The following is a 55,838-nucleotide window of genomic DNA, read 5'->3' as shown; positions in this document are numbered from 1 at the left end:
CGGCATCGTCCCAGAGCAGACGATGGAAGGAGGACTCACCGGCAAGTTCGGCAAGGCTCGAAACTGCCCGCTTGTGGCGCAGCAAGGACTTCGGCGTCATCAGGATCAGCGGCTTGCGGAAGTCACGCTTCAGCTGGCGGCGCAGGATGTGGAAGTAGTTCGCCGGCGTCGTGACGTTGGCGACCTGCATGTTGTCTTCGGCGCAAAGCTGCAGGTAACGCTCGAGGCGAGCCGAGGAGTGCTCCGGACCCTGACCTTCGTAGCCATGCGGCAGCAGGCAGACGAGACCCGACATGCGCAGCCACTTGCGTTCGCCCGACGAAATGAACTGGTCGAAGACGACCTGCGCACCGTTGGCGAAGTCGCCGAACTGGGCTTCCCAGAGGGTCAGCGCATTCGGGCGAGCCAGCGAATAGCCGTATTCGAAGCCGAGTACCGCTTCTTCCGAAAGCATCGAGTTGATGACTTCGTAACGGGCCTGGTTGGGCGACAGGTTCGCAAGCGGGATATAGCGTTCTTCCGTCTCCTGATCGTAGAGAACCGAATGACGCTGCGAGAAGGTGCCGCGTTCGCAATCCTGACCGGAGAGGCGGATCTTGTGGCCTTCGACCACCAGCGAACCGAAGGCGAGCGCTTCGGCCATCGCCCAGTCGAGATTCTCGCCCGTCTGGACCATGTTGGCGCGGTTTTCCATGAAGCGCTGGATGGTGCGGTGCGCATGGAAACCTTCCGGAATTTCCGAAAGCTTGCGGCCGATATCCTTCAACGTCTTCATCGGAACCGCCGTCTTGCCACGACGCTGTTCGTCGGCATTGTCGGCCGTGCGCAGGCCCGACCACTCACCGTCCAGCCAGTCGGCCTTGTTCGGCTTGTAGCTCTGGCCGGCGTCGAATTCCTGCTCGAGATGCGCGCGCCAGTCGGCCTTCATCTTCTCGACTTCGCCTTCGCTGACGAGGCCTTCGGCCACGAGACGATCGGCGTAGATCTGCAGAACCGTCTTGTGGCCGCGGATGACCTTGTACATCTTCGGCTGCGTGAAGGACGGCTCGTCGCCTTCGTTGTGGCCGTAGCGGCGGTAGCAGAACATGTCGACCACGACCGGCTTGTGGAACTTCATCCGGAATTCGGTTGCGATTTTCGCGGCATAGACGACAGCTTCCGGATCGTCGCCGTTGACGTGGAAGATCGGCGCTTCGATCATCTTCGCAACGTCGGACGGATAAGGCGACGAACGGGAGAAGGCCGGGTTCGTCGTGAAGCCGATCTGGTTGTTGATGATGACATGCATCGTGCCGGCAACGCGGTGACCGCGAAGACCGGACAGACCGAGAATTTCGGCGATGACGCCCTGGCCGGCGAAGGCCGCGTCGCCGTGGATCAGCAACGGCAGAACCTTGGCACGCTCGGTCAGTGGAATGACGTCGCCGTCCCAGACGGTCGCGCTCATGTCCTGCTTGGCACGGACCTTGCCCATGACGACCGGGTCGACGATCTCAAGGTGTGACGGGTTTGCCGTCAGCGAAACGTGCACCCTGTTGCCGTCGAATTCGCGGTCGGACGATGCACCGAGATGGTACTTGACGTCACCCGAACCTTCGACCTCGTCAGGCGCGTAGGAACCACCCTTGAATTCGTGGAAGATGGCGCGGTGCGGCTTGCCCATGACCTGCGAAAGCACATTGAGACGCCCGCGGTGAGCCATGCCGAAGACGGCCTCCTTGAGGCCGAGGCTGCCACCGCGCTTGAGGATCTGCTCAAGCGCCGGGATCAGCGATTCACCGCCATCGAGGCCGAAACGCTTGGTGCCCTTGAACTTGACGTCGAGGAACTGCTCGTAGCCTTCGGCTTCGACGAGCTTGGCAAGGATCGCCTTCTTGCCTTCCGCGGTGAAGGCAACACCCTTGTCCGGCCCTTCGATGCGCTCCTGAACCCAGCCCTTTTCTTCCGGGTTGGACATGTGCATGAACTCGACGCCGAGCGTCGAGCAATAGGTCCGCTCGAGGATCTCGATCATCTGCGGAATAGTCGCGAATTCGAGACCGAGTACGTTGTCGATAAAGATCTTGCGATCGTAGTCGGCGGGCGTGAAGCCGTAGGCCTCCGGTGAAAGCTCCTTGTAGTCTTCGACCGGTGCCGCGATGCCGAGCGGGTCGAGCTTGGCATGAAGATGGCCGCGCATGCGATAGGCACGGATCATCATGATGGCGCGTACGGAATCGCGCGTCGCCTGGAGAACATCGGCGCCGTCGGTCGGCTGGCCCGCGGCTTCGGCCTTCGCCTTGACCTTGGTTTCGATGATCTTCTCGACCGTGCCCCAGTCACCGTCGAGTGCCGACACCAGATCGCCGCGGGGCTGGACAGGCCAGTTCTTCTTACGCCAGGAAGCGCCCTTGGCCGCCTTCTTCACATCATTCGGGTTGTCATCCAGCGCCTTGAAGAAGGCTTGCCATTGATCGTCTACGGACGTCGGGTCCTCTTCGTAGCGTGCGTAGAGCTGCTCGATATAGGCAGCATTGGCGCCATCCAGAAACGAGGTGATCTGAAACTGCTCGTTGGCTTCTTGCCGTGCCATGGTCTTACGCGGACGCTCTTCGTCCGCCTCCTGACTTTGATGAATTTGCCGGCCGATACCGGCTGCCGCATTCCAATTTGCCGCCTGTCCGCGGCACATCTGCGTAAACGTTCTTGAACCGGGCGACGGATGCAGATGCCATCCACCGCCCGGGTCTATATGTCGGCTTAGCCCTTCAGGACTTCAACCAGCGTCTTGCCGAGGCGGGCCGGCGACGGCGAGACGCGGATGCCGGCCGATTCCATGGCCGCGATCTTCGATTCTGCGTCACCCTTGCCACCGGAAACCACGGCCCCGGCATGGCCCATCGTGCGGCCCTTCGGAGCCGTACGACCTGCGATGAAGCCGGCCATCGGCTTCTTGCGGCCCTTCTTGGCTTCGTCCTTGAGGAACTGCGCCGCATCTTCTTCTGCCGAGCCGCCGATTTCGCCGATCATGATAATCGACTGCGTGGCTTCGTCAGCGAGGAACATTTCGAGCACGTCGATGAACTCGGTGCCCTTGACCGGATCGCCGCCGATACCGACCGCCGTCGTCTGGCCGAGACCTTCATTGGAGGTCTGGAACACGGCTTCGTAGGTCAGCGTGCCGGAGCGCGAAACGATGCCGACCGAACCCTTGCGGAAGATCGAGCCCGGCATGATGCCGATCTTGCATTCTTCCGGCGTCAGGACGCCCGGGCAGTTCGGGCCGAGCAGGCGCGACTTGGACTTGTCGAGCTTTGCCTTCACCCGCACCATGTCCATGACCGGGATGCCCTCGGTGATGCAGGTGATGAACGGGATCTCGGCTTCGATCGCCTCGATGATCGCATCGGCTGCGCCTGCCGGCGGAACGTAGATCACGGTCGCTTCGGCGCCGGTCTTTTCCTTGGCTTCGGCAACGGTCGCGAAGATCGGCAGCGCCGTGCCGTCGACGCCCGACGACCACGATTCGCCACCCTTCTTCGGGTGAATACCGCCGACCATCTTGGTGCCGTAATAGGCGAGCGCCTGTTCGGTGTGGAAGGTGCCGGTCTTGCCGGTCAGGCCCTGTACGAGGACCTTCGTGTCTTTGTTGACGAGGATAGACATTCTTTCCGGTCCTTCCAGATTAAGCTTTGATCGCCGCGACGATCTTCTTCGCCGCATCGTCAAGATCGTCAGCCGCGGTAATCGCCAGACCAGACTCGTTGAGGATCTTCTTGCCGAGCTCGACATTGGTGCCTTCGAGGCGAACGACGAGCGGAACCTTCAGACCGACTTCCTGCACGGCCCCGACAACGCCCTCAGCAATGACATCACAACGCATGATGCCGCCGAAGATGTTGACGAGAATGCCTTCGACCTTGGGGTCGGCGGTGATGATCTTGAAGGCTGCGGCAACCTTCTCCTTGCCGGCGCCGCCGCCGACGTCACAGAAGTTCGCCGGCTCCTTGCCGTAGAGCTTGATGATGTCCATCGTCGCCATGGCGAGACCGGCACCGTTGACCATGCAGCCGATGTTGCCATCGAGAGCAACGTAGGCGAGGTCCCATTTGGACGCTTCGATTTCCTTGGAGTCTTCTTCGCTCTCGTCGCGCAGCGCCTTGACATCGTCGTGGCGGAAGAGCGCATTGCCGTCGAAGGACATCTTCGCGTCGAGAACGCGCAGGTGACCGTCCTTCATGACGATCAGCGGATTGACCTCGAGGAGAGCCATGTCCTTTTCGTTGAAGGCTTTGTAAAGCGCCGGGAACAGCGCCTTGGCATCTTCAGCGGCAGCGCCAGTCAGTTCGAGAGCCTTGGAGATCGCGGCAACGTCCGCAGCCGTTACGCCGGCTTCCGGATCGATGGCGATCGTATGGATCTTCTCAGGCGTATCGTGAGCGACAGCCTCGATGTCCATGCCGCCTTCGGTCGATACGACGAAGGCAACGCGGCCGACGGAGCGATCGACCAGCAGCGAGCAATAGAGTTCGCGGGCAATGTCGGCACCGTCTTCGATGTAGAGGCGGTTGACCTGCTTGCCGGCTTCGCCCGTCTGCGCGGTAACCAGCGTGTTGCCGAGCATTTCCTTGGCATGAGCGACGACTTCGTCGATCGACTTGGCGAGACGCACGCCGCCCTTGGCATCGGGGCCGAGTTCCTTGAACTTGCCCTTGCCGCGGCCGCCTGCATGGATCTGGCTCTTGACCACGTAAAGCGGGCCTGGGAGCGACTTGGCGGCAGCTTCGGCTTCCTCGACCTTGAGGATCGGTACGCCCTTCGCGACCGGCGCGCCATAGCCCTTCAAGAGAGCCTTGGCCTGATATTCATGAATGTTCATGGGGTCTTTCCCTGTTTCGATTACTTCAGCGCAGGTGCAATGTTGCTGCAGGCCTCGCAGAGACCGGCGACCGCGCCGACAGACTTGTCAAATGCTTCCTTCTCGGCCTTGTTGAGGTCGATCTCGATGACACGCTCGACGCCGCCGGCACCGATGACGGTCGGAACGCCGACATACATGTCCTTCACGCCATACTGACCGGTGAGCTGCGCAGCGCAGGGCAGCACGCGCTTCTTGTCCTTGAGGTAGGATTCGGCCATCTCGATCGCCGAAGCGGCGGGCGCGTAGTAGGCCGAGCCGGTCTTCAGCAGGCCAACGATTTCGGCACCGCCGTCACGGGTGCGCTGGATGATTTCCTCGAGGCGCTCCTTGGTGACCCAGCCCATCGTAACGAGATCGGTCAGCGGGATACCGCCAACGGTGGAGTAGCGTGCCAGCGGCACCATCGTGTCGCCGTGACCGCCGAGAACGAAGGCGGTGACGTCCTGAACGGAAACGTTGAATTCCTTGGCAAGGAAGAGACGGAAGCGCGACGAGTCGAGAACGCCGGCCATGCCGACGACCTTGTTTGCCGGAAGGCCGGAAAACTTCTGCAGCGCCCAGACCATGGCGTCGAGCGGGTTGGTGATGCAGATGACGAATGCATTCGGGGCATACTTCTTGATGCCGGCGCCGACCTGCTCCATGACCTTGAGGTTGATGCCGAGAAGGTCGTCGCGGCTCATGCCCGGCTTGCGCGGCACGCCTGCAGTCACGATGCAGACATCTGCACCCTCGATCGCGGAATAGTCGCTGGCACCCGTGAGATTGGCGTCGAAACCTTCGACCGGCGACGATTGGGCAATGTCGAGACCCTTACCCTGAGGAATGCCGTCGGCGATATCGAAGAGAACGATGTCGCCGAGCTCTTTCAGGCCGGCGAGATGCGCCAGCGTGCCACCAATCATGCCAGAACCGATGAGTGCGATTTTGTTACGCGCCATTTCGCTGTTTCCTTTGCGATCAAAATCAGGCGGGCGGCGCGTCCAAGCGTCGTCCAATGCCGCAATCGCATAGACCCAAAGCGAAAAAATGGCAACGTGTTATTTTGTACACAGCAATTTCAAACGTTTAGATCAAAAATATCTTACGTAAACGTAAGATATTTTGTCACCAAAATGTTACTCGGCGGCTCGTCTTTCACGATGCAGTGCGAGATATTCCGAGCTCCGCATCTCGAAAAGACGCGAGACGGTGCGGTCGAATTCGAAGCCTTCCGTCCCCCGCCGCTCGACGAGCAAATCTTCCGGCATGGCGGCGGCGGTTGCATGAAGCCGAACTCCATGGTCGTAGAGCGTATCGACAAGAATGATGAAACGCTTGGCCTGGTTCCGCTTGTCCGCACTCAGCAACGGGATGCGATCAATAAAAATTGTATCGAACCGTTTGGCGATGGCGAGGAAATCCGCGGCACCCATCGCCTTGTCACAAAGATCGGCGAAGGAAAAACGCGCCATGCGATCGACGGCGAGCGGCACGTGGATCGACCTGCCCTTCATCGGTATATCGAGCGGCTGGGCCTTGCGCCCGTGCAGCGCCTGTGTCCACGAGGCATCCATGGCCATATCCGTCCGCTTGTCTATCGGCGTCAGGTAAACTGGCTGGCTGTTCAGCTTCTCCATGCGGTAGTCAGTCGGCGAGTCGAGCGTCACGACCTCGACGTTCTTTTTCAGGAGCCCGATGAACGGCAGGAAGAGGCCGCGATTGAGGCCGTCCCTGTAAAGGTTGTCGGGCTCGACATTCGATGTCGCGATGAGCACGCAGCCGCGCGCGAAAAGCTCCGAGAAGAGCCGAGAGAGGATCATCGCGTCGGCGATGTCCGTCACCGTAAACTCATCGAAGCAAAGAAGTTCGGCTTCCGCGTACAACGCCGCCGCAACAGGCGGAACCGGATCGGCCTGTTTGGTTTCGCCATTTTTCAGCTTGTGGCGATGTGCGGCGATGCGATTATGGACATCGGCCATGAATTCATGGAAATGCGCGCGGCGCTTCTTCGAACAAGGCGCCATGCCATAAAAGAGATCCATCAGCATCGTCTTGCCGCGGCCGACGCTGCCGTGAATGTAGAGCCCTTTGATGTGATCTGCGGCTTTCTTCTTTGGAGCAAAGAGCCAGCCGAGCGAGCTCGACTTCGCGGCCGGGCGGCGGCGCTTCAATTCAAAAAGCACCCGGTCAAGGCATTTCGCCACGTCCATCTGAGCGGCATCGATCTGAAGCGAACCGGAAGCCGTCAGCGATTTCAGGTGCTCGCTGACACTCGAAGTGTACTCGGGGATGGGTTGCATGAGGATCAGTCGCCTATGCGTCGTTGGCGGCGCGACCGCCGGTTGCCTTACCGGCTGAGAGTGATCGGCTGTCCGCTGTTGGTCTGGCCGGAGAAGCTGTTGTCGGCCGTCTTATAAACGCTGCCGATCTGGTTGCCGCCGCGATCCTTCAGCAGGACCTGCTTGCCGGAGACTTCCCAGGATCCCATCGTCGTCAGTTCGCCGACACAGCCGCGTGTGCCACCGCGCGAGCCGCTGCCGAGATTGGTCAGGGTCAGGAACATGTCGCAGCTGCCGTTGACCCGCCAGCTGCCGACCATCGATTCCTTTGTCACGTCGAGCGCGTTTGCCGCCATCGCGCCCGTCTGGCCCGGAGTGGTCGGCGCTGCCGTGGGAGCAGCCGGAAACTGGGAAGCACCCCCCGGCGGTGGAAGTTGGCCGCCCTGGACGGAAGGAACAGGCTGCGCTGCGAGAGGAGCCGGCGAGTAACTCGCACTGTCATATGCCGTCCGCTGGCAGCCAGCCAACGACAGAACAACCGTTACACCTGTCAACACATATCGCAACTGCATCATAATGCTCCTGATTGTCCGCTCTTGCAGGGCAGTATTAGCCATCAGACCGATTTTCGAATTACCGTATTTCACTTTGGTTAATCAAGTCGGCACAGCCATAAATTGCCCGTGATGATTTCTGTACCCGAACCGGGACAACTCAGCTGAAGCCTTTCGGACTTCCTGCAGGCAGAATTTGTCAGCGAGGTGATGGAGTGTGCGATCTTTATGCGTATTCCCGCCGGTGGGTAAGCGGTGAAGTACCAGGCGCCGCGATTGGCCGGCGCCGGGTACCTGGCAAACATTCGGGAATCAGACCCGGCGTTCGACCATCATCTTCTTGATTTCGGCGATCGCCTTGGCAGGGTTGAGACCCTTCGGGCAGGTCTGCGCGCAGTTCATGATCGTATGGCAGCGATAGAGGCGGAACGGGTCCTCGAGATTGTCGAGACGTTCGCCGGTCGCTTCATCTCTTGAATCGATGAGCCAGCGATAGGCCTGCAGCAGGACGGCCGGGCCGAGATAGCGGTCGCCGTTCCACCAGTAGCTCGGACAGGAGGTCGAGCAGCAGGCGCAGAGAATGCACTCGTAGAGGCCATCGAGCTTCTGGCGATCCTCGTGGCTCTGCTTCCATTCCTTGGCAGGCGTCGGCGAAACCGTCTTCAGCCACGGCTCGATCGAGCGGTGCTGCGCGTAGAAATTCGTCAGGTCCGGAACGAGATCCTTCACCACCGGCATGTGCGGCAGCGGATAGATCTTCACCGTGCCTTTGATGTCATCCAGACCCTTGGTGCAGGCAAGCGTATTGGTGCCATCGATATTCATCGCGCACGAACCGCAAATGCCTTCGCGACAGGAACGGCGCAGCGTCAGCGTCGGATCGATGTTGTTCTTGATGTAGAGCAAGCCGTCGAGAACCATCGGACCGCAATCGTCGACATCGATATAGAAGGTGTCGATCGACGGGTTCTGGCCGTCATCCGGGTTCCAGCGGTAGACACGGAACTCACGGGTGTTCTTGGCACCCGCGGGCTTCGGCCATACCTTGCCTTCGCGCATCTGGGAGTTCTTAGGGAGAGCGAGTTCAACCATGTCCAGTTCCTCTTAATACACGCGAGCCTTCGGCGCGATCTTCTTGGGATCGATGCCTTCTGCGATGAGCTCGGTGTGAACCGGGCGGTAGTCGAGCTTGACGTCGCCGGTCTCGTTGACCCAGGCAAGCGTGTGCTTGCGCCAGTTCTCGTCGTCGCGGCCGCCGAACGGACCGCTGGTATAGTCCTCGCGCGCGTGAGAGCCGCGGCTCTCCTTGCGGGCCTCGGCGCTGTAGATCGTCGTGATCGCGTTGGCCATCAGGTTCTGCAGTTCCAGCGTTTCGACGAGGTCGGAATTCCAGATCATCGAGTGGTCGCTGACCTTGATGTCCTTCATCTCGCCCCAGATCTCCGAAAGGCGGCGGCAGCCGGATTCCAGCGATTCCTGTGTGCGGAAGACAGCCGCGTCTTCCTGCATGGCGCGCTGCATCTTTTCACGCAGATGCGCCGTCGGCGTGCTGCCGCTGGCGTGGCGCAGACCGTCGAAGCGGTCCATGATCTTGTCGCAGGCAGCGACATTCAGATGCGGCACCGGTGATGCACGATCGATGACCTCGGCGGCGCGGATCGCCGCGGCACGGCCGAAGACGACCAGGTCGATCAGCGAGTTGGAGCCGAGGCGGTTGGCACCATGCACCGAGGCACAGCCCGCTTCGCCGACGGCCATCAGACCGGGGATGACACGGTCCGGATTGGCGCTGTCGGCGTTAAGCACTTCGCCCCAGAAATTCGTCGGAATGCCACCCATGTTGTAGTGGACGGTCGGCAGGACCGGGATTGGCTCGCGGGTCACGTCGACGCCGGCAAAGATCTTGGCGCTCTCGGAGATGCCCGGCAGCCGCTCGTGCAGAACGGCCGGGTCAAGATGGTCGAGATGCAGGAAGATGTGGTCCTTGCCCTTACCGACGCCGCGGCCTTCGCGGATTTCCAGCGTCATGCAGCGGGAAACCACGTCGCGCGAGGCGAGATCCTTGGCGGACGGCGCATAGCGCTCCATGAAGCGCTCGCCTTCGGCATTGACGAGATAGCCGCCTTCGCCGCGCGCGCCTTCGGTGATCAGACAGCCCGAGCCGTAGATCCCGGTCGGATGGAACTGCACAAATTCCATATCCTCCAGCGGCAGCCCTGCGCGGGCAACCATGCCGCCGCCGTCGCCGGTGCAGGTGTGGGCCGATGTCGCAGAGAAATAGGCGCGGCCATAACCGCCGGTCGCCAGTACGACCATCTTGGCCGCGAAGCGATGGATCGTACCGTCGTCTAGATTCCAGGCGACGACGCCGGTGCAACGGCTGCCGTCTTCCGATATGATGAGGTCGAGGGCGAAATACTCGATGAAGAATTCGGCGTTGTTGCGCAGCGACTGGCCGTAAAGCGTGTGCAGGATGGCGTGGCCGGTACGGTCGGCAACGGCGCAAGTGCGCTGCACCGGCGGGCCGTCGCCGAAATTCTGCATGTGGCCGCCAAACGGACGCTGGTAGATCTTGCCTTCCTCATTGCGCGAGAAGGGCACGCCGTAATGTTCGAGCTCGTAGACAGCCTTCGGCGCTTCCATGACCATGTACTGCATGGCGTCGACGTCGCCGAGCCAATCGGAGCCCTTGACGGTGTCGTAGAGGTGCCACTGCCAGCTGTCCGGCGTCATGTTCTGCAGCGATGCGGCAATGCCGCCCTGCGCCGCAACCGTGTGCGAACGGGTGGGGAATACCTTGGTGATGCAGGCGGTGCGGAAGCCCTGCTCGGCCATGCCGAGCGTGGCGCGAAGACCGGCGCCGCCGGCGCCAACGACGATCACGTCGTAGGAGTGATCGACATACTTGTAGGCCTTCCCATTCTGCGCGGGTGAAGTCGGTGCCATGATACGGTTATCCTACAAATGCAATTTTCAGAATGGCGAAGAGACAGAACCCTGCGACCAGGAGCGCGAAAAACGTGTTCAGCATCAGCAGGACAAGCTTGCAGATCTCACCATGCACGTAGTCCTCGATGATCACCTGCATGCCGAGGCGCATGTGGATGATGCCCGAGATCACCATCAGGCCCATGATGACGGCCACGAAGGGGTTCGACAGCGCATGCACGACATCCGCGTATGGAGCGCCGGCATAGACGATCATGAAGATGACGAAGAAGACGATGAGCGGGATGTTGGCGACGGCCGTCAGCCGCTGGCGCCAGAAGTGGTCGGTGCCTTCCTTGGCGGAGCCAAGGCCGCGAACCTTACCCAGAGGGGTGCGCATATCCATGAGAGCGACCTTCAGAAGCGAATGAGGAAGCCGATCACCCAGACCAGGACGGTCAGACAGAGCGATCCGATGATGTTGGCGATGGCGAGCTTGGTGGAGAGCTCTTTTTCGAAGCCATGGCCGAGATCCCACATCAGGTGGCGGAGGCCGCCGAGCATGTGGTGCAGCAACGCCCAGGTATAGCCGAGCAGGACGATCTTGCCGATGATGCTGCCGAATATCCAATTGACCAGGTCGAAAGAGGCCTGGCCGGTCGCCGCGGCGATCAGCCACCAGGCAACCAGGATCGTGCCGAAATAGAGCGCCGCACCGGTAATTCGGTGGACGATCGACATAACCATTGTGGGAATAGGCTTATAAATTTGCAAATGCGGCGACAGGGGCCGGTTACTTGTTACATTCGCCATCAGAACCTCGCGGCGTCTTCTCTGCGCTCCTGTATGTTCGGAGCATCCAAGGCAACCACAGGAATGACAAATTTGTCTGTGTGCGTTGCATCATGGCGACGTTTAATCTTCGAAACCCCTGAGGACAAGTGCAATTCTTGTCGCGCCTTATTTTAATCGATTCGCGCCGCCGCAAGGTGGTCTGAAACAAAAACTCGCGCGCTGCCGCTTACATTTTATCCTGATTTTTCATCGCTCAAGTGGACTTAAGGACGCTTTTGACGCAAGCTGGCGTTAACGATTTGTTAATGTCGGATTTCCGGAGGCCAGCGTCCATGTTGCAGCGTATGTCGAAAGTCGTTCCGCTGGTGCTATGCGCGTTGATTGCGCTTCCTGCCAGCGCAGGCGAGCGCCACTCGCATCATCCCGGCATGTTTCACCGGGTAAACAGCGCCAAGCCCTTGTTCGGCAAGCCCTTGTTCGGCAATCAAAGGTTCTTCAATCACGAGTTCGGCGATCGCCGGCACTTCCACAAGCGCTTTGTTCGCCTCAGGCATTTCTCACCGTCATGGAATGGCTATCGCGTCCGCAGTGTCATTGCGGTAGCGCCGCAACTAGCACCGAACTTCTACAATGGCGCTTACGACGGTAACAATGGCGTGTACGGCGGCTCCTACGCGTATGAGACGGAAGGCAACACCTATTTCGGCGCCGAGGGTTATGCGCCCTACGGCGCACCGCAGGCCGCACCCCTCGCGCCTATAGCCAAGGTGATTGATGTCGCCCAGCAAGGTGATCCTTGCAGCTATGAGGCCAACGTCTGCGTGATCAGGCCCTGAATCGCCAGACAGTCGTTTTCTTGATCTCGCTATCCTCGAGCGCCCGCGTCACGGGGACTTCGTAGATCGCGCAAAGCTCCAGCCGTTCTTTCGGCAGATAGGCGCGTCCCGGATCGCCGACGAGAACCTCCTTGCCTTCACCGGAGAGCCGCTCGAACCACGGAACGAGCGCCTCTGCGAAAGCGCGGTCATAGAAAACGTCGCCCGCCAGCACAACATCGGCATCAACGTCCTGACCGATGAGATCGGCGCCATCGAAATCAACCGAGACACCGTTTGCAGCTGCATTGAGCCGCACGGCAGTTTCGGCCCAGGGATCGATGTCCGCAGCCCTCACCGCCGCCGCACCTGCCAGTTTCGCCGCGATCGCGACGAGGCCCGAGCCCGTTGCAAAGTCGAAAACGCGCTTGCCCCGCACCGTCTGCGGATGATCGAGGATATAGCGTGCAAGTCCCTGCCCGCCTGCCCAGGCGAAGGCCCAGAACGGCGGCGGCAGACCGATCTCCGCCAGTTCTTCCTCCGTCTTGAGCCAGAGTTGGTGCGCTTCGCTCGCGAGGTGCAGCCTGATCTCCGGCACATGCGGTGGCGTGATCAGGCTCGTGTTTGCGTGGATGAAGAGTTCCGGATCGGTCTTCAAGGGGCGGTCAGCGCGGCGGATTGTCGAGGCCGCCCATGCGGCAGACTTCGAGCCACTCATCATCGGTCACCGGCTGGACCGAAAGCCGCATCGAGGTCACCAGAGACATCTTCGAAAGCTTCTCGTTCGCCTTGATGTCCTTCAGCGTCACCGGATTCGGCACATCACGCACGGCGCGGATATCGACGCAATCCCATTTCGGATCGCCCTTTGCCGTGGAATCCGAATGCGACAGCGCGCAGACCTCGACAATGCCGACGATCTCCAGACCGTCGTTGGAATGGTAGAAGAAGCCTTTGTCGCCGATCTGCATGGCGCGCATGTTATTGCGGGCAAGGTAGTTGCGAACGCCCGTCCATTCGGTGCCTTTCTCGCCCGCGGCCTTCTGCTGCTCCCATGACCAGGAAGACGGTTCGGATTTATAGAGCCAATGCGCCATTTCACGCCTCCGGTTTGTTGAAGACCCAATTGAACGGCTTAATCTCGACGCTCTCGAACAGGCCGGCTTTCGCATAGGGGTCGGCATCGGCAAGCGCCTTGGCTGCTTCCGCCGTCTCGGCCTTCACGATCACCATGCTGCCGCAAGGCTTGCCGTCACCATCGAGGAACGGTCCGGCCATGCCGAGCGTGCCTTCGGCATTCAGCTTGTTCAAGTATTCCACATGCACGGGGCGCACTTCCATACGCAGATTGAGATGCTCCGGCTTATCCTTGCAAAGAAGGGCGAAAAACATGTCTGTCTCCTATTCGGTCGTAATCGGACGTGTCATCAATTGTTCGATGGCCTCTGCAATCCCAAGCTTGCCGTCGATAATGGCCGAGACGGCGTCGGTGATCGGCATTTCGACACCAACTTCACGCGCCAACCGCGAGGCGACGGCCGCGGCAAATGCGCCTTCCACCAGATCGCCATGCGAGGGGTCGGCCTTTTCGCCGTGTCCGAGCGCAATACCGAAGCGCAGGTTGCGCGACTGATGGCTCGTTGCCGTCAACACCAGGTCGCCCAGCCCGGAAAGCCCGCGCACCGTATCCGCCTGCCCGCCCTTGGCGACCACGAGGCGCGACATCTCCGCCAGTCCGCGCGCAATCAGGGCCGCACGCGCTGAATCGCCGATGCCGCAGCCTTCAACAATGCCGCAGGCAATCGCCAGAACGTTTTTCAGGGCGCCGCCGAGCTGCACTCCGATGCGGTCGACCGATGCGTAAAGCCGGAAAGTCCGGCCTGAAATCGCTTGCGCCAGCCGGTCGGCGACAACCATATCCGACGCCGCAATTGCCATCGCGGTCGGCAGCCCCTTCGCAATATCGGCCGCAAAGCCCGGCCCGGACAACACCGCAATGTGATGCTGCGGCAACTCGCGTTCGAGCATATCGGTCAGCAAGTTGCCGGTCGCCCGCTCGATGCCCTTGGCGCAGGTAACGACGATCGCATCCTTGGCAAGATAGGGGCCATATTGCCGGGCCGCATCCGCCTGCGCCTGCGACGGCATGGCGAATAGCACGATATCTGCGCCACCGATCGCGTCAGGCTCTGCCGAAAACGCAAGCGCTTCCGGCAGCACAATCCCGGGGAGAACGGCATCATGGATGCGTTCCTCCTTCAGGTCGGCGATCAGCGAAGGATCGCGGCCGACGAGCGTGACCTGACTGCGGCCGGTGAGGGTAATAACGGCTGCAAGCGCCGTTCCGAACGCACCGGCGCCAACGACAGCAATTCGCTCGCTCATGCCTTTGCTCCTCGCTTACCGTAGTTGATCAGCGCTTCCGCATTCGAATCCAGCGGCCAGCGCGAGCGTGGCTGCACATCGAGGTCATCCGGCGCAACGCCCGTGGCCATGCGCTCCAGCCCTGCCCAGGCGATCATGACAGCATTGTCGGTGCACAATCTCAGCGGCGGCGCGACGAAGCGAAAGCCGTGTTTGTCGCAAAGCGCCTGCAGCGTACCACGCACTTCCAGATTGGCCGCAACGCCTCCCGCGACGACCAAAGCCGGCTTCTCGTTCAGATGCGGGAACTCCGCTTTGAACCGCTGCAATCCACGGCTGATGCGATCTTTCAATGTCCGCGAAATCGCCTTCTGGAACGAGGCGCAGATATCGGCGACATCCTTGTCGGTTAGCGGCGCGATATCCGTCGCTGCCTGCCTTACCGCCGTCTTCAACCCCGAAAAGGAGAAATCGAGGCGTGCTTCTCCGACCAGCGGCCGCGGGAAGTCGAAGCGGTCCGGATCACCGTCCTTTGCCGCCTCTTCCACCTGCGGCCCGCCTGGATAGGGCAGCCCCAGCAGCTTCGCGGTCTTGTCGAAGGCCTCGCCAAGCGCATCGTCGATCGTCGTTCCCCAGCGCTCATATTGACCGATGCCGCGAACGAGGATGAGCTGCGTATGCCCGCCGGACACGAGCAGCATCAGATAGGGAAAGGCGAGCCCGTCCGTCAGCCGCGCCGTTAGCGCATGGCCTTCGAGATGGTTCACGGCATAGAGTGGCTTGCCGGCGGCCTTGGCGATCGCCTTGCCGGTCATCAGCCCCACCAGCAGCCCGCCGATCAGCCCCGGCCCGGAGGTTGCGGCGATCGCATCGACGTCGGAGAGCGACAGATTGGCTCGCTGCAAAGCTTCGTCGATCAGTGTGTCGAGCGCCTCGACATGGGCGCGTGCGGCGATCTCTGGTACGACGCCGCCATAGGCGCTATGCTCGTCGAGCTGGCTCAGAACGACGTCGGAGAGCACGTTCGAGCGCCCGTCGGCATCGCGCTCGACAACAGCCGCGGCGGTCTCGTCGCAGCTTGTTTCGATGCCGAGGATGCGGAGAAAGGGAGCCATGAAGCCTATCGTTGATTGCGATGGTTGATAAACCCGGTTACGAGACCTTCCGGTAACAACGGATCAAAGCGGATGCAAACAAAACCTTTCCGGATCGGCACGCGAGGCAGCCCGCTGGCGCTAGCCCAGGCCCACGAAGCGCGCGACCGGCTGATGGCAGCGCACGGCCTGCCGGAGGAAATGTTCGAAATCGTCGTGCTAACGACGACAGGCGATCGCATCACCGACCGCTCGCTCGCCGCAATCGGCGGTAAGGGTCTCTTTACGCAGGAACTGGAAGAAAAGCTCGCCAGCGGCGACCTCGACCTCGCCGTCCACTCCGCCAAGGACATGCCGACAGTGCTACCGGAAGGACTCTATCTTTCCGCGTTTCTGCCGCGCGAAGACATTCGCGATGCAGTGATCGGCCGCACGGCGCCGAAACTGATAGAGCTGCCGCATGGCGCAACCGTCGGATCGGCCTCGCTCCGCCGGCAGGCCTTGATCCGCCGCATCCGCCCGGATATCAAGGTCGTGGTCTTCCGGGGCGCCGTCGAAACCCGCCTGCGCAAGCTGGATGAAGGCCAGGTCGATGCAACGCTGCTGGCGCTCGCGGGGCTGAAGCGTCTCGGCAAGGTCAGCGTGATCACCGACATCCTCGACCCCGACACTTTCCCGCCCGCGCCCGCGCAGGGCGCAATCTGCATCGAAAGCCGCATCGGCGACCAAAGAACCGACGATCTGATTGTCCCGATCAACGACCCGACAACCTTCGATGCCGTATCCTGCGAGCGCGCTTTCCTTGCCGCACTCGATGGCTCCTGCCGCACGCCAATCGGCGGCTACGCGATCTGCGAAGGCGATCTGATCAAATTCTCCGGCCTGATCATCACGCCGGACGGCCGCAACCAGCATTCGGTTACCATCGACGGACACCGGCGCGATGCCGCAGCGCTTGGAACGCGCGCCGGTCAGGACATCCGGGCGCGCGCCGGTAGCAGCTTCTTCGACGACTGGAGCTGATGCACGATGCGCGTGCTCGTCACCCGTCCACTGCCTTCGGGGGAACGAACCGCCAACAGCTTGCGCGACATGGGGCACGAGCCGGTGCTGTTGCCGCTCTCGCGGCCGGTGCATGATAGCAGGGCCGCAATAGACGGGCTGGCGAGGAGTAACGGCCCGATTGCGATCACGAGCGCCGAGGCTGTTCGCGTGCTCTCTTTGTCGGGTGAAGATATCAAACCCCATCTCCTGCGGCCTCTGTTTGCGGTCGGGGGCGCCAGTGCGAAGGAAGCTGAAGCCATCGGCTTCAATTCGGTCGCCGCTTCATCCGGTGACGGGGCGCAACTGGCCGAACTGATCGCACGTCAAACGCAGGAGACAGTCACCTATCTTGCCGGGTGGCCGCGCGCGGAGACATTTGAACTCAGGTCACGCGCACTTGATCTGAAGCTCGACGTCATCGAATGCTATCGAATGCAGCCCGCAGCACCCGATCCGGACACTCTGCGAACGGCACTGACGCCGCCTCCGCAGGCTATACTTCTCTATTCTCGTCAGACCGCGGAGAGCTTTTTCCATCTCGCTGAAATCCAATCGGAATCTGCCTGGATTGACGATGCCCTCATCTTATGTCTCAGCAAATCAGTTGCGACGGCCATTCCGGCTGCGCTCGGTAAGAAACTTCGCATTGCAGCATCGCCTGACGAAACCAGCCTTCTCTCGCTTCTTTGAAGGGTTAGCCCACCAAATTTGAGGTGGCCTCTTTTCTTCACTGGCATCACTGACTAGTTTCGTTGCAATGCAGGAAAATGAGGATCCTCATGGTATCGGGAAAGCCGCCACGCCATTCGAAGAATACCGACGAGCCGGTGACGATCGATTTGGAGGCGCAGAAAATTGCCAAAGCACCTGATACCGAGAAGCTCGAAGAGCCCGCAACTGAGGCGGAAGCTGCTGGTCCCGGGGACATAGCAGCCAATCAGGCCGAACCTGTTGTCACGAACGAAGAGCAGCAGTTAAGGGACGCCGACGAGTCTCTCTCGACTTCCGAAGAGCCCGCACAGCCCGAGACCCGAGCTGAGTCCGAACCGGTCCCGCAGCCACAGCGTGGCGGAACGACCTCGGGCTTGATCGCCGCCGGCATATTCGGTGGCCTTGTTGCCTTGCTCGGCGCTGGCGTGATCCAATATGCAGGCTACCTCCCCTCGGCGCCGCCGCAGGAGACATCGGCGGAAACAGCCGACCTTGCTGCTGAGATCGACGGCCTGAAGCAGTCCGTCGCCAGTCTCGCTGCAGCCCCTGATACGGCTAATGCCGCGCTTGAGGATCGCATCTCTACCCTCGAAACGGCGGCGAAGACGCCCGCTACGGCCGCGCCGGCGGATACCGCAGCGGTGGACGCACTGAACCAGAAGGTCGCGGATTTGACCTCTCAGATGGAGCAGTTGCAAGCTTCGCTGTCGCAATCCTCCCAACAAGAGGCGTCGAGCGACGCCGATATCGCCAAGCGCCTGGAGGAAGCCGAGAAGAAGCTGAACGAGCCGCGTCAGGATGTCGCCGTCGCCAAGGCCATTGCGGCAGCTGCGCTCAAGGCGGCAATCGACCGCGGCGGTCCGTTCATGGCCGAGCTCGACACTTTCGCCGGCGTTTCTCCAGACGATCCTGCCGTCGCCGATCTCCGCAACTTTGCCGAAACCGGCGTACCCTCCCGCGCCGAGCTGATCCGCCAAATTCCCGATGTTGCGACCGCCATCGTCCATTCCGTCGACCAGCAGGATCCGAACCAGAGCTGGTCCGACCGGCTGATGGCGAGCGCCAAGTCGCTGGTCACGGTGCGCCCTGTCGGAAACATCGAAGGCGACAGCGTTGAGGCAGTCGCCGCCCGCATGGAAGATAAGGTGAAGAATGGCGACCTCCCGGGTGCCTCCAACGAGTGGAACAATTTGCCCGCGAACGCAAAGCAGGCTTCTGCCGCCTTCAAGCAGTCGCTGGAGGCTCGCATCCGCGTCGAGGAACTTGTCGCGGGCACGCTCTCCAATGCCATCTCCGGCACTGGCAAGGAGGGCTGACCGATGATCCGTCTCGTCGTCTTCGCCGTCCTCGTTCTCGTTCTCGGCTATGGCTTCTCCTGGCTTGCAGACCGCCCCGGCGATCTGTCGCTGGTGTGGGAAGGTCAGCTCTATCAAACAAAGCTGATCGTCGCGGCAAGCGGCCTCATAGCGCTGCTTGCGGTCGTCATGGTCGCTTGGTGGCTGATCCGCACGATTTGGACCTCGCCCCATTCCGTCACCCGCTATTTTCGCGCCCGCAAGCGGGACCGCGGCTATCAGGCGCTGTCGACTGGTCTTATTGCTGCCGGCGCCGGCAACGCCCTGCTGGCGCGCAAGATGGCAGCCAGATCCCGAGGGCTCATCCGGGCCGATCAGGAACCGCTGATCAACCTCCTCGAAGCACAGGCCGCCTTGATCGAGGGACGGCATGACGAGGCGCGCGCCAAATTCGAGGCCATGGCCAACGATCCGGAAACGCGTGAACTCGGCCTTCGCGGGCTTTATCTCGAAGCTAAACGCCTCGGCGCCAACGAGGCCGCGCGCCAATATGCCGAAAAGGCGGCCGACACCGCGCCCTATCTGCCCTGGGCAGCTCAGGCGACGCTGGAGTATCGCAGCCAGGCCGGCCACTGGGACGATGCCATTCGCCTTCTCGACCGTCAGAAAGCCGCCCGTGTCATCGAAAAGCAGGAGGCGGACCGCCTGCGAGGGGTCCTGCTCACGGCTCGCGCCGACGACAAGCTGGAAAGCGACCCTGCCGGCGCACGCGACGACGCGACATACGCACTGAAACTCGTCCCGGATTTCCGGCCGGCGGCCATTATTGCCGCCAAGGCGCTTTTTCGCGAAGACAAAGTGCGCAAGGCTGCCACGGTCCTCGAGCAGGCATGGAGGGCAGAACCGCATCCCGAGGTCGGCCAGGCCTATGTTCTCGCCCGAAGCGGCGATTCCACGGTTGATCGCCTGAAACGCGCTGAGCGGCTGGAGGCCTTGCGCCCAAACAACGTCGAATCGCTCCTCGTCGTGGCGCAGGCGGCGCTCGATGCGAGGGACTTCACCAAGGCGCGGGCCAAGGCCGAAGCCGCTGCCCGCATGCAGCCGCGGGAAGCAGCCTTCCTGCTGCTTGCCGATATCGAAGAAGCCGACACCGGCGACCAGGGTCGCGTCCGCCATTGGCTGGCCCAAGCGCTGAAGGCTCCTCGCGATCCGGCTTGGGTCGCCGACGGTTTCGTTTCGGATAAATGGCTTCCTGTCTCACCCGTCACCGGCCGTCTCGACGCCTTCGAGTGGAAGGCGCCCTTTGGCCAACTCGAAGGACCGGTCGAGGAAGGCTCCACCGTCTCCATCGATACCGCGCTGAAAACCCTGCCGCCCGTGCGCGGGACACGGTCGGAAAGCGCGGCTAACGACCATCGAATCATCGAGCTGGAGCGCGCCGCAACGATTGCCGAGGCAGCGCGCCCGGCACCGGCTTCCGCGCCGAAGCCGGCCAACGCGGCTGTGGTTCATGAGCAGCCAGAACCACAACCCTATTATGGAATGCCGGATGATCCTGGCGTTCACAATACAAGCGCGGAACCCAAGACACGGCTTCGCCTTTTCTGAATGGAACGAAAATCCGCATGTTCGAACGTTTTCAGGCATTCCTCCACAACATCACTGCCGACAATCCCAAGAAGGGTTTCGATCCTGACGATCCGCGCATCGCCGTTGCCGCTCTCTGCATGCAGGTGATGGAAGCTGACGGCAAAATCAAAGACAGCGAAAAGAAGCGGCTGCGCAAACTGCTGAAGGAGCAATATCGTCTCGACGGAAAGCAGCTGGACGGGGTGATCGCAGCCGCGCAGGAAGCGGAAAGCACCGCTGTTGACTACTATCACTTCACATCGGATCTAAAGCGCCATCTCAACACCGAGCAGCGGCTGGAACTCATCGGCATCCTTTGGGATATCGTCTATGCCGATGGCGAGCGCAGCGAGATGGAGGACCACGTCATCTGGCGGATCGCCGACCTGCTCGGCGTCTCCTCCCGCGAGCGCATCCAGAAGCGTCAGGAGGCCGCCGCCCGCGTGACCCATGCGGTGGTACAGCAAGATGACGCCGATTGACCGCCCGCTCAGCCGCGACAAACGCCCGGTCCTGATCGTTCTGCACCAGGAGCACTCCAGCCCCGGTCGCGTCGGTCAGCTCCTAGTCGAGAAGGGTTATCGCCTTGACATGCGCCGCCCTGCTCTGGGCGACAAGCTGCCGACCACGCTCGAAGGCCATGCCGGAGCGGTGGTGTTCGGCGGACCAATGAGCGCAAACGATCCGGACGATTTCGTCAAGACAGAGATCAACTGGATGGACATTCCGCTCAAAGAGAACCGGCCGCTGCTCGGTATCTGCCTTGGAGCACAGATGCTCGTACGCCATCTCGGCGGCAAGGTTCAGCCAAATACCGACGGCTCGACCGAGATCGGCTGGTATCCGCTGCGACCGACCGAAAAGGGCCGGCTGCTGATGCACTGGCCGAAGATGGTCTATCACTTCCATCGTGAAGGCTTCGATCTGCCGCACGGCGCTGACCTGCTCGCGGAAGGTGATACCTATCCCAACCAGGCCTTTCGCTACAACCGCAATGCCTGGGCGCTGCAGTTCCATGCGGAGCTCACTCGCGTAATGATGCATCGCTGGGTCGTCCATGGCGCCCATCGCTTCATCCTGCCCAATGCGCAGCAGGGGCGTGAGCATCTCGAAGGGCGCATGCTTTTCGACGCGCCACTCAAGGCATGGCTCAACGAATTTCTCGATATCGTCTTCGAAGGCAAGACGGCAAAGACCGCACCGAGCTCAATGGCTGCGCTCCCCGCTTAAGCGCACCCCCGCTCGCTCCCCTTTTGATCCCCAACGAACAAGATCCTGCCGTCACCCTTCTCTGCTGCTGAACGATGCGTTCGACGAGCCTCTGGCACGCGTAAAAACGCGATTCACCACCCGTTTTTACGCGGCACTTGCCCGTTTAGCCGCCAATGGCTACATGTCTGTCAGCAACGAACTGGAGACGACGATGATTGCCCTCTTTCAAACCATTGATTTGGCTTTGAATCTTTACACTTGGGTGCTGATTGCTAGCGCCATTTTCTCGTGGCTTTACGCCTTCAACGTCATCAACTCCAGCAATCAGTTCGTCAATTCGGTCGGCATGTTCCTCTACAATGTCACCGAACCGCTGCTCCGGCCGATCCGCCGTTTGCTGCCCAATCTGGGCGGCATAGACATCTCGCCAATCATCCTGCTGCTGATCATCTTCTTCCTGCGCTCCTTCATGTGGAACACGATTTTCCCGCTGGTGGCGTGACCTCCGCCTGGAAGATTTTCGATGACCACGTCCGCCTCACCATACGGCTCACGCCGAACGGCGGGCGCGATGCGATCGATGGTATCGAGACCGAGGGAGACGGCGCGAGTCATCTGAAGGCCCGCGTCACGGCAGTCCCCGAAAAGGGAAAAGCCAACAAGGCGCTGATCGCGCTTCTCTCCAAAGCGCTCGGCATTCCGAAATCCTCGATCGAACTGATATCAGGCGATACAGCGCGCAAAAAAATCCTCCGGATCGAAGGTGACCCGGAGGATTTGGTCGAAAGGCTCGAAATTCTTCTCAAGCCGTAATCGGCTTAATTCGCCTTCTTGGCGCGCTCGACGGCCTCGAGGATCAGCTGGCCTGCTTCCTTCGAATCGCCCCAGCCGAAGATCTTCACCCATTTGCCGGGTTCCAGGTCCTTGTAGTGCGCGAAGAAGTGCTCGATCTGCTTCAGCGTGATTTCCGGAAGGTCGGTATAGTCCTTCACCTTCTCGTAGCGCAGCGTCAGCTTCGGCGAAGGGACAGCGATGATCTTCTCGTCCTTGCCGGAATTGTCTTCCATCTTCAGAACGCCGATCGGGCGGACATTGATGACGCAGCCCGGGACCAGCGGGCGCGTGCTGGCGATCAGCACGTCGATCGGATCGCCGTCTTCCGAGAGCGTGTGCGGCACGAAGCCGTAATTGCCGGGATAGGTCATCGGCGTATAGAGGAAGCGGTCAACAACCAGCGTGCCGGCTTCCTTGTCCATCTCGTACTTGATGGGGTGACCGCCGACCGGGACCTCAACGATGACGTTAACGTCCTCAGGTGGATTCTTGCCGATTGAAACAGCGTCTATGCGCATTCGAAACTCCAACAAAGTGAACGGTTCGCAGCCAAATAGTCTGTTTCATTCCGCAGCGCAACACGAGGCGTCCGTCTTCTGTAGGATGCATTCTGCAACGTTGAGAAACGGGCAAGGCGTTTGCCCAACCACTTCAAGGCGTTACGTTGTTTTTGAATGGCGTTTTTAAAAGGCCGGCGCCTGCGCTTCTCAGTTCCAGATGAAGCCGATTTTCTTCAGCTGCCTGTGATCGAAGTTTTCGATGCCTTCACAGAAGTCGATACCGCCATGGCCGCGATAGAACTGGCTGGCATTCTCGTTTTCCTCCAGGCACCAGACGACGAGACCTTTGCAGCCGAGCGATTTCAGAAGCCGCCGTGCCTCGCCGAACAACATTCGGCCAAGACCAATCCCCTGATACTCCGGACGAAGATAGAGTTCGTAGATCTCGCCTTCCTGCGGCAATGCGCGCGCCCGGTTAAGGCCGAGCGTGGCATAGCCGGCGACCGTGCCAGCAACGTCGAGAACAAGCAGTGTTGCCGGTCCACGCGTCGCCTTGCGCCACCAGTTCTCGCCGCGGCGTTCGATCATCTGTGTCAACGCGCGATGCGGAATGATCCCGGCATAGGTATGCTGCCAGGCGAGGCGATGCACCTCTGATATGGCGCGCGCATCGTGCGGTTCTGCCCGCCGGACATCGATCGACAACGTCTTCATAACGCTTACTCTGGTCTTCCAGCGGGCAATTAACCATACGCGATCATGCGTTTCGGCCGGTTGCCCACAGACTTAACATGTGGACGATGGAGCAAAATTTAACGCTTTTTTAACTATTGCGACAAGCAAGATTCGGTGAAGCGCACAAATAAAAAACCCCGGCGCGATGGCCGGGGTCATTAAAGGCTGAAAGACTTCAGTTGCTTAAGCGTACTTGGCCTTTTCGAAACGCTTGCGCTCGTTCGGGTCCAGGTACATCTTGCGCAGACGGATCGATTTCGGCGTCACTTCGACCAATTCGTCGTCCTGTATCCAGGAGAGCGCGCGGTCGAGCGTCATGCGGATCGGCGGCGTCAGCTTGACGGCTTCGTCCTTGCCGGCGGCGCGGATGTTCGTCAGCTTCTTGCCCTTCAGCACGTTGACCTCGAGGTCGTTGTCGCGGCTATGGATGCCGATGATCATGCCCGCATAGACCTTCTCGCCGGCGTCGATGATCATCGGGCCGCGGTCTTCCAGGTTGAACAGGGCGTAGGCAACGGCTTCGCCATTGTCGTTGGACAGCAGCACGCCGTTGACGCGGCCGCCGATTTCACCCTTGTACGGCTGGTAGTCATGGAAAAGGCGGTTCATCACGGCGGTGCCGCGCGTGTCCGTCAGCAGTTCCGACTGGTAACCGATCAGGCCGCGTGTCGGCGCGAAGAACTTCAGACGGATGCGGTTGCCGCCGGACGGACGCAGCTCGACCATTTCGGCCTTACGCTCCGACATCTTCTGGACGACGATGCCGGAATGCTCTTCATCGACGTCGATGACGACTTCCTCGATCGGCTCCATCATGTCGCCGGTCGCTTCATCCTTGTGCATGACGACGCGCGGACGCGACACGGCCAGTTCGAAGCCCTCACGGCGCATCGTTTCGATCAGAACGGCAAGCTGCAATTCGCCGCGGCCGGAGACGAAGAACGAATCCTTCTCGGAGGATTCTTCGATCTTCAGCGCGACGTTGCCTTCCGCTTCCTTGAACAGGCGGTCGCGAATGACGCGTGACGTGACCTTGTCGCCTTCGGTGCCTGCATAGGGGCTGTCGTTGACGATGAAGGACATGGTGACGGTCGGCGGATCGATTGGCTGCGCCTGCAGCGGCTGAGTCACGGCGGGGTCGCAGAAGGTATCGGCGACCGTGCCTTTGGAGAGGCCGGCAATCGCGACGATGTCGCCCTGATGCGCTTCTTCGATCGGCTGACGCTCGATGCCGCGGAAGGCGAGGATCTTGGAGATACGGCCGGTTTCGATGGTCTTGCCGTCGGCATGCAGAACCTTGACGGCCTGGTTCGGCTTGATCGAGCCGGAATTGATGCGGCCGGTGATGATGCGGCCGAGGAAGGGGTTGGCTTCGAGGATCGTGCCGATCATCGTGAACGGGCCCTCGTGGACCGTCGGCTCCGGAACATGCTCGAGCACGAGGTCGAGAAGTGGTGCGAGACCCTGGTCCTTCGGGCCTTCCGGGTTGACGTTCATCCAGCCATCGCGGCCCGAACCGTAGAGGATCGGGAAGTCAAGCTGCTCGTCGGTCGCATCGAGGTTTGCGAAGAGGTCGAAGACTTCGTTGATGACTTCCTCGTGGCGGCCGTCCGGACGGTCGATCTTGTTGATCGCGACAATCGGGCGAAGACCGACCTTCAGCGCCTTGCCGACGACGAACTTCGTCTGCGGCATCGGGCCTTCGGAAGCATCGACGAGAACGATCGCGCCGTCCACCATCGAGAGGATACGCTCAACTTCGCCACCGAAATCGGCGTGGCCGGGGGTGTCGACGATGTTGATGCGGACACCCTTCCACTCGACCGAGGTCGCCTTGGCGAGAATGGTGATGCCGCGTTCCTTTTCCAGGTCATTGGAGTCCATGACGCGTTCTGCAACGCGCTGGTTCTCGCGGAACGAACCGGATTGTTTCAGAAGCTCATCCACCAGGGTGGTCTTGCCATGGTCAACGTGCGCGATGATCGCGATGTTGCGAAGTGCCATATGTTTAGATCTCTGAGGCTAAGGCGCTACGTTGGGAGAATGCGCCAATTACGTTTGGCGCGCTCATACAGGGTTTTTCGCGTTTGCGAAAGGGGGGGCAACGGATAGGTGCCATGCGCAAGCCTAGCTCAGATATTGCGGGTCGATAACCGTCCGCCACAGCTCGGTATCGTTCCGGTCCATCAGCCGTACCGTCAGTTGCTCGGTCTGCCCATCGATATCGACCAAGCCGAAGAATTGCATGCCGGCCGATGGCGGAAGATTCTGCTCTGCACCGCCAGGCGCTGCCTTCATGAATCTCACCTCCGGCCCAAACGTCATGTCCAGTTGCTGCGGGCCGTAGGTTCCCGAATGGAGCGGCCCAGCCACAAACTCCCAGAATGGCAGGAACTCCTTGAACTTCGCCTTGCCGGGATCGTAGTAGTGGGCCGCGGCGTAGTGCACGTCGGCTGTGAGCCAAACGATGTTGGATAGGCCGGCATCGCGGATGAACCGCAGCAAATCGGCAAACTCCAACTCTCGACCGAGCGGCGCGCCATTCTCGCCGTTCGAGATCGACTCGCTTCCACGCCGATGGCCGTAGTCGTCCCAGATCACCAACCCGATCGGCAGGTCGCAGGCAATCACCTTCCAGGTTGCCGTCGAGCGAACCAGCTCCCGCTTCAGCCATGCCACCTGACGCTCTCCCAGCAGACGCGAACCGTCGGAAACGGCGGGATCAACGTCGTGACTGTTCGGTCCTCGATAGGAGCGCAAATCCACGAAGAAGAGGTCAAGCAGAGGGCCATAGGACACCTTGCGGTAGATGCGGCCAGGCTCTTCGGCGACATAGCGGATCGGCGTCATCTCGTGGAAGGCGCGGCTTGCGCGTGCTGCCAGCGTCGAAATGGACTTTTCCGTATAGCGATTGTCATCGCGAAGGTTGGTCGATGGCGACCAGTTGTTCAGGACTTCATGGTCGTCCCATTGATAAAAGACGGGACAGGCCGCATTCAGCTCCTTTACATGATCATCGAGCAGGTTATAGGCCCATTGCCCGCGAAACTGGTCGAGCGTCTGGGCGATCTCCCGCTTCGCCTCCGTGACGATCCTGTTTTTCCAAAGACCTCCATCCCGCAGCTTGATCTCGTCAGGGATCGGGTTGTCGGCATAGATCGTGTCGCCCGAGTGGACCATGAAATCCGGACGGTGATAGGCGATCGTCGCATAGGTTCGCATGCCTTCGTCATCGATGCCCCAACCCTGGCCCGCCGTATCGCCCGACCATGCGAAGCGAATGCTGCGCTTCTGCGAGGGCGCGGTGCGAAACTGGCCCAGGATGGGCTCCGAAAGATCGTTGACGTCCTGTAGGTCCGCCGCTTGGAAGCGATAGAAAATCTCCTGATCGGGCGGGAGATCTTGAAGCAGCAGCTTTCCAGCAAGGCCAGTTTGCGGTGTGACGTCGATGGGCGTCACCCGCACGGCATTGGCGAACCTGTTGCTCGTCGAGTACTCGATGTAGAGACGCGCGGGTCGGTCCACCTGCGTCCAAATCATGCCGGAGCGGGCACCAATATCGCCGGACTGGACGCCAGACGTGAACATAGGACGACTTGAGGAACCACGCGCATAGTAGGGCATAGCCAACCCTGCCGCCGCAAATCCCCCCACACCGCTCCCATGGATGCAAGAAAGCGTCGACGGGTCGTTTCAGTCAATTTCATGCCAAGATGTGTCCGGCTTGCGAGAACGGGAGCGAGCCTCACGCGCCGAACCTATGGCCGCCGTGATGTCATCCTCTTGAAGGCGGCATGACGGTTTTTCGAAACTTCAACGACAGTTTTGTTAAGTGATGGCCTTGGGCGCCGCTGCCGGGATGCTGCGCTGCCGGTCATTCCGCCACCAGTCCGCTACGGCGCAGAAGGGTGAGAAGAAGAAGCGGCAGCAGCGTGGTGATGCAGATGGCGATGAAGGCCATGGCCATGCCGAGCCCGATCGATCCCTGCTCGAACTGGCGCCAGATGAAGGTGGCGATCGTCTGCATGCCGACCGGAGCGACGACGACCGAAGCGACGAGTTCGCGCGAGGCGAGCGCGAAGACCAGCAACATGGAGGAGGCAAGGCTCGGAAAGACTAGCGGCAGGAGAATGCGCCGGAAGGCCGTGACACCGCTGGCGCCGCAGACGCGGGCGGCAGCCTCCAGATTGTCGCCGATCTGTTGGAAGGCCGCCGTCGTGTAGCGCACCGGCTGCGGCAGCAGGATGCAGCAATAGGCAAGCAGCAGGATAAAGGCCGTGTTGTAGGGCGTCGCCGGCAACCACGGCATGTTCCAGGCGAGGATCAGCCCGACAGCCACGACGATGCCCGGCAGCGCGTTCGGCAGGATGGTCATGATGTCGATGGCCATACGGCCGGAGATCTTCGTCTTGACCACCGTATAGGCAGCCGTGACACCGATCAGGCCGGTGATCAGCGCCGTGCCGATGCCGAGCGAGAAGCTGTTGATGAGCGCCGTTACCGCGCCGGCGCTGTTGCTGAACACCGCGATGAAGTTGTTGGGGCTGACATTGTCGAAGGCAAGCCCGCCGGAGATCGTCCGCGCCAGGGCGGTCGCAAGGATCGCCAGCAGCGGCACGCCGGTCGCCAGGAAGGCAACGACCGCAAAAGCGACCATGACGGGGATCTTCAGCGCGCCGAGCGGCCGCTTGTCCTTTGCCGTCGGCTTGCCGCCGACCGTCTGATAGGAGCGGCGCGACAGGATCCAGCGCTGCAGCAGGAAAGTCACCAGCGACATGGCGACCAGCACGAGGGACAGGATCGCCGCCCCCGGCAGGTCGATCGGCCAGTCGGTGACGCGCAGGTCGATGCCGGTGACCAGCACCTGGAAGCCGGCACGGCGGCCAAGCGCGGCCGGCGTGCCGTATTCCTCGATCGCAGCGGCAAAGACCAGCATCAGGCTTGCCGTGAGACCCGGAGCCGAAAGCGGCAGCGTGATGCGCCTGAAGGCGCGCGCCGGGCTCGCACCGAAGACGCGGCCGACATCGGCGTAACGCGCGCCCACGGCTTCGACCGTGCGCGACACCGCGAAATAGACGACCGGGAACGTGTTGAAGGCCATGACCAGCGTCATGCCGAACAGCGAAAAGAGGAAGGGCGCGAGATTGAAGCCAACGAGCTGCTGCAGGTAACCGCGCGGCTGCAGGGTCATGATCCAGCCGAGTGTCGCAATATAGGGCGGGATCATGAAGGGCACGAGCAGCAGCACGTCCCAGAGAGGCGCAAACGGGATTCTATAAAGGGCGCGAAACACGCCGAGCGGTACCGCGACCAGCGCCGAGGCGAGCACCACGCAGCCGCCGAGCAGGATGGTGTTGCCGCCCATACGGATGAGCGAACTGTCGGCGAGCGTTGCATAAAGTGAAGAGAAAGGGCTCGCGAAGGAGCCCTGTCCGAGTTCGGGGAAGATGCCTTGCAGCATCACCGCGACGAAGGGAACGGCGACGACGAGAACAAGACCCGCTGTTGCCAGCCAGGCGGCCGGAGCCGTGCCGTTAGAGCGCCGCGCGTCCATTCGGACGCGCAAAGGACGCTCTAATTTCCTGAATCTAAGCATCGTGCTTACCGAAAATCGATTCCGATTTTCGGGCCGATGCTATGCCGTTTCCTCTCATCTGCCTGGCCTTACTTGGCGCCGTAGAGATCGGCGAAGGCCTTCAGCGTTTCCTTGCGCTTGCCGTAGACAGCAGCCGTATCGTACTTCAGGAGCGTGAGGTCGCTGATCAGCGGGCGGCTGGCGGCGACGTCCGTGCGGGACGGCATCAGCATTTCACCGGCAACCAGCTTCTGGCCTTCGTCAGACAGCATGTAGTCGATGAACTTCTTGGCGTCGTCCTGGTTCTTGGACCAGTTCATGATCATGGCCGGACGCGGCGCGATGACCGTGCCGGACTTGGGGAACACGACTTCGATGTTCTCGCCCTTCTTCTGGGCGGCCAGAGCGATGTAGTCGACAGCACCGAAGACGACCGCCTTTGCACCCTGCAGAACCGGGTTCAGGGCATCGGCGTTTGCGCCGGCGATGATTGCGCCGTTAGCCTGCAGGTCCTTGAAGAGCTTCCAGTCATCCTGGCCGGCGAGAGCCGCGGTCAGTTCGAAGGACGAGCCGGACTGGGCCGGATCCGGGATGTTGACGAGGTCCTTGTATTCCGGTTTCGTCAGGTCAGCCCATTCGGCCGGCTTCGGCGTGCCGCTCTTGGAGTTCCAGACGATGCCGAGAGCCGAGATGCCCTGGGCAACGGCGCCTTCGGACTTCAGGAAGTCCGGAACCTTGGTGGCATTCGGGCTCGTATAGTTGACCAGCCAGCCGCGCTTGGCGAAGTCGTTGGCCGTATCCCAGGAAGCCGAGATCACGACGTCAACGACCGGGTTTGCGGCTTCGGCTTCAATGCGGGCCATGACCTTGCCGGTCGTTGCCTGGAAGACGTTGACCTTGACGCCGGTCTGCTTGGTGAAGCCGGCAGACAGCTTGTCGATCAGGCTCTGCGGGCCAGCGGTATAAACGGTGACATCGGCATGGGCGACGCCGGCCATCAGGGCGGCGGCAACAACGCCAAAAGTGATGCTCTTCAACGACTTAAACATGCTCCAATTTCTCCTTTTTGGACAAATAAACTTGAGTGCCGAACCAGCGGATCTGGCCTGGATCGATCGACAGACCGATACCTTCGCCGGGTCGCAGCTTGGCGCGGCTTAAAACCTGCAATTCGATGGCTTCCGCGCCAACCAGGGAGACGGTCGCAAGATGCCCGTCGCCGCGGAACTGCGAGCGCAGCACCGTCGCGGCAAGCGTTCCCGGCAAAATCTCACTTGTTGTGATCGACGCAGTAGGAATGAGGACGCGCACCGAGCAATCGACGCCATCCGCACCGCGCAGCAGCGCAACGCCGCTTCCTTTGAAGAACCAATGTCCATCGCGATATTCGAGCTCGGCTACACCCCCGAGGCGCAGGAAGTCGGCGACCTCAGGCGTAGCGGGCTTCTCGATCAGCACATCCGGCGATGCCAGCTGCTCGATTAAGCCGCCGCGCATGACGGCGACATCATCGGCCAGCGTCAGCGCTTCGCTATGATCATGGGTAACGTAGATTGCCGTCAGGCCGAGTGTGGCGATCAGTTCGGCGAGTTCGCCGACCATGTTCTCGCGCAGTTCCCGGTCGAGATTGGACAGCGGCTCGTCGAAGAGGATGAGCTGCGGCTCGGCGACGATGGCCCGGGCAATCGCCACGCGCTGCTGCTGGCCGCCGGAAAGATCGCTCGGCCGCCGATCGGCAAGGGCAGCGAGGCCCACGCGCTCTAGCGCACGCATCGTCCGCTCCTGCCGTTCTGCCTTGCCGATACCGCGCATTTCGAGGGGGAAGGAGACGTTCCCGTCCACCGTCAGATGCGGCCAGAGCGCATAGTCCTGGAAGACCATCCCGAGATTGCGCTTTTCAGGCGGCGAGAAAGCCCCACTTGCTGCATCCGCGACGATACGGCCGGCGATGGAGACGGAGCCCTTCGTCGGCGCGAGCAGCCCGGCGACGAGCCTCAGCAAGGTTGTCTTTCCGCAGCCGGACGGGCCTAGGAGCGCAAGCGTCTTGCCCCTGGAGAGCGAAATGTCGATGCCCTTCAGAACAGGCGTAGCCCCATAGTGCAACTCGACGCCGGCCGTCGAAACGGCGGCAGAGAGCTCTGAAGGTTGTGGAGTCATGAAAAAACCGGCATCGGTTGAAATCGATGCCGGTTGCTTATTAAGGTTTAATGACAGTCATGTGACAACGTTGCCGCCCGTCAATACTTTAGCCGTTGCGCATCTAAAATGCGCGATACATGCTCTATCAAGCATCGCTGCCGGATAGTTCTTCGAATGTCGCAAGTCCTTTCTTGACGAGCATCGCATCCGGGCTCGGCAGCTTGCCGCGGAAGGCCTTGTACGTATCTTCCGGATCGATCGAGCCGCCGACGGAATAGATGTTGTCCTTGAGCTTCTGCGCCATCCCGCTGCTGAATGCGTCGCCGGTTTCCTCGAAAGCGGCGAATGCGTCCGCATCGAGCACCTCCGACCACATGTAGGAGTAATATCCGGCCGAATAACCGCCGGAGAAGATGTGCTGGAAGTGCGGCGAGGCGTGGCGCATCACCAGAGACTTCGGCATCCCGAGTTCGGCAAGCACCTGCTTTTGCAGCGCCATCGGGTCTTCCACCGTATCGCGCGTATGGAATTCCATATCGACGATGGCGGACGACGTGAACTCGACGGTGTTGAACCCGGCGTTGAAGGTGCGCGCCGCAAGCACCTTGCCAAGCAGCTCCTGGGGCATGGGTTCGCCGGTTTCGAAATGCACGGCATATTGCTTGAGGATTGCCGGCACCGTCAGCCAGTGCTCGTAGAGTTGCGACGGCAGTTCGACGAAGTCGCGCGAGACGCTCGTGCCCGACACCGACGGATAGGTCACGTTGGACAGCATGCCATGCAGCGCATGGCCGAATTCATGGAAAAGCGTTCGGGCATCGTCCAGCGAAAGCAGAGCCGGCTTGCCCTCTGCGGGTTTTGCGAAGTTGCAGACGTTGTAGATGATCGGCAGTTCGCCCTTTTGCCCATTCTTCATCATGAGCTTGTGCTGCGACTGGAAAGCGCTCATCCAGGCACCGGAGCGCTTGGAACTACGGGCGAAATAGTCGCCCATGAAAAGCGCAATCAACTTGTCTTCACGATCGCGAATTTCGAAAACACGCACATCCGGATGATAGGCGGCAACGCCTTTCTTCTCGACGGCGCGAATGCCGAAAAGACGGCCGGCGACATCGAAGCAGGCCTCGATGATCTTTTCGAGCTGCAGGTAGGGCTTCAGCTCCGTTTCGGAGAAATTGAAACGCTGTGCGCGAATCTTCTCGGCATAGTGGCGCCAGTCCCAGGGCATGACTTCGTGGTTTTTGCCTTCTTCGGCGATCTGCGCGGCGATGTCGTCCTCCTCCTGATGTGCCCGGATGACGGCCCTTGCCCAGACCGAACGCAGCAGACCACTCACCGCGGCCGGTGTCTTCGCCATCGTATTGTCGAGCTTCAGTTCTGCGAAATTGCCATAACCGAGGAGTTGCGCCACCTCGCCGCGAAGGGCCAGCATCTCGCGGATGATGTCGCGGTTATCCGTCTCGCCCCCGTTCTCGCCGCGAGCGACCCAAGCCTTGAAGGCCTGCTCGCGCAGATCGCGCCGCCCGGAAAAGGTCAGGAACGGCTCGATGATCGAGCGCGACAGGGTGACCGCAAATTTCCCCTCTTCGCCTCTTTCGCGCGCCGTCGCCGCCATGGCGTCCTTCAGAAAGTCCGGAATGCCCTCGAGTTCCGGCCCTTCGGAGAGGACCAGTGCCCAGCTCTTCTCGTCGGCCAGCACGTTCTGGCCGAACTGCGTGCTGAGAGCCGCAAGCTTCTCGTCGATGGCAGCGAGCTTCTCCTGCTCGGCCTTCGGCAGCTTGGCACCCGATTTCACGAAACTCTTCCAGCGCCGCTCCAGCACGCGCGTCTGCTCGAGGCTCAGCCCGAGGCTCTCCCGCTTCTCCCAAAGCGTATCGATGCGCCCAAAGAGCGGGGCGTTCATCCCGATCTTGGAATAGTGGCGCGACATCTTCGGCGAGATATCGCGTTCCAGCGCCTGGATCGTATCGTTGGTGTGCGCACCGGCGCGATTCCAGAACAGTGCGGAAATGCGCGAAAGCTCGTCACCTGCGACTTCCAGCGCGACGATCGTATTGTCGAATGTCGGCTCTTCCGGATTCCCGGCGATCGCATCGATCTCCTTGTCATGGGATCCGAGGGCGGCATCGAAGGCCGCGGCAAAGTCGCCGTCGTTCAGCGCGTCGAAGCGCGGCAGGCCATGAAGCCCATTCCAGTTGACGAGCGCCGGGTTGAACTCTGGTGTGGAAGGCATCGCAGATCCTCTGAAACTGTTGCGCCTGCCTATATAGGCAAAGGCCTGGCCGATTGGTATGGCGCGTCGCGACTACCGGCGCATGTTGCGTCGCGGTAAGTTGGGGATGAACGCCGGCAGACGATATTTTGGCGTGTGTCCACGATTGACGCCCCCGCAACCATGGCGATAGTTTTTGCGCCATAGTAACAAAGGGCATTCGCATGGAAATCTTTTCTCTGCGGTCTTCTCAGAATTTGCTCTATAAGAATAATGCCAATAATGCGAAAAACTCGAAGACCGCTGATTTTGCAGTTGCGCCAGCCTCCGGCCATTCCGCGCCATTCCAGATAGAAGAAGCTGCCGGCGGACCGAACTTCGCATCGATCACTCCTGGCGAATTACGCAACTTTGCCCGCCGGAGCTTCGATAGCGGTGTCATCAACCAGGACACCTTTGCCGCGCTCTCCGAACCGCTGCCGATGCATGCCATCGATGCCCGCGGCAATCTCATCGATCTGTCGCACGTCACGGATGGGACGAGCTTCGATTTTCTCGATTATTTCCGGAATCAGCTGGAGATCGAGACATCGATCGGCGATCCGGCGGCGGCAAGGACGATGCAGTCCGTTGTCGATTTCCTAAGCGATGCCTAGAGCACCGCGTGTCAGAATGGACGCATAAAGGACGCTCTCCTAGAGCGTCTGTTCTGCACTTAGACGAGTCCGCCAGAGTGCGGGATACTCTAGGCCCGTCGCCATCCAAGCAGGCCGGGCGTTGCATGCCATAGCGCCTGAACAGCAAATCCCATAAAGAGAACACCGGAGCAGCGGACGATCAGCCGTTCATGCGCGCGGTAGAAGCGGCGCACGGCGCCTGCGCCGATGATCGCAATTAGGATGATGTCGGCGGTTACGAAACCCACGAAAGAGACGCTGAGCAGCAACGGCAAAGCCTCGAAGTCGAGCGCCCCGGCCGAACCGGCAACCAACGCCGTGAAAGTCGCAAGTGCCACTGGATAGCCTTTCGGATTGGTCACGCCGAAGACCAGCCCGCGGCGGAAAGGCCGCTCCACCTTTACCAGAGCCTGCCCGTCGCCCTTGGGTTTTGCCGTGACGGCGCTCCGGCCGATCCAGGCGAGATAGAAGCCACAAAGCAGCCCGAGCAGATCGAAGACGAAGGTGCCAATCGTCCTCGCGCCGACGATTGCGATCAAGGCGAGCGCCGACCAGAGAATATCGCCGACCAGATGGCCCATCATGAAGAATGCACCGGCCTTGCGCCCCTGCCCGGCACCGATGCCAAGTAGCTGCAGGAAAGCCGGACCCGGGATGAGCACGTAAAAGAGCGCTGCCAGAAAGGCGCCGAGAAGAAGCGATTGCGTCATGAGAGGCTCCGAGGGACGATGGCCGTAGACTATGCTAGCCCTGCAATCCGTCAAGCGTCACTGCAACCAAAAGAAAAGGCCCGCACGGCGCAAACCGGCGGGCCTCTTTGTCAAGCAGGTGGGCGCAGTCAGCTCTTGAGGTTGCGCTTGCCGAGCGTGCGCAGGCGCAGCGCATTGAGCTTGATGAAGCCGGCGGCGTCCTTCTGGTCGTAGGCGCCCTGGTCGTCCTCGAAGGTGACCAGCTTGTCCGAATAGAGCGACTTGGGGCTCTCGCGGCCGGTGACCATGACATTGCCCTTATAGAGCTTCAGCGTTACTTCGCCCTCGACATGCTCCTGGCTCTTGTCGATGAGGGCCTGCAGCATTTCGCGCTCCGGCGAGAACCAGAAGCCGTAATAGATGAGCTCGGCATATTTCGGCATCAGCTCATCCTTCAGATGGGCTGCGCCGCGGTCGAGCGTGATGGACTCGATTGCGCGGTGCGCGGCAAGCAGGATCGTGCCGCCGGGCGTTTCATAGACGCCGCGCGACTTCATGCCGACATAGCGGTTCTCGACGAGGTCGAGACGGCCGATGCCGTTGTCGCGGCCGTAATTGTTGAGCGCCGCCAGCAGCGTCGCCGGGCTCATGCGGACGCCGTTGATCGAAACCGCGTCACCCTTTTCGAAACCGACCTTGATCACGGTTGCCTTGTCAGGCGCGGCTTCCGGCGAGATGGTCCGCATATGCACGTATTCGGGAGCCTCCTGCGCCGGGTCTTCCAGCACCTTACCCTCGGAGGAGGAGTGCAGCAGGTTGGCATCGACGGAGAACGGCGCTTCACCCTTCTTGTCCTTGGCGACCGGGATCTGATGCTTCTCGGCGAATTCGAGCAGGTCGGTACGGCTCTTGAACGACCAGTCGCGCCACGGAGCGATGATCTTGATGTCCGGGTTCAGCGCGTAAGCGGAAAGCTCGAAGCGAACCTGGTCGTTGCCCTTGCCGGTCGCGCCGTGGGCAATCGCGTCGGCGCCGGTCTTGCGGGCGATGTCGATCAGATGCTTGGAGATCAGCGGACGCGCGATCGAGGTGCCGAGCAAGTAGACGCCCTCATAGACGGCATTGGCGCGGAACATCGGGAAGACGAAGTCCTTCACGAACTCTTCGCGGACGTCCTCGATATAGATCTCCTTGATGCCGAGCATTTCGGCTTTCTTGCGCGCAGGCTCGAGCTCTTCGCCCTGGCCGAGGTCAGCCGTGAAGGTCACGACTTCGGCGCCGAGCTCAGTCTGAAGCCACTTCAGGATGATCGAGGTGTCGAGGCCACCCGAATAGGCGAGCACGACTTTCTTCACGTCTTTGTAAGGTGCCATGATGATGGGTCCGTTGCATATGGGCGGCGGCTTACCCGCAAAGCCCGGTGTCGCGGGCACTTTTAGCGAGATTGTCACACGACGCAAGGGCAAGGATTGCCGCTGCCGAAGCGCATTGCGTTTGACAGCGCGACACGCTCACCCATATCACGCAGCATACGACCACGATTGAGGAAGGGTCAGTCCCATGAAGAATATTCAAGAGATTTTCAGGAAGTCCAACGTTGCGGTGATTACCGGTGGCGCATCCGGCATCGGCCTTGCAGCGGCGAAACATTGCGCCAGGGCAGGCATGAACGTCGTCATTGCCGATCTCGGCGGCGACAGGCTTGCGAAGGCTCGCGGCGAGCTTGAAGCCATTGCAGGGCAGGAACATGTGATGGCTGTCGAAACGGACGTTTCCGACAAGACGTCGCTGGAAGCCCTCGAACGCGCCGTCATTCAACGCTTCGGCCGCGTCCACGTGCTCATGAACAACGCCGGCATCGGTCCCGAGACTTCGATCTTCAGCAATCAGGCGAGCTGGGACAATATCCTCGGCGTCAATCTTCTCGGTATCATCAATGGGACGCGCGTCTTCGGACCAGGCATGGTCGCCCACGGCGAGCCGGGGCTTGTCATCAACACCGGCTCGAAGCAGGGCATTACGACGCCTCCGGGAAATCCCGCCTACAACGTCTCCAAGGCAGGGGTGAAGGTTTTCACAGAAGCGCTGCAACACGAATTGCGCAATACCGAGGGTTCGAAGATTTCGGCCCACCTCTTGATCCCCGGCTTTGTCTTCACCGGCCTGACCAAGGGCGATCGCACGGAGAAACCGACCGCCGCCTGGACCCCCGAACAGACCGTCGACTTCATGGTGGAAAGCCTGGGCCGCGGCGATTTCTACATCCTCTGCCCCGACAACGACGTTCCCCGCCCGCTCGACGAGCGCCGCATGGCCTGGGCGATGGGGGACATCATCGAGAACCGCCCGCCGCTGTCGCGCTGGCACAAGGATTATGCCGACAAGTTCAAGGCCTATCTCGAACAGAAGGAATAGGTCGTATTAGAAGGTTTGATTAGACATTTTCTGGAAGCCGGATAAAAGCAATCGACGTTTTCCGGCTTTCAGAGTGTACCATGGACTTCCTGCCGAGCTTTGCCACCCTTCTCGCCTTTGCTGCCGCGACCCTTCTGCTTGCAGCGACACCCGGCCCCGATATGACCCTGTCCATCAGTCGCGCGCTGGCGCAGGGAAAGAAGGCGGCGCTGTTCGTCGTCCTCGGCACGAGCCTCGGCATCGTTGTCCACACGATGCTGGTCGCCTTCGGCATCTCGGCACTGATCACTGCCTCTCCGACGGCCTTCCTCATCCTGAAGACCGGGGGCGCGGCCTATCTCCTTTGGCTTGCCGTCCAGGCGGTCCGCTTCGGTTCGAAGCTGACGGTCGCGAAGGTCGAGGAACCGAAAGGCACGGCACTTTCGAACGTCTCCTCCGGCTTCTGGGTCAACCTTCTGAACCCCAAGGTCATCATCTTTTTCATGACCTTCCTGCCGCAGTTCGTCAGCGCCGGCGATCCGGCGGTCACGCACAAGCTGCTCTTCCTCGGCTTCTGCTTCATTTTGATCGGCATGCCGGTCAATGCCAGCGTCGTCTTCGCCGCCGATTGGCTAGCCTCCTGGCTGCAGAAGAACAGGAAGGTGCTGCGTGGCATGGACTACACCTTCGCCGGCGTCTTCTCGATCTTCGCCTTGAAGATCTTCATGACACAGGGACGATAGAGCCGCCCTATCCGCTCGCAAGCGCCTCGAGCCGCTGCGACAGGAACAGCTTCTCCGCATCGGACTGCGACAGCTCGATCGCCCTGACATAGGCGAGCCTCGCCTGATCGAGCTGACCGGCGCGTGCCAGAAGATCCGCCTGCACGGCATAGAAGGGCTGGTATTGCACCAGGGCCATGGCGATGGGCTTGAGACAGGCAAGCGCCGCGGCCGGGCCTTCAACATAGGAGAGCGCAACGATACGGTTGAGTTCGTAGACCGGGTTGTCGGCGGTGCGGGCAAGCTCGGCGTAGAGCCAGGCGATCTCCTGCCAGTCCGTCTCGGCGAAGTTCGGCGCTTCCGCATGCACGGCAATGATCGCCGCCTGTAACTGGTATGGTCCGGGCCGGCCGCGCTTGAGCGCCCCTTCGATCAGCGCGACGCCCTCCGCGATCCCCTCCCGGTCCCAGAGGCTGCGGTCCTGCGTTTCGAGCGTCAGCATCTCGCCGCCGTCACCGATCCGCGCCGCCCGGCGGGCGTGGTGGAGGAGCATCAGCGACAGCAGCCCCTCGATTTCCGGCTCGCCCGGCCGGAGCACTGTCAGTAGCCGCCCGAGCCGGATCGCCTCGTCGCAAAGATCGGCGCGGATATGGCTGTCGCGCCCCGACGCATATCCTTCGTTGAAGATGAGATAGACGACGGCAAGCACACTTTCGAGCCGGGCCGCCCAACCGTCCGGCCCCGGCACTTCAAAGGCGATGCCGGCCTTGGCGATCTTGTCGCGGGCGCGCACCAGCCGTTGCGCCATGGCCTCATGCCGGTCGAGGAAGGCATCGGCGATCTCCTCGGTCTTCAGCCCGCAGACGGAACGCAAAGTCAGCGCCACGCAGGTCTTCCGGTCGAGCGCCGGATGGCAGCAGGCGAAAATCAGCTTCAGCCGCTCGTCGCCGATCGGATCGGGCTCGTCCGTCACGGGCGATGTGTTTTCGAGTTCGATAAGATGGGTGATCTCGGCCGACTTCGCGTGGAAATTGGCCGAGCGCCGCAGCCGGTCGACCGCCTTGCGGCGGGCGACCTGCATCAGCCAGGCGTTCGGCGAGGCCGGCAGGCCGTTGCGGTTCCAGTGGACGAGCGCGGACTCCAGCGCGTCCTGAAGGCTGTCCTCGGCGAGCTGGAAATCCCGGAACGAGCCCACCAGGCTGGAGAGGAGACGGCCACCGTCCTGCCGGGCGATCCTGTCGATCGCTTCGGCAATCGGGGCCGTCGCCGAAAATTCGCTCATCAGCGGTCGAAGACCATGATCGGCCGCACCTCGACACTGCCCATGGCGGCATGCGGGATCATCGCGGCGTACTTGATCGCGTCGTCGAGATTGGTGCAGTCGAAAATATAAAACCCGCCGAGCTGCTCCTTGGTGTCGGCGAAGGGGCCGTCCATGGTTTCGGTCCTGCCGTTTCGCACCCGCACGGTCGTGGCGGTGGTCACCGGCTGCAGCGCGTCGCCGCCAACCCAGACGCCGTCCTTCTTGTAGGTCTCGGTCGCGACCGCATAACCACTCATCATCTTGCCGAATTCCGGCGAATCCGGCGGCGTGCGCGTGTTCGGGTCCATATAAATCAGCGCGATATATTTCATTTGTCCGTCTCCTCGGGTCAACCATCGCTTGATTGCGATGGTGACCGATAACGAACGGGATGCAAGCGGATCGACATGGCTCCGAAAATATTTCGGTGAAGCTGAGCTCAGCCGATCAACAGCGCGTCGTCGTCCAGCGTCTGGCCGCGCATCTTGCGGAACATCGCGATCAGATCCTCGACCTGCAGGTCCTTGCGGCTGTCGCCGCTGACGTCGAGGACGATCTCGCCGCCGTGCAGCATGACTGTACGGTGACCATAGTCGAGGGCCTGGCGCATGGAATGTGTGACCATCAGCGTCGTCAGCTTGCGCTCAGACACGATCTTGTCTGTGAGGCCCATGACGAATTCCGCCATGCCGGGGTCGAGTGCTGCCGTATGCTCGTCCAGCAGCAATACCTCCGAACCGGCAAGCGTCGCCATGACAAGGGAAACCGCCTGACGCTGGCCGCCGGACAGCAGGTCCATGCGGTCGGCCATGCGGTTCTCGAGGCCGAGATTGAGCTCGCTGATGCGTTCACGGAAATGCTCGCGGCGCTTCAGGCCGAGTGCTGCGACAAGACCGCGGCGCTCACCGCGCCGGGCGGCGAGCGCAAGGTTCTCTTCGATCGACAGCGAGCCGCAGCTCCCGGTCAGCGGATCCTGGAATACACGTGCAACGAGACCGGCACGCGCGGCCGTCGGCTTGCGCGTCACATCGGTGGAGCCGATCGTCACCTTGCCTTCGCTCGGCAGCACGTCGCCCGCGAGCACGCCGAGCAGTGTGGACTTACCGGCGCCATTCGAACCGATGACAGTGACGAAGGAGCCCTGCTCGATCGTCAGACTGATGCCGTTGAGCGCCTTCTTTTCGAGCGGCGTTCCCTTGCCGAAGACAACCTTGATATCCTTGACGCTGATCACGATGCGGCTCCTCCACGGCGAAGACGGGGCAGGATGAGCGCGATCGTCACGAGAACCGCCGTCACGAAATTGAGGTCGGAAGCCTGCAGGCCGATGAAATCGGTCGAGAGCGCAAGCTGAATGGCGATGCGATAGATGATCGAACCGAAGACGCAGCCGATCAGCGCGATCAGCAACCCACGGCGGCCAAGCAGTGTCTCGCCGATGATGACCGCCGCGAGACCGACGACGATCGTGCCGACGCCGGAGGTGACGTCCGCAAAACCGTTGGTCTGGGCAAACAGCGCGCCGCCGAAAGCCACGAGGGCATTCGAGATCGCCATGCCGAGATAGATCTGACGGTTGGTATCGACGCCCTGGGCGCGAGCCATCCGGGCGTTGGCCCCGGTCGCACGCATCGCAAGCCCGGCGTCGCTCTCGAGGAAGCGCCAGACGACGATCACGGCAACAATCACCAGCGCCCCGACGAATAGCGGACGCACGTAGAAATCACGCAGGCCGTGGCCGAAGAACGGGCTGATCATCGTATCGGCATTGATCAGCGCCACGTTCGGCTTGCCCATGACGCGCAGGTTCACCGAGAAGAGCCCGATCATGGTGAGAATCGAGGCAAGCAGATTAAGGATCTTGAAGCGGACGTTGAGCATGGCCGTCACGAGGCCGGCGGCCGCACCCGCCACCATCGCGACCAAACCCGCAAGCCAGGGGTTCACGCCGGCGATGATCAGCACAGCGGTCACCGCGGCACCGAGAGGAAAGGAACCGTCGACGGTCAGGTCCGGGAAATCGAGGACGCGGAAGGCGAGATAGACGCCAAGGGCGACGAAGGCATAGACCAGCCCCAGCTCCACGGCTCCCCAAAAAGCAATCTGACTCAAGGCCCCGCCTTTCTTCTTTCTGCCCGTATTTTCACGGGTCTTAAAATATCAAACCGCCCCCGTTTAGAAACAGGAGCGGCCGAGCGCAATATTAAAGCGCAGACTCTGCAGTTATTCGATGACGCGGTTAGCGCGCTTCAGTACGCCTTCCGGCAACGTGACACCCATCTTCTCTGCCGCCTTCTTGTTGACGACGAGGTCGCTGCCTGCCGCAACCTTGACCGCGATGTCGCCCGGATTTTCGCCCTTCAGGATACGAACGACAATGTCTCCGGTCTGCTTGCCGACGTCGTAATAGTTGAAGCCGAGCGCTGCGATCGCGCCGCGAGAGACGGAGTCCGTATCCGCGGTAAAGAGCGGCAGCTTGCTTTCCTCGGCAACGGCGACTGCGCCTTCAAGGGCCGAGATGATCGTGTTGTCGGTCGGCACGTAGATCGCGTCTGCCCGGCCGACGAGCGCGCGGGCAGCCCCCTGGACCTCAGCCGATTTGGTCGCCGCGGATTCCACCACGGTGAGGCCAGCCTTCTCAGCTTCCTGCTTGAGAACGGCGAGAAGGGAAACGGAGTTCGCTTCACCGGAATTGTAGAGATAGCCGATCGACTTCACGTTCGGCAGAATTTCCTTGATGAGCCCGATATGCTCGGCAACCGGCGACATGTCGGAGAGGCCGGTAACATTACCGCCGGGCTTGTCCATGTCCTTGACGAGCTGCGCGCCGAGCGGATCAGAAACGGCGGTGAACACGACCGGGATGTCGCGCGTTGCCGAAACGACGGCCTGCGCCGAAGGTGTGGAGATCGGCACGATGACATCAGGATCTTCACCGGCGAACTGGCGGGCAATCTGGGCGGCGGTCGCCGGGTTGCCCTGGGCCGATTCAAAAAGGAACTTGAGGTTCTCGCCTTCCTTGTAGCCGGCAGCAGTCAGCGTGTCCTGGACGCCCTTGCGAACGGCGTCGAGCGCCGGATGTTCGACGATTGCCGTCACGGCGACGGTCACGTCTTCGGCCTTGGCGGGCAGGGTGAGGGCAAGGGTCGCCGCAACGGCGAGCAAAATCGAACGCATATCAGTCCTCCATCGATGATAGGCGCTTCTAGGAAAAGCGAACCGCCTTATCAACCGCAAAGAACTGCTGGAAGGATCAAACTTCCTGATCAGTCATCCGCGCCGTGATTGGCGATCATCATTGCCTCGAAGGCCAGCCGCTCCGTCTTGCGCATCCGTTCGGATTCCGATTTCAGCTGCCCGCAAGCGGCGAGGATGTCGCGGCCGCGCGGCGTGCGGATCGGCGAGGCATAGCCCGCAGAATTGATGAAATCGGCAAACTTTTCGATCTGCGCCCAGTCGGAGCATTGATAGTTGGTGCCCGGCCATGGATTGAACGGGATCAGATTGATCTTCGCCGGTACCCCCTTCAGCAGCTGAACGAGCCCCTTGGCATCTTCCAGGCTGTCGTTGACGTCCTTCAGCATGACGTATTCGAAGGTGATGCGCCGGGCATTCGAAAGCCCCGGATAGTTCCGGCAGGCTTCGATCAGTTCCTTTAGCGGATACTTCTTGTTGATCGGCACCAGGATATCGCGCAGATCATCGCGCACGGCATGCAGGGAGATTGCCAGCATGACGCCGATCTCCTCGCCGGTACGGAAGATTTCGGGCACGACGCCGGAGGTCGATAGCGTCACGCGGCGCTTCGACAACGACAAACCGTCACCATCGGTGGCGATCAGCAGCGCCTGCTTCACGGCATCGAAATTGTAGAGCGGCTCGCCCATGCCCATCATCACGATGTTGCTGACCTTGCGGCCTTCGGCCGGCATGATCGTACCCTGCGGCGCTTCGCGGTCCGGGAAATCGCCAAGCCGGTCGCGGGCAAGCAGGAGCTGCGAGAGAATTTCCTCGGCCGTCAGGTTGCGCACGAGACGCTGCGTCCCGGTGTGACAGAAAGAACAGGTCAGCGTGCAGCCGACCTGGCTCGAAATGCAGAGCGTGCCGCGACCCTCTTCCGGAATATAGACGGCTTCGATTTCGACGGGCCGCCCCGCACCGCGCGCCGGAAAACGCAGCAGCCACTTGCGGGTGCCGTCGTTGGACACCTGCTCTTCGACGATCTCGGGACGGGCGATGGTGAAATGCTGCTTCAGCATCTCGCGCATATCCTTGGCGACATTCGTCATGTGGTCGAAGTCGGAGATGCCGCGCACATAGATCCAGTTCCACAGCTGGGAGACGCGCATCTTGATCTGCTTTTCCGGCACGCCCTTTTCGCGGAGCGCATCGCCCATCTGCTCGCGCGAAAGCCCGATCAGCGAGGGCTTCTCATCGCCGGGCTGCGCGCGCGGCGCCTGCGGCTTGGTAACGGCCATAGCATCCATGACGGACATAGTCTCTTATCCCGAAATCAAAACTGGACGCATCCCGGTAAGCCGGAAGACTTGGCGGGCGGCATCGGCAGTTCGCAGAAAGTTGAATGCGGAGCTGCGATCAAGGCCGCATTCATTCCGCTGTTGCGCCGGGCTTTATCATCATTTTCCCCGCGCGTCACTATAGATGGAAACGGCAAAGGCCGGCGCAAGGCCGGCCTTCAACTTTGATAGAGAGAATAAGACGGCTTACTTGCAGCTTTCAATCTGCTTCAGCGCGGCCGAGATGCCCGACAGCGAATAGCTGTAGGACGTGCCGGTGCCCTTGCGCGAAACCGCCGTTACCGTCATCGAGTGGCCGCCCTTCATGGCGGCGACGAGGGCAGGCTCCTGCGCGGCATTCTCGACCCAACCGGCCTTGTCCTTGGTGAACATCACGAAGGTCTTGTTGTCGATCGTCACGTTGATCTTCGAGTTTTCCTTGACGGTATAGCCCATCATCGCCTGCGGCTCGTAGGAGATGTTCTGGCCCGGCCGCTGCGACACGATGAAGAAGTTGTCGCCATGGTCGACGCCGGCCGGCTGCTTGGTCGTCGGCACCGAAAGCACGTAGCACACGTTACCGTTGCCTTGCTTGTAGGAATAGGCGCCCCAAGCCTGGAATTGTTGAATGCGCGTAGGTGCAGCAGCAGCCTGCTGCTGCGCTCCTGCGGCTCCGGCCGTGATAACAACGAGTGCGAGAGCGGGTACGATACGTTTTACTAACATGGATTTCCTGCCGGTTCTTGCGATTCAGCGCCCTGTCGGAGCGAGCGGCATCTTCGTCACGATGTGGTCTATTTTGACTTAAGTCAGGTTACTAAAGCGTCAACGGAGGCTGCGAACCGTCCCCAGCTGTGCCATTCCTGGCCTGACCGTCCAACAATCGACGCGTTTTCGCCTCGCAACGATAGTCTGCCCGGATGGCGTGATGCCATCCTTTCGAGAAAATTTAAGACATAAAGATTCGGGCAAGAGTTTGACCTTTCAAAAATACCGCACCGGGTCATTAAAGCACTGGAAACCCGGGGAAGAATTGAGCGTCAAAGGCAACGCAGAACCGAACGGCCTCAGACCGTTTTCATGCCTTCCGGCGGGTCGGCAAGCGCACGATCCGCCGCTTGGTAATGCTTCGGCTTCATATGGCTGTTGACTATCGCCAAAGCTGCTGAGAGCACGGCAATGTCGTCCGAAAAGCCGACGAGCGCAAAAACATCCGGGATCGCGTCGAAAGGCAGGATGAAATAGGCGAAAGCTGCAAGCAGAATACCGCGGACGCGCGCCGGCGATTCAGGATCGAGTGCGCAGTAGAAGCCCGCGACGACATCGCGCGAAAACGGAATCTGCCGCACCGCCCGCTTAAAGGTCGGCCAGAATTTCTTCCGCACAACTCTCTCGCGGCGGCTCTGGGTATCTTCATCCCCGGGCAGCAGGATCTCACCGAACTTCACATCGTCCATTCCGGTCTCCCTTCACGTACATGCGAAGATATGGTGATGGTGTCATCGGATTCAATCGATCTGTCCGGCTGCCTTGTCCATCGCCTTGGCCAGCTTGAAGTCGAATTCCGACAGCCCTCCAGCATCATGGGTGTTCAGCTTTACCTCGACCCTGGAATAGACATTGAACCATTCCGGATGGTGATTAAGCTTTTCCGCCGCGAACGCAGCCTTCGTCATGAAGCCGAAGGCTTCGACGAAATTCTTGAATTTGAAGGTTTTCGAAATCGATGCGGCTTGCTCGTCCAAAGACCACCCCGTCAATCCGGCAAGCTGCGCCTCGATCGCATTTCGTTCCAGTTTTTCCGGTTTCATGGCATCGTTCTCCTATCTCTTCCTTCAGGTCTCTTCATGAAACGCTTCAGTATTCTCTTTGTTTGCATGGGCAATATCTGCCGCTCTCCTCTCGCCGACGGAATCTTCGCTCATGTCGCAAGGCAAGCCCGTCTTGCCGATCGTTTCAAGATTGATTCAGCGGGGCTCGGTGGCTGGCACCAGGGCGCCCAGCCCGACAAGCGCTCAATAGCAATCGCAAAGGCCCATGGCATTGACATCACCGGGCAGCGTGCACGCCGTATCCGTCTCGAGGATTTCGAAGAAGCCGATCTTATCCTTGCAATGGACCGAAGCAATATGGCCGCGCTTCACGCAATGGCGCCGGAAGCAAGCAACATCGAGCTTTTCGGCGAGTTCGCGCTTCAGACCGGCGAAGACATCCAAGACCCGTACTACGGCGGCCCGGACGGTTTCGAGCAGGTCTATGCGAGGCTCTTGACTGGCTGCATCGCGCTGGTGGGTAAGCTTGGCGCGGACCAAGCCTCGCTCAGCGGGAATACTTCCTCGGTCAGATAAGGCCCGCCACCGACCGATTCCCGCGACGAAAGCAGCACGAACCGCGAAACGGTGAAGGATGACGTCTGGAAGTTGCCGCGGCCGGAAAGGTAATGCACGACATCATCGACACGCGAGGATTTCAGCCGCGCGAGCGTAACATGCGGCGTGAACTTCCGTGGATCCGGGGCCAGGCCGATCCGCTGGCACATGCGCTCAATCTCAGCCTGAAGGGCGTATATCTCCGGCGAAGAGGAAACGCCGGCCCAGACAGAATGCGGCTTCTTCGAGCCAAAGGAGCCGATGCCGTCGAGGCGGATCTGGAATTCGGACCGGTCGATCCGGTCCAGGCGCTCAACGACCTCGTCCGCTGTGCGGCCATCGACGTCGCCGATGAAACGCAGCGTGATGTGGTAATTCTCCACATCGATCCATCTTGCACCAGGGAGACCACCGCGCAGCAAGGAAAGGCTCATTGCCGCATTGCGCGGAATTTCGAGGGCGGTAAACAGTCTCGGCATAACGAGCACTCCCCGAATCTTTTGCAGGTGCTCACACGGAATCACGCATTCGGGAGACGCGCAAGCCCCTATTTCTTCAAAGAAGAAATCGTCCCGATGAATTGCGTGACCGCCGGCTCGATCTTCTGAACCATCACATCGATGCCCTTGGCATTCGGATGCATTCCGTCTTCAAGCTTCAAACTCGCATCGGTCACGACACCATCGAGAAAAAAGGCGTAAAGCGGGACCTGGTATTTTTCGGCGAGCTTTTGGTAGATCGGATTGAACCGCGCAGCATAGTCCGCTCCCATGTTCGGAGGCGCCAGCATGCCCACAAGCAGCACCCCAATCCCGCGTTCCTTTAGCCGGGCAATCATCGCATCCAGATTTTTTTCAGTCTCCTCCGGCGGAATGCCGCGCAGCGCGTCATTGGCCCCGAGCTCTAGGATTACGCCGTTCGTGCCATCGGGAATGGACCAGTCGATGCGCGCCAGCCCGCCGGTCGTCGTGTCGCCGGAAACCCCGGCATTGGTGATCGAAACATCGACCCCCTTCTCTTTCAAAGCAACCTGCAGCTTCTCCGGAAAGCCGTCACCGGGCGGCAGCTGATAGCCTGCCATCAGGCTGTCGCCGAAACCGACAAGATTGATTGTGGAAGCATTGGCTGTCGTCCCGAAGATCAACGACGAAACAATGACGGCGATGTGAAACGCGGCAACTTTAAATCTCATGCTGCCTTCCCTAGATTGGCAAAGTCGTTGACGTTCATATAGGGCGATTTTCTGTTGGCAAAAACCATCATTGAGCTCAAGCAAGCGGATTTGACGCTGGGCAGTGCCGCAGCCTCCGTCCATGTACTGAAAGGCATCGACCTTTCGGTTGCGGCCGGCGAATCCGTCGGCATCGTCGGGCCCTCCGGTTCGGGCAAGTCCACGCTGCTGATGGTGCTCGCGGGCCTCGAAAAGCTCGATAGCGGCGAGATCAATGTCAACGGGACACCGCTGCATGCCCTGAGCGAGGATGAAGTCGCAGACTTCCGCGGCCGCAACGTCGGCATCGTCTTCCAATCGTTCCATCTGATCGCCAATATGACGGCACTCGAAAACGTCGCCGTTCCGCTCGAGCTGGCAAACGTGCCGAAGCCCTTCGAAATAGCACAACGCGAGTTGAAGGCCGTCGGCCTCGGCGAGCGTTTGAATCACTATCCCGGGCAGCTGTCCGGCGGTGAGCAGCAACGTGTCGCCATCGCCCGGGCCCTTGCACCCTCACCCGCTCTCCTCATAGCCGACGAACCGACCGGCAATCTTGACACCGACACCGGCCGCCAGATCGCCGATCTGCTGTTTTCCAAGCAGGCCGAGCGCGGCATGACACTGCTGCTCGTCACCCACGATGTTGCGCTTGCCAGCCGCTGCTCACGGCAAATCAAGGTCCGTTCCGGCCAGATCGAAGGCGACAGCGCCGATCGCCGGTCCGAAGCGGCCATAGCATGAAGCTCGTCACGCCCCGCGCTTTGTTGGCCCTTCGACTCGCCCTTCGCGAGCTTCGCGGCGGCCTCAAGGGCTTTTACATCTTCCTTGCCTGCATCGCGCTCGGCACGGGCGCCATCGCTGCAGTCAACTCCGTCTCCCAGTCGATCACCGATACGATCGCATCTCAGGGCCAGGAGCTGCTGGCGGGCGACTTGCGCTTCGAGCTGAACAATCGCGAAGCAACCCAGCCGGAGATGAATTTCCTCCGAGGCCTTGGCCAGGTCGCTGTCTCGACCGGGCTCCGCTCCATGGCGCGAAAACCCGATGGCTCGGATCAGGCTCTCGTCGAAGTCAAGGCGGTGGATGATGCCTATCCGCTCTACGGCAAGTTCGTAGCCGAACCGAACTATCCGCTTCCCGCCCTTCTTGCGGATCAGAACGGAACCTATGGCGCCGTTGCAGCACCTTTGCTGCTGGAGCGGCTCGGCCTTTCGGTCGGCGATGAGATCCTGCTCGGCAATGCGACGCTCAGCATCACCGGCACGGTAAAGACCGAGCCGGATGCAATTTCGGAAGGTTTCGGATTCGCACCGCGACTGGTGGTTAGTCGCCAGGCGCTGATTGCGTCGGGGCTCATCCAGACTGGCAGTCTTGTCGAGCATGTCTACAAGATCAAGCTCGACGATACCGCCGGCCGCAATGGCATCCGCGAACGCGCCGATAAGGAATTCCCATCGGCGGGCTGGTCGATCCGGACCAGCGACCGCGCGGCGCCCTCTCTCACCGAAAACATTACCCGCTTCTCCCAATTCCTCACACTCGTCGGCCTCACCGCGCTCATCGTCGGCGGCGTCGGCGTCGCCAATGCCGTCCGTGCCTTTCTCGATTCGAAACGCACGACGATTGCGACTTTGAAATGCCTCGGGGCGCCTGCGGTCGTCGTGGTGCTTGTCTATCTGTTCCAGATTGCGATCATCGCCTTCGCCGGCATTCTCATCGGCCTCGTTCTTGGCGCCTTGTCGCCAATGCTCGCGGCACAATTCCTCGCGCAATTCCTGCCGGTTTCCACGGAGCCAACGCTCTATCCGGGCGCGCTGCTGCTTGCTGCGGTCTTCGGCTTGCTGACGATGCTCGCCTTCGCGATCTTGCCGCTCGGTCATGCCCGCGAAGTGCCCGCTACGGCGCTCTTCCGCGAACAGGGATTTGAGGCGCGGCATCTGCCTTCATGGCCTTATATTCTGCTTGCCGCGCTGTTCATGGCAGCGCTGGCCGGTCTTGCCATTGTCACCGCCTATGACCGGTTCATCGCCGTGATCTTCGTCGGCGCCATTATCTTCGCCTTCGTGATCCTGCGTGGCGTGGCGGCGCTGATTGCCTGGTTCGCCAAGCGCAGCCCGCGCGTCAATTCGCCGGCGCTGAGGCTGGCGATCGGCAACATCCATCGCCCCGGTGCATTGACGCCTTCGGTCGTTCTCTCGCTCGGTCTCGGGCTTGCATTGCTGGTTACCTTGACGCTGATCGACGGCAATTTCCGCCGGCAGCTGACCGGCCGCATGGCCGAAGGCGCACCGAACTTCTTCTTCGTGGACATTCAAAGCGCCGAGGTCGAGAACTTCCGCAATCTGGTCGGCAAGCAGGCGCCGGAAGGAAAGCTCGTCGAAGTTCCGATGATGCGCGGCCGTATTTTGGCGCTGAACGGCAAGGACGTGGCCAAGATACAGGTGCCGCCGGGCGGCCAGTGGGTGCTGCGCGGCGACCGCGGCATCACCTATTCCGAATCCATACCGGAGAACGCTTTGCTCACAGAGGGGAATTGGTGGCCCAAGGATTACAGCGGCGAGCCGCTCGTCTCATTTTCCTCGGAGGAAGCCAAGGAACTTGGCTTAAAGATCGGGGATACCGTCACCGTCAACGTATTGGGGCGCAGTCTCACGGCGAAGATTGCAAATCTTCGGAAGGTCGATTGGGAATCCCTTTCGATGAATTTCGTCATGGTGTTTTCGCCGAATACGTTCCGCGGCGCTCCCCATGCATGGCTGGCGACGCTCACCGACCCCTCGGCGACCCCTGCCGAAGAAGCGGCAATCCTCAAATCCGTCACCAATACCTACCCGACGATTACGACGGTGCGCGTCAAGGATGCGATCGACATCGTCAATACGCTCGTCGCCCAGCTTGCAACTGCAATCCGCGCTGCAGCCTCCGTTGCGCTCATTTCCTCCATTCTCGTGCTTGCAGGTGCTCTTGCCGCCGGCAACCGGGCACGGACACATGACGCGGTCGTCCTGAAGACGCTCGGCGCGACGCGGGCAATGCTCATTCGCGCCTTCAGCTATGAATATCTCATCCTCGGCATGGCAACCGCCATTTTCGCGTTGATTGCCGGGGGAATCGCTGCCTGGTTCATCGTCAGCCGCATCATGCACATGCCTTCGACCTTCCTGCCGGATGTTGCCGTCCTCACGCTGGTGACCGCGCTGGTCCTGACCGTCGGCATAGGGCTGATCGGCACCTGGCGAATTCTCGGTCAGAAGGCGGCACCCGTTTTGCGCGAACTCTGAAACAGACGATCGACGAAATCCCTTCACGTTACGCTGATTTAACCCGATCCGGGGTTGCAAGACACTTGTTTGGAAAGCGCGAAAGGCTCATATTGTAGCCAGGCAAGCTGGAGCTCCGCAGCGGCGCCTGGGCAGTACAGCCCGACACCGTATTCCATCGGAGCTTTTAAGAGGAAACTATGGCTGACCTTCGTAATAACTACCAAAGCCGAGTGCAAACTGGCGAGATGATCGACCAGGGCCTGCGCTCTTATATGCTCAAGGTCTACAACCTGATGGCGCTGGGTCTGGCGATCACGGGTGTGGCCGCTTATCTCGGATTCAACTTTGCTGTTCAGGACAACCAGCTCACGCAGTTCGGCGTGCTCCTGTTCCAGTCGCCCCTGCGCTGGGTCGTGATCCTTGCGCCTCTTGCGGTCGTCTTCTTCCTGAGCTTCCGCATTAACAGCATGAGCGTGGGCGCCGCGCAGACGACCTTCTGGGTCTACGCCGCACTGGTCGGTCTGTCTCTGTCGTCGATCTTCCTGGTCTATACCCAGTCGAGCATCACGCAGACCTTCTTCGTGACCGCCGCTTCCTTCGGCGCGCTGTCGCTCTATGGGTACACGACCAAGCGTGACCTGTCGGCGATGGGCTCGTTCCTGATCATGGGTCTCTTCGGTTTGATCATCGCGTCGATCGTGAACATCTTCCTGGCCTCCTCCGCAATGCAGTTCGCGATCTCCGTGATCGGCGTTCTGATCTTCGCAGGCCTTACCGCCTATGATACGCAGCGGATCAAGGAAATGTACTATGAAGCCGATGGCGCTGCCGTTGCCGGCCGCAAGGCGATTATCGGCGCGCTGACGCTCTACCTCGACTTCCTCAACCTCTTCATGTTCCTCCTGCAGTTCATGGGCGACCGCAAGTAAGAGGCAACGACATATCGGAAAAGGCGGCTTCGGCCGCCTTTTTTGTTGCGCCTCGAGTGGCGGAATGGTTTCTAGGAGCGCCTCTCAATCACCGGCCGACGCAATGCTCTTCTCCCTTCGTGACGCGACACCTTCCGACCTTCCCGCAATCACCGAAATCTATCGCGACTCTGTCCTCAATGGGGTGGCGAGCTACGAAATCACGCCGCCCTCGGAAGATGAGATGGCGTCCCGTTTCCTCGCCAATACCGGCCTTGGATACCCCTATATCGCGGCAATCGATGAGAGCGGAACGCTGCTCGGCTATGCCTACGCTTCAGCCTTCCGGACCCGGCCGGCCTATCGCTGGATGGTCGAGGATTCGATCTATCTCGCCCCTGCCGCCCGTGGCCTCGGCATCGGCAGCGCATTGCTCAGCGAACTGATCTCACGCTGCACCGGACTCGGCTTCCGCCAGATGATCGCGGTCATTGGCGGCGCCCACCCTGCTTCGATCGCGCTCCATCGCACATTGGGCTTTGAAGACAAGGGATTGCTGGAGGGCACGGGGTACAAACATGGCCGCTGGCTGGATACGATGATCATGCAGCGGCCGCTCGGCGATGGCAAAGCCAGTGATCCCGATCCGTCAGTCTACCCTGGGACGCTGTTCAAAGGTTGATACGGTCACTTCTCGACGAGTTTGAGCACCTTGTCGAAGACCTTCAGGACCTGCTGCAGGTCATGACCGCGCTTCAGGATCATACCGTTCGTGTTGATCACCGAATAGGCACCCTGCTTGGCAGCAAGCTTCGGATCTTTTTCGATCCGGAAAAGCGGCATCTCTCCTGAACGCTTGAAGACGGCAAAGACGGCTTTTTCCTTCAAATGGTCGATCGCGTAGTCTTTCCACTCGCCCTCGCCGACCATTCTTCCGTAAATCCACAAAATGGCATCCAGCTCCCGACGATTAAAAGTCACTGGCAAGGGGTCTTTGCTCTGCCTGTATTCCCTTAGATCGACGACGACCCTGTTATCGGCGGCATGGGCGTCGCCATGCCGCAAATCCGGCTGATCTGCCATCAGTCTCCCAGGCCTCCGGTTGTGACAGGGAGACGACAGTTTGCCCGAGCCATCTCAAATTGCAAGTGTGGAGCCCATCACATTCAACATATGCTGTGCAATCTCCCGAACGCCGTATTTCAGTCAAAACAGCGCCTCATTTCCGGGAGAAGTTCACTCAATTGATTTGGCGCCAGCGCCAAAAGGCCCGGCTGAGCGTATCGACCTTAACCCCAGCCCCGAATACGACCAGCCGGGCCGCCCTGTTTTCAACCGCTTCTCAGCAGAAGAAAACAATCAGATATTCTTGCCTGCCATGATGACTGTCGCGCCAAGAATCGCGGCTGGATCGCCGTCCGCCGTTGCGGACTGAAGCAGGATCGCGCAACCTTCCAGTCCCGCCTTCTCCATGACCGTCGCAGGCAGCGTCATACTCGTCGCCTTGCCGTTCCACATCCCCACGGTTTCGATATCGCTGACACTGTGGAGATAGGAGATCTTCTGGCCGCTGTTTTCGCCTTTTTCGACGTCGATCGTCTTTTCCTTGTCGAAATAGACGAGGACGACGTTGGCTTTACCCTCGCCTGCGCCGACTTTGATCTCCAGTTGGTCGCCGCGCATCTGCGCCTCGACCGGCACCATCAGGCCTTTGCCTTCCGTTGAAAAAGTATCGATCTTGTTGTTTATGGCAGAGAGATCCGCCCCCGCCAAATGGTCGCGGCCGTTCACTATCACCTGCGGCGTATAGACGTTGCTGCGTCCCAGCATCCGCGCGTAACCGTATTGGCGGTCAGTGTTTTGCTTGGAGCTCAGCGTGTCCGTCCAGCCGAGATAATTCCAGTAGTCCACATGATAGGCGAGGGCGATCACGTTGTCCTGGCCTATAAGCTTGCGGAACACGGCATCGGCGGGAGGGCAGGAAGAACATCCCTGGGATGTAAACAGCTCAATCACGCCTTTCGGCTTGCCGTCCTGTGCATAAAGCGGCGTGGCCAGCACCACGCTGGCAACCAGCGAAATCAAAAAACGCGCGGACATTCACCTGCACCCCTTCTTCAGAGCCCGGCAGCCATTTCGAGGCGCAGGTTCTGTCTTATCACCGTACGAATAGTCTTTCCGGCTACAAACGAAAAGTCACGAAGGGGTGAGACATCCCCCGCCGCTCCCACAGCCGGAACACAACGGCGTGAACCTCCTTGCCACAAAGGAAAAGCCGCCGAAGAGCCCTCTCCGGCGGCCACTATCTACAATGCGCCTTAATAATTAGGCAGCGAGGTCGCGCAGAACTGTCTGCAGGATACCACCGTTGTTGAGGTAGACGACCTCATCAAGCGTATCGACGCGCGACAACAGCGGAACGTCCTTCACCGTGCCGTCACTGTAGGTGATCTTGGCGATCTTCTTTTCGCGCGGCTTGATGTTCTCCAGGCCCTCGATGGTGACGATTTCGTCGCCCTTGAGGTTGAGGCTCTGCCAGGTCGTGCCCTCTTCGAAGACGAAGGGGATGACGCCCATGCCGACCAGGTTCGAGCGGTGGATGCGCTCGAACGACTGGGCGATGACAGCCTTCACGCCGAGAAGGTTCGTGCCCTTCGCAGCCCAGTCGCGCGACGAGCCGTTGCCGTACTCGACACCGGCGAAGATCACCAGCGGAACACCCTCTGCCTTGTACTTCATGGCAGCGTCGTAGATCGATTCCTCTTCCTTCGACGGATAGTGGATGGTGTAGCCGCCTTCCTTGCCGTTCGGCCCCAGCATGTGGTTCCGGATACGGATGTTGGCAAAGGTGCCGCGCATCATGACTTCATGGTTACCGCGGCGCGTGCCGTACTGGTTGAAGTCCGCAACGCCGACGCCGTTGCCGATGAGGTAGGAGCCTGCCGGAGACGCCGCCTTGATCGAACCGGCCGGAGAAATGTGGTCGGTCGTGATCTTGTCGCCGAACAGGCCGAGAACGCGAGCGCCCTTGATGTCCGAAGTGCCGGAGCCCTTCTTGCCCATGCCGACGAAGTACGGCGGGTTCTGCACGTAGGTCGACTTGTCGTCCCAGGCATAGGTCTTGCCGGCCGGAATATCGACGGCCTGCCAGTTGGCATCGCCCTTGAAGACGTCCGCGTACTTCGTTTCATAGAGCTCGCGGGTCACGTACTTCAGGATGAACTCCTGAACTTCCGCGGAGGTCGGCCAGATGTCCTTGAGGTAGACCGGCTTGCCGTCCTTGTCTTCGCCGAGCGGCTCCTTGGTCAGATCCTTCTGGACCGTACCGGCGAGCGCGTAGGCGACGACGAGCGGCGGGGATGCCAGGTAGTTCGCCTGGACGTCCGGCGAGATGCGGCCTTCGAAGTTGCGGTTGCCGGAGAGCACGCCCGAAACGATCAGGCCCTTGTCGTTGATCGTCTTGGAGATCGGTGCCGGGAGCGGGCCGGAGTTGCCGATGCAGGTCGTGCAGCCGAAGCCGACGAGGTTGAAGCCGAGCTTGTCGAGGTCGGCCTGCAGGCCGGACTTGGCAAGGTATTCGCCGACGACCTGGGATCCCGGCGCCAGCGAGGTCTTGACCCACGGCTTGGTCTTCAGGCCCTTGGCAACGGCGTTGCGGGCGAGAAGGCCGGCAGCGATCAGCACCGACGGGTTGGAAGTGTTGGTGCAGGAGGTGATGGCGGCAATCGCAACGTCGCCGTGACCGAGGTCGAAATCGGTGCCTTCGACCGCATAGCGGTTGGAAAGCTGGCCCGGCTTCTTATAGTCGGCGTCCATCGAGGTCGCGAAACCGGAGGCGATGTTCTCGAGAGCGATACGGCCTTCCGGACGCTTCGGGCCGGCCATCGACGGAACGACGTCGCCGAGGTCGAGTTCCAGGGTGTCGGTAAAGACGAGATCCGAGCCGTCGCCGTCGCGCCACATGCCCTGGGCCTTGGAATAGGCTTCGACGAGCGCGATGCGATCCTTGGAGCGGCCTGACATGTTCAGATAGTTGACCGTTTCACTGTCGACCGGGAAGAAGCCGCAGGTCGCGCCGTATTCCGGACCCATGTTGCCGATGGTCGCGCGGTCTGCGAGCGGCATGTTGTCCATGCCCGGGCCGAAGAATTCCACGAACTTGGAAACGACGCCCTTCTTGCGCAGC

55 protein-coding genes and 1 pseudogene (1 of these 56 running past the window's edge) are annotated in these 55,838 nt (G+C 60.7%); 17 read left to right on the top strand and 39 right to left on the bottom strand.

Annotation, left to right across the window (positions count from 1 at the left end; genetic code table 11):
• The 10 genes from ACPYOJ_RS14930 to sdhC form a co-directional block, all read right to left on the bottom strand.
• Window positions 1-2,572, bottom strand: partial view of a 2-oxoglutarate dehydrogenase E1 component gene (locus ACPYOJ_RS14930; protein ID WP_481416943.1) — the 5' portion only. Its footprint begins 413 nt before the window's first position; only the first 2,572 of its 2,985 coding nucleotides appear in the window; the start codon lies at window positions 2,570-2,572; the stop codon falls past the left edge of the window.
• A gap of 167 nt (window positions 2,573-2,739) precedes the next feature.
• Window positions 2,740-3,645, bottom strand: a complete 906-nt coding sequence (gene sucD, locus ACPYOJ_RS14925; RefSeq protein ID WP_481416942.1) for a succinate--CoA ligase subunit alpha — start codon at window positions 3,643-3,645, stop codon at window positions 2,740-2,742.
• 19 nt (window positions 3,646-3,664) lie between these two features.
• Window positions 3,665-4,858, bottom strand: a complete 1,194-nt coding sequence (gene sucC, locus ACPYOJ_RS14920) for an ADP-forming succinate--CoA ligase subunit beta (protein WP_481416941.1) — start codon at window positions 4,856-4,858, stop codon at window positions 3,665-3,667.
• Between the two features lie 20 nt (window positions 4,859-4,878).
• Entirely contained in the window at window positions 4,879-5,841 is a 963-nt protein-coding gene (gene mdh, locus ACPYOJ_RS14915; RefSeq protein WP_481416940.1) for a malate dehydrogenase, read from the bottom strand.
• A 177-nt stretch (window positions 5,842-6,018) separates the two neighbouring features.
• Window positions 6,019-7,182, bottom strand: a complete 1,164-nt coding sequence (gene zapE, locus ACPYOJ_RS14910) for a cell division protein ZapE (RefSeq protein WP_481416939.1) — start codon at window positions 7,180-7,182, stop codon at window positions 6,019-6,021.
• 47 nt (window positions 7,183-7,229) lie between these two features.
• Window positions 7,230-7,733: a protease inhibitor Inh/omp19 family protein gene (locus tag ACPYOJ_RS14905; protein ID WP_168831651.1), complete on the bottom strand. Its 504-nt coding sequence runs from the start codon at window positions 7,731-7,733 to the stop codon at window positions 7,230-7,232.
• Between the two features lie 294 nt (window positions 7,734-8,027).
• Window positions 8,028-8,807, bottom strand: coding sequence for a succinate dehydrogenase iron-sulfur subunit (locus ACPYOJ_RS14900; RefSeq protein ID WP_168831652.1), 780 nt, complete (start codon window positions 8,805-8,807; stop codon window positions 8,028-8,030).
• Window positions 8,808-8,819: 12 nt separating this feature from the next.
• A complete protein-coding gene (gene sdhA, locus ACPYOJ_RS14895; RefSeq protein ID WP_481416938.1) occupies window positions 8,820-10,661 on the bottom strand; it encodes a succinate dehydrogenase flavoprotein subunit in 1,842 nt (613 codons plus the stop codon).
• 7 nt (window positions 10,662-10,668) lie between these two features.
• Window positions 10,669-11,049 carry a succinate dehydrogenase, hydrophobic membrane anchor protein gene (sdhD, locus tag ACPYOJ_RS14890; protein WP_168831654.1) on the bottom strand — a complete coding sequence of 127 codons (381 nt, stop codon included), beginning with the start codon at window positions 11,047-11,049 and terminating at the stop codon, window positions 10,669-10,671.
• 11 nt (window positions 11,050-11,060) lie between these two features.
• Window positions 11,061-11,456: a succinate dehydrogenase, cytochrome b556 subunit gene (gene sdhC / locus ACPYOJ_RS14885; protein WP_481416937.1), complete on the bottom strand. Its 396-nt coding sequence runs from the start codon at window positions 11,454-11,456 to the stop codon at window positions 11,061-11,063.
• Window positions 11,457-11,770: 314 nt separating this feature from the next.
• Between sdhC and ACPYOJ_RS14880 the strand changes: the two genes are divergently transcribed.
• On the top strand, window positions 11,771-12,274 hold the full coding sequence (locus ACPYOJ_RS14880) for a hypothetical protein (RefSeq protein WP_481416936.1): 504 nt from the start codon (window positions 11,771-11,773) through the stop codon (window positions 12,272-12,274).
• Here the strand turns inward: ACPYOJ_RS14880 and ACPYOJ_RS14875 are convergent.
• The 5 genes from ACPYOJ_RS14875 to tsaD are packed head-to-tail and all read right to left on the bottom strand — an operon-like array spanning window position 12,264 to window position 15,732.
• Window positions 12,264-12,911, bottom strand: a complete 648-nt coding sequence (locus tag ACPYOJ_RS14875; protein ID WP_481416954.1) for a class I SAM-dependent methyltransferase — start codon at window positions 12,909-12,911, stop codon at window positions 12,264-12,266. The two genes, ACPYOJ_RS14880 and ACPYOJ_RS14875, sit on opposite strands and share 11 nt — an antisense overlap.
• 7 nt (window positions 12,912-12,918) lie before the next feature.
• A complete protein-coding gene (locus ACPYOJ_RS14870) occupies window positions 12,919-13,350 on the bottom strand; it encodes an EVE domain-containing protein (protein ID WP_481416935.1) in 432 nt (143 codons plus the stop codon).
• 1 nt (window position 13,351) lies between these two features.
• A complete protein-coding gene (locus ACPYOJ_RS14865) occupies window positions 13,352-13,645 on the bottom strand; it encodes a YciI-like protein (RefSeq protein ID WP_481416934.1) in 294 nt (97 codons plus the stop codon).
• A 9-nt stretch (window positions 13,646-13,654) separates the two neighbouring features.
• Window positions 13,655-14,638, bottom strand: coding sequence for an NAD(P)H-dependent glycerol-3-phosphate dehydrogenase (locus tag ACPYOJ_RS14860; RefSeq protein WP_481416933.1), 984 nt, complete (start codon window positions 14,636-14,638; stop codon window positions 13,655-13,657).
• Window positions 14,635-15,732 (bottom strand): tRNA (adenosine(37)-N6)-threonylcarbamoyltransferase complex transferase subunit TsaD, encoded by a 1,098-nt coding sequence (gene tsaD / locus ACPYOJ_RS14855; protein WP_481416932.1) that lies wholly within the window; start codon window positions 15,730-15,732, stop codon window positions 14,635-14,637. Before tsaD ends, ACPYOJ_RS14860 begins: the two co-directional genes overlap by 4 nt.
• A 72-nt stretch (window positions 15,733-15,804) precedes the next feature.
• On the opposite strand from tsaD, the gene hemC reads away from it, so the two are divergent.
• From hemC to ACPYOJ_RS14815, 8 genes are all read left to right on the top strand, one after another.
• A complete protein-coding gene (gene hemC, locus ACPYOJ_RS14850; protein WP_481416931.1) occupies window positions 15,805-16,734 on the top strand; it encodes a hydroxymethylbilane synthase in 930 nt (309 codons plus the stop codon).
• 6 nt (window positions 16,735-16,740) lie between these two features.
• Complete coding sequence (locus ACPYOJ_RS14845) at window positions 16,741-17,445, top strand: uroporphyrinogen-III synthase (RefSeq protein ID WP_481416930.1); 705 nt, start codon at window positions 16,741-16,743, stop codon at window positions 17,443-17,445.
• Between the two features lie 89 nt (window positions 17,446-17,534).
• Window positions 17,535-18,782 carry a COG4223 family protein gene (locus ACPYOJ_RS14840; RefSeq protein WP_481416929.1) on the top strand — a complete coding sequence of 416 codons (1,248 nt, stop codon included), beginning with the start codon at window positions 17,535-17,537 and terminating at the stop codon, window positions 18,780-18,782.
• 3 nt (window positions 18,783-18,785) lie between these two features.
• Window positions 18,786-20,369 carry a heme biosynthesis HemY N-terminal domain-containing protein gene (locus tag ACPYOJ_RS14835; protein ID WP_481416928.1) on the top strand — a complete coding sequence of 528 codons (1,584 nt, stop codon included), beginning with the start codon at window positions 18,786-18,788 and terminating at the stop codon, window positions 20,367-20,369.
• A 17-nt stretch (window positions 20,370-20,386) separates the two neighbouring features.
• The gene (locus ACPYOJ_RS14830; RefSeq protein WP_481416927.1) at window positions 20,387-20,872 is read left to right on the top strand and encodes a tellurite resistance TerB family protein; all 486 of its coding nucleotides are present in this window, start codon (window positions 20,387-20,389) and stop codon (window positions 20,870-20,872) included.
• Window positions 20,859-21,620, top strand: a complete 762-nt coding sequence (locus ACPYOJ_RS14825) for a glutamine amidotransferase (protein WP_481416926.1) — start codon at window positions 20,859-20,861, stop codon at window positions 21,618-21,620. The genes ACPYOJ_RS14830 and ACPYOJ_RS14825 overlap by 14 nt, the downstream gene beginning before the upstream one ends.
• A 193-nt stretch (window positions 21,621-21,813) precedes the next feature.
• Window positions 21,814-22,104, top strand: a complete 291-nt coding sequence (locus tag ACPYOJ_RS14820; protein ID WP_168831917.1) for a YggT family protein — start codon at window positions 21,814-21,816, stop codon at window positions 22,102-22,104.
• On the top strand, window positions 22,101-22,415 hold the full coding sequence (locus tag ACPYOJ_RS14815) for a DUF167 domain-containing protein (RefSeq protein WP_481416925.1): 315 nt from the start codon (window positions 22,101-22,103) through the stop codon (window positions 22,413-22,415). Before ACPYOJ_RS14820 ends, ACPYOJ_RS14815 begins: the two co-directional genes overlap by 4 nt.
• Window positions 22,416-22,420: 5 nt before the next feature.
• Here the strand turns inward: ACPYOJ_RS14815 and ppa are convergent, their stop codons facing one another.
• From ppa to ACPYOJ_RS14775, 8 genes and pseudogenes are all read right to left on the bottom strand, one after another.
• Window positions 22,421-22,954, bottom strand: a complete 534-nt coding sequence (ppa, locus tag ACPYOJ_RS14810) for an inorganic diphosphatase (protein WP_481416924.1) — start codon at window positions 22,952-22,954, stop codon at window positions 22,421-22,423.
• Between the two features lie 189 nt (window positions 22,955-23,143).
• Window positions 23,144-23,650: a GNAT family N-acetyltransferase gene (locus ACPYOJ_RS14805; RefSeq protein ID WP_168831669.1), complete on the bottom strand. Its 507-nt coding sequence runs from the start codon at window positions 23,648-23,650 to the stop codon at window positions 23,144-23,146.
• A gap of 204 nt (window positions 23,651-23,854) precedes the next feature.
• The gene (gene typA, locus ACPYOJ_RS14800) at window positions 23,855-25,675 is read right to left on the bottom strand and encodes a translational GTPase TypA (RefSeq protein ID WP_168831670.1); all 1,821 of its coding nucleotides are present in this window, start codon (window positions 25,673-25,675) and stop codon (window positions 23,855-23,857) included.
• Between the two features lie 123 nt (window positions 25,676-25,798).
• Window positions 25,799-27,378: pseudogene (locus ACPYOJ_RS14795) on the bottom strand (alkaline phosphatase D family protein).
• Between the two features lie 167 nt (window positions 27,379-27,545).
• Window positions 27,546-29,225, bottom strand: coding sequence for an ABC transporter permease (locus ACPYOJ_RS14790; RefSeq protein ID WP_481416953.1), 1,680 nt, complete (start codon window positions 29,223-29,225; stop codon window positions 27,546-27,548).
• Between the two features lie 110 nt (window positions 29,226-29,335).
• Window positions 29,336-30,295 (bottom strand): ABC transporter substrate-binding protein, encoded by a 960-nt coding sequence (locus ACPYOJ_RS14785; RefSeq protein WP_481416923.1) that lies wholly within the window; start codon window positions 30,293-30,295, stop codon window positions 29,336-29,338.
• Window positions 30,288-31,403, bottom strand: coding sequence for an ABC transporter ATP-binding protein (locus tag ACPYOJ_RS14780; protein ID WP_481416922.1), 1,116 nt, complete (start codon window positions 31,401-31,403; stop codon window positions 30,288-30,290). Before ACPYOJ_RS14780 ends, ACPYOJ_RS14785 begins: the two co-directional genes overlap by 8 nt.
• Window positions 31,404-31,530: 127 nt before the next feature.
• Window positions 31,531-33,618, bottom strand: a complete 2,088-nt coding sequence (locus tag ACPYOJ_RS14775; RefSeq protein ID WP_481416921.1) for a M3 family metallopeptidase — start codon at window positions 33,616-33,618, stop codon at window positions 31,531-31,533.
• Between the two features lie 203 nt (window positions 33,619-33,821).
• On the opposite strand from ACPYOJ_RS14775, the gene ACPYOJ_RS14770 reads away from it, so the two are divergent.
• Entirely contained in the window at window positions 33,822-34,253 is a 432-nt protein-coding gene (locus tag ACPYOJ_RS14770; protein WP_481416920.1) for a hypothetical protein, read from the top strand.
• A gap of 89 nt (window positions 34,254-34,342) precedes the next feature.
• On the opposite strand, the gene ACPYOJ_RS14765 is transcribed toward ACPYOJ_RS14770, so the two are convergent.
• Together ACPYOJ_RS14765 and ACPYOJ_RS14760 are read right to left on the bottom strand one after the other, a co-directional pair.
• Entirely contained in the window at window positions 34,343-34,984 is a 642-nt protein-coding gene (locus tag ACPYOJ_RS14765) for a LysE family translocator (RefSeq protein ID WP_481416919.1), read from the bottom strand.
• A 128-nt stretch (window positions 34,985-35,112) separates the two neighbouring features.
• Window positions 35,113-36,336 carry an argininosuccinate synthase gene (locus tag ACPYOJ_RS14760; protein WP_481416918.1) on the bottom strand — a complete coding sequence of 408 codons (1,224 nt, stop codon included), beginning with the start codon at window positions 36,334-36,336 and terminating at the stop codon, window positions 35,113-35,115.
• A 187-nt stretch (window positions 36,337-36,523) separates the two neighbouring features.
• Between ACPYOJ_RS14760 and ACPYOJ_RS14755 the strand changes: the two genes are divergently transcribed.
• Together ACPYOJ_RS14755 and ACPYOJ_RS14750 are read left to right on the top strand one after the other, a co-directional pair.
• The gene (locus ACPYOJ_RS14755) at window positions 36,524-37,378 is read left to right on the top strand and encodes an SDR family NAD(P)-dependent oxidoreductase (RefSeq protein ID WP_481416917.1); all 855 of its coding nucleotides are present in this window, start codon (window positions 36,524-36,526) and stop codon (window positions 37,376-37,378) included.
• Between the two features lie 80 nt (window positions 37,379-37,458).
• Entirely contained in the window at window positions 37,459-38,100 is a 642-nt protein-coding gene (locus ACPYOJ_RS14750; RefSeq protein ID WP_481416916.1) for a LysE family translocator, read from the top strand.
• Between the two features lie 7 nt (window positions 38,101-38,107).
• Here the strand turns inward: ACPYOJ_RS14750 and ACPYOJ_RS14745 are convergent, their stop codons facing one another.
• From ACPYOJ_RS14745 to ACPYOJ_RS14705, 9 genes are all read right to left on the bottom strand, one after another.
• On the bottom strand, window positions 38,108-39,361 hold the full coding sequence (locus ACPYOJ_RS14745; RefSeq protein ID WP_481416915.1) for an RNA polymerase sigma factor: 1,254 nt from the start codon (window positions 39,359-39,361) through the stop codon (window positions 38,108-38,110).
• Window positions 39,361-39,714: a YciI family protein gene (locus ACPYOJ_RS14740; protein ID WP_481416914.1), complete on the bottom strand. Its 354-nt coding sequence runs from the start codon at window positions 39,712-39,714 to the stop codon at window positions 39,361-39,363. The genes ACPYOJ_RS14745 and ACPYOJ_RS14740 overlap by 1 nt, the downstream gene beginning before the upstream one ends.
• 107 nt (window positions 39,715-39,821) lie before the next feature.
• Window positions 39,822-40,616, bottom strand: coding sequence for an ABC transporter ATP-binding protein (locus ACPYOJ_RS14735; protein ID WP_481416913.1), 795 nt, complete (start codon window positions 40,614-40,616; stop codon window positions 39,822-39,824).
• On the bottom strand, window positions 40,613-41,494 hold the full coding sequence (locus ACPYOJ_RS14730) for an ABC transporter permease (RefSeq protein WP_481416912.1): 882 nt from the start codon (window positions 41,492-41,494) through the stop codon (window positions 40,613-40,615). Before ACPYOJ_RS14730 ends, ACPYOJ_RS14735 begins: the two co-directional genes overlap by 4 nt.
• Before the next feature lie 111 nt (window positions 41,495-41,605).
• On the bottom strand, window positions 41,606-42,559 hold the full coding sequence (locus tag ACPYOJ_RS14725; RefSeq protein WP_481416911.1) for an ABC transporter substrate-binding protein: 954 nt from the start codon (window positions 42,557-42,559) through the stop codon (window positions 41,606-41,608).
• Between the two features lie 89 nt (window positions 42,560-42,648).
• Window positions 42,649-43,878, bottom strand: a complete 1,230-nt coding sequence (rlmN, locus tag ACPYOJ_RS14720; RefSeq protein WP_481416910.1) for a dual-specificity RNA methyltransferase RlmN — start codon at window positions 43,876-43,878, stop codon at window positions 42,649-42,651.
• A gap of 228 nt (window positions 43,879-44,106) precedes the next feature.
• Window positions 44,107-44,625, bottom strand: coding sequence for an invasion associated locus B family protein (locus ACPYOJ_RS14715; RefSeq protein WP_168831686.1), 519 nt, complete (start codon window positions 44,623-44,625; stop codon window positions 44,107-44,109).
• A gap of 341 nt (window positions 44,626-44,966) precedes the next feature.
• Window positions 44,967-45,356, bottom strand: coding sequence for a YkvA family protein (locus ACPYOJ_RS14710; protein ID WP_481416909.1), 390 nt, complete (start codon window positions 45,354-45,356; stop codon window positions 44,967-44,969).
• Between the two features lie 51 nt (window positions 45,357-45,407).
• Complete coding sequence (locus ACPYOJ_RS14705) at window positions 45,408-45,710, bottom strand: 4a-hydroxytetrahydrobiopterin dehydratase (protein WP_481416908.1); 303 nt, start codon at window positions 45,708-45,710, stop codon at window positions 45,408-45,410.
• A gap of 36 nt (window positions 45,711-45,746) precedes the next feature.
• Here ACPYOJ_RS14705 and ACPYOJ_RS14700 point away from each other — a divergent pair, with 36 nt between their 5' ends.
• Window positions 45,747-46,247 carry a low molecular weight protein-tyrosine-phosphatase gene (locus ACPYOJ_RS14700; protein ID WP_481416907.1) on the top strand — a complete coding sequence of 167 codons (501 nt, stop codon included), beginning with the start codon at window positions 45,747-45,749 and terminating at the stop codon, window positions 46,245-46,247.
• On the opposite strand, the gene thpR is transcribed toward ACPYOJ_RS14700, so the two are convergent.
• Window positions 46,154-46,747, bottom strand: a complete 594-nt coding sequence (thpR, locus tag ACPYOJ_RS14695) for an RNA 2',3'-cyclic phosphodiesterase (RefSeq protein ID WP_481416906.1) — start codon at window positions 46,745-46,747, stop codon at window positions 46,154-46,156. The two genes, ACPYOJ_RS14700 and thpR, sit on opposite strands and share 94 nt — an antisense overlap.
• A 68-nt stretch (window positions 46,748-46,815) precedes the next feature.
• Window positions 46,816-47,460, bottom strand: coding sequence for an arylesterase (locus ACPYOJ_RS14690; RefSeq protein ID WP_481416952.1), 645 nt, complete (start codon window positions 47,458-47,460; stop codon window positions 46,816-46,818).
• Window positions 47,461-47,514: 54 nt separating this feature from the next.
• Here ACPYOJ_RS14690 and ACPYOJ_RS14685 point away from each other — a divergent pair, with 54 nt between their 5' ends.
• The 4 genes from ACPYOJ_RS14685 to ACPYOJ_RS14670 all read left to right on the top strand — a co-directional run bounded on the left by ACPYOJ_RS14685 (window position 47,515) and on the right by ACPYOJ_RS14670 (window position 52,334).
• Window positions 47,515-48,222 (top strand): ABC transporter ATP-binding protein, encoded by a 708-nt coding sequence (locus tag ACPYOJ_RS14685; protein ID WP_481416905.1) that lies wholly within the window; start codon window positions 47,515-47,517, stop codon window positions 48,220-48,222.
• On the top strand, window positions 48,219-50,762 hold the full coding sequence (locus ACPYOJ_RS14680) for an ABC transporter permease (RefSeq protein ID WP_481416904.1): 2,544 nt from the start codon (window positions 48,219-48,221) through the stop codon (window positions 50,760-50,762). The genes ACPYOJ_RS14685 and ACPYOJ_RS14680 overlap by 4 nt, the downstream gene beginning before the upstream one ends.
• Before the next feature lie 179 nt (window positions 50,763-50,941).
• The gene (locus ACPYOJ_RS14675) at window positions 50,942-51,673 is read left to right on the top strand and encodes a Bax inhibitor-1/YccA family protein (RefSeq protein ID WP_168831693.1); all 732 of its coding nucleotides are present in this window, start codon (window positions 50,942-50,944) and stop codon (window positions 51,671-51,673) included.
• A gap of 103 nt (window positions 51,674-51,776) precedes the next feature.
• Window positions 51,777-52,334 (top strand): N-acetyltransferase family protein, encoded by a 558-nt coding sequence (locus ACPYOJ_RS14670; protein ID WP_481416903.1) that lies wholly within the window; start codon window positions 51,777-51,779, stop codon window positions 52,332-52,334.
• 5 nt (window positions 52,335-52,339) lie between these two features.
• Here the strand turns inward: ACPYOJ_RS14670 and ACPYOJ_RS14665 are convergent, their stop codons facing one another.
• From ACPYOJ_RS14665 to ACPYOJ_RS14655, 3 genes are all read right to left on the bottom strand, one after another.
• On the bottom strand, window positions 52,340-52,735 hold the full coding sequence (locus tag ACPYOJ_RS14665; RefSeq protein ID WP_168831695.1) for a DUF2794 domain-containing protein: 396 nt from the start codon (window positions 52,733-52,735) through the stop codon (window positions 52,340-52,342).
• A 276-nt stretch (window positions 52,736-53,011) separates the two neighbouring features.
• The gene (locus ACPYOJ_RS14660) at window positions 53,012-53,752 is read right to left on the bottom strand and encodes a DUF1223 domain-containing protein (RefSeq protein WP_481416902.1); all 741 of its coding nucleotides are present in this window, start codon (window positions 53,750-53,752) and stop codon (window positions 53,012-53,014) included.
• Window positions 53,753-53,977: 225 nt separating this feature from the next.
• On the bottom strand, window positions 53,978-55,838 hold a 1,861-nt coding region (locus ACPYOJ_RS14655; protein ID WP_481416901.1), incomplete at its 5' end, for an aconitate hydratase.

The sequence above is a fragment of the Rhizobium sp. SVR5-9E genome (assembly GCF_056755095.1).
The sequence above is the reverse complement of the archived record's forward strand: the minus strand, read 5'-3'. Positions and strand labels throughout refer to the sequence as shown.

Bases quoted from the DNA above. Each gene is read 5' to 3' on its own strand.
- sucD (WP_481416942.1), bottom strand. From the start codon at position 3,645: ATGTCTATCCTCGTCAACAAAGACACGAAGGTCCTCGTACAGGGCCTG.
- sucC (WP_481416941.1), bottom strand. From the start codon at position 4,858: ATGAACATTCATGAATATCAGGCCAAGGCTCTCTTGAAGGGCTATGGC.
- mdh (WP_481416940.1), bottom strand. From the start codon at position 5,841: ATGGCGCGTAACAAAATCGCACTCATCGGTTCTGGCATGATTGGTGGC.
- zapE (WP_481416939.1), bottom strand. From the start codon at position 7,182: ATGCAACCCATCCCCGAGTACACTTCGAGTGTCAGCGAGCACCTGAAA.
- ACPYOJ_RS14905 (WP_168831651.1), bottom strand. From the start codon at position 7,733: ATGCAGTTGCGATATGTGTTGACAGGTGTAACGGTTGTTCTGTCGTTG.
- ACPYOJ_RS14900 (WP_168831652.1), bottom strand. From the start codon at position 8,807: ATGGTTGAACTCGCTCTCCCTAAGAACTCCCAGATGCGCGAAGGCAAG.
- sdhA (WP_481416938.1), bottom strand. From the start codon at position 10,661: ATGGCACCGACTTCACCCGCGCAGAATGGGAAGGCCTACAAGTATGTC.
- sdhD (WP_168831654.1), bottom strand. From the start codon at position 11,049: ATGGATATGCGCACCCCTCTGGGTAAGGTTCGCGGCCTTGGCTCCGCC.
- sdhC (WP_481416937.1), bottom strand. From the start codon at position 11,456: ATGGCGAATGTAACAAGTAACCGGCCCCTGTCGCCGCATTTGCAAATT.
- ACPYOJ_RS14880 (WP_481416936.1), top strand. From the start codon at position 11,771: ATGTTGCAGCGTATGTCGAAAGTCGTTCCGCTGGTGCTATGCGCGTTG.
- ACPYOJ_RS14870 (WP_481416935.1), bottom strand. From the start codon at position 13,350: ATGGCGCATTGGCTCTATAAATCCGAACCGTCTTCCTGGTCATGGGAG.
- ACPYOJ_RS14865 (WP_481416934.1), bottom strand. From the start codon at position 13,645: ATGTTTTTCGCCCTTCTTTGCAAGGATAAGCCGGAGCATCTCAATCTG.
- ACPYOJ_RS14860 (WP_481416933.1), bottom strand. From the start codon at position 14,638: ATGAGCGAGCGAATTGCTGTCGTTGGCGCCGGTGCGTTCGGAACGGCG.
- tsaD (WP_481416932.1), bottom strand. From the start codon at position 15,732: ATGGCTCCCTTTCTCCGCATCCTCGGCATCGAAACAAGCTGCGACGAG.
- hemC (WP_481416931.1), top strand. From the start codon at position 15,805: ATGCAAACAAAACCTTTCCGGATCGGCACGCGAGGCAGCCCGCTGGCG.
- ACPYOJ_RS14845 (WP_481416930.1), top strand. From the start codon at position 16,741: ATGCGCGTGCTCGTCACCCGTCCACTGCCTTCGGGGGAACGAACCGCC.
- ACPYOJ_RS14840 (WP_481416929.1), top strand. From the start codon at position 17,535: ATGGTATCGGGAAAGCCGCCACGCCATTCGAAGAATACCGACGAGCCG.
- ACPYOJ_RS14835 (WP_481416928.1), top strand. From the start codon at position 18,786: ATGATCCGTCTCGTCGTCTTCGCCGTCCTCGTTCTCGTTCTCGGCTAT.
- ACPYOJ_RS14830 (WP_481416927.1), top strand. From the start codon at position 20,387: ATGTTCGAACGTTTTCAGGCATTCCTCCACAACATCACTGCCGACAAT.
- ACPYOJ_RS14825 (WP_481416926.1), top strand. From the start codon at position 20,859: ATGACGCCGATTGACCGCCCGCTCAGCCGCGACAAACGCCCGGTCCTG.
- ACPYOJ_RS14820 (WP_168831917.1), top strand. From the start codon at position 21,814: ATGATTGCCCTCTTTCAAACCATTGATTTGGCTTTGAATCTTTACACT.
- ppa (WP_481416924.1), bottom strand. From the start codon at position 22,954: ATGCGCATAGACGCTGTTTCAATCGGCAAGAATCCACCTGAGGACGTT.
- ACPYOJ_RS14805 (WP_168831669.1), bottom strand. From the start codon at position 23,650: ATGAAGACGTTGTCGATCGATGTCCGGCGGGCAGAACCGCACGATGCG.
- typA (WP_168831670.1), bottom strand. From the start codon at position 25,675: ATGGCACTTCGCAACATCGCGATCATCGCGCACGTTGACCATGGCAAG.
- ACPYOJ_RS14790 (WP_481416953.1), bottom strand. From the start codon at position 29,225: ATGGACGCGCGGCGCTCTAACGGCACGGCTCCGGCCGCCTGGCTGGCA.
- ACPYOJ_RS14785 (WP_481416923.1), bottom strand. From the start codon at position 30,295: ATGTTTAAGTCGTTGAAGAGCATCACTTTTGGCGTTGTTGCCGCCGCC.
- ACPYOJ_RS14780 (WP_481416922.1), bottom strand. From the start codon at position 31,403: ATGACTCCACAACCTTCAGAGCTCTCTGCCGCCGTTTCGACGGCCGGC.
- ACPYOJ_RS14775 (WP_481416921.1), bottom strand. From the start codon at position 33,618: ATGCCTTCCACACCAGAGTTCAACCCGGCGCTCGTCAACTGGAATGGG.
- ACPYOJ_RS14770 (WP_481416920.1), top strand. From the start codon at position 33,822: ATGGAAATCTTTTCTCTGCGGTCTTCTCAGAATTTGCTCTATAAGAAT.
- ACPYOJ_RS14765 (WP_481416919.1), bottom strand. From the start codon at position 34,984: ATGACGCAATCGCTTCTTCTCGGCGCCTTTCTGGCAGCGCTCTTTTAC.
- ACPYOJ_RS14760 (WP_481416918.1), bottom strand. From the start codon at position 36,336: ATGGCACCTTACAAAGACGTGAAGAAAGTCGTGCTCGCCTATTCGGGT.
- ACPYOJ_RS14755 (WP_481416917.1), top strand. From the start codon at position 36,524: ATGAAGAATATTCAAGAGATTTTCAGGAAGTCCAACGTTGCGGTGATT.
- ACPYOJ_RS14750 (WP_481416916.1), top strand. From the start codon at position 37,459: ATGGACTTCCTGCCGAGCTTTGCCACCCTTCTCGCCTTTGCTGCCGCG.
- ACPYOJ_RS14745 (WP_481416915.1), bottom strand. From the start codon at position 39,361: ATGAGCGAATTTTCGGCGACGGCCCCGATTGCCGAAGCGATCGACAGG.
- ACPYOJ_RS14740 (WP_481416914.1), bottom strand. From the start codon at position 39,714: ATGAAATATATCGCGCTGATTTATATGGACCCGAACACGCGCACGCCG.
- ACPYOJ_RS14725 (WP_481416911.1), bottom strand. From the start codon at position 42,559: ATGCGTTCGATTTTGCTCGCCGTTGCGGCGACCCTTGCCCTCACCCTG.
- rlmN (WP_481416910.1), bottom strand. From the start codon at position 43,878: ATGTCCGTCATGGATGCTATGGCCGTTACCAAGCCGCAGGCGCCGCGC.
- ACPYOJ_RS14715 (WP_168831686.1), bottom strand. From the start codon at position 44,625: ATGTTAGTAAAACGTATCGTACCCGCTCTCGCACTCGTTGTTATCACG.
- ACPYOJ_RS14710 (WP_481416909.1), bottom strand. From the start codon at position 45,356: ATGGACGATGTGAAGTTCGGTGAGATCCTGCTGCCCGGGGATGAAGAT.
- ACPYOJ_RS14705 (WP_481416908.1), bottom strand. From the start codon at position 45,710: ATGAAACCGGAAAAACTGGAACGAAATGCGATCGAGGCGCAGCTTGCC.
- ACPYOJ_RS14700 (WP_481416907.1), top strand. From the start codon at position 45,747: ATGAAACGCTTCAGTATTCTCTTTGTTTGCATGGGCAATATCTGCCGC.
- thpR (WP_481416906.1), bottom strand. From the start codon at position 46,747: ATGCCGAGACTGTTTACCGCCCTCGAAATTCCGCGCAATGCGGCAATG.
- ACPYOJ_RS14690 (WP_481416952.1), bottom strand. From the start codon at position 47,460: ATGAGATTTAAAGTTGCCGCGTTTCACATCGCCGTCATTGTTTCGTCG.
- ACPYOJ_RS14680 (WP_481416904.1), top strand. From the start codon at position 48,219: ATGAAGCTCGTCACGCCCCGCGCTTTGTTGGCCCTTCGACTCGCCCTT.
- ACPYOJ_RS14675 (WP_168831693.1), top strand. From the start codon at position 50,942: ATGGCTGACCTTCGTAATAACTACCAAAGCCGAGTGCAAACTGGCGAG.
- ACPYOJ_RS14670 (WP_481416903.1), top strand. From the start codon at position 51,777: ATGCTCTTCTCCCTTCGTGACGCGACACCTTCCGACCTTCCCGCAATC.
- ACPYOJ_RS14665 (WP_168831695.1), bottom strand. From the start codon at position 52,735: ATGGCAGATCAGCCGGATTTGCGGCATGGCGACGCCCATGCCGCCGAT.
- ACPYOJ_RS14660 (WP_481416902.1), bottom strand. From the start codon at position 53,752: ATGTCCGCGCGTTTTTTGATTTCGCTGGTTGCCAGCGTGGTGCTGGCC.